Source organism: Sphingomonas sp. DC1600-2, from assembly GCF_049897605.1.
Taxonomy (GTDB): Bacteria; Pseudomonadota; Alphaproteobacteria; order Sphingomonadales; family Sphingomonadaceae; genus Sphingomonas.
In genome coordinates this window covers 392,670-449,398 of the sequence record NZ_JAFCWO010000001.1, presented here as the reverse complement: position 1 = coordinate 449,398, position 56,729 = coordinate 392,670, and the positions used below count along the sequence as shown (strand labels likewise).

General features: G+C 63.4%; 52 protein-coding genes, 2 tRNA genes and 1 pseudogene (2 of these 55 cut by a window edge). 26 read left to right on the top strand and 29 right to left on the bottom strand.

The features are described from left to right. Positions 1-657, bottom strand: the 5' end (the start) of a protein-coding gene (tkt, locus tag ACP7BL_RS02105; RefSeq protein WP_426257495.1) for a transketolase. It extends 1,428 nt beyond the left edge of the window; the window shows 657 of its 2,085 coding nt (coding positions 1-657); the start codon lies at positions 655-657; its stop codon lies off the left edge, out of view. A 69-nt stretch (positions 658-726) separates the two neighbouring features. Further along, positions 727-1,395, bottom strand: a complete 669-nt coding sequence (rpiA, locus tag ACP7BL_RS02100) for a ribose-5-phosphate isomerase RpiA (protein ID WP_426257494.1) — start codon at positions 1,393-1,395, stop codon at positions 727-729. A gap of 621 nt (positions 1,396-2,016) precedes the next feature. Here rpiA and ACP7BL_RS02095 point away from each other — a divergent pair. Together ACP7BL_RS02095 and msrA are read left to right on the top strand one after the other, a co-directional pair. Further along, the gene (locus tag ACP7BL_RS02095) at positions 2,017-2,646 is read left to right on the top strand and encodes a DedA family protein (protein ID WP_426257493.1); all 630 of its coding nucleotides are present in this window, start codon (positions 2,017-2,019) and stop codon (positions 2,644-2,646) included. Between the two features lie 87 nt (positions 2,647-2,733). Further along, the gene (gene msrA / locus ACP7BL_RS02090; protein ID WP_341202776.1) at positions 2,734-3,387 is read left to right on the top strand and encodes a peptide-methionine (S)-S-oxide reductase MsrA; all 654 of its coding nucleotides are present in this window, start codon (positions 2,734-2,736) and stop codon (positions 3,385-3,387) included. Between the two features lie 45 nt (positions 3,388-3,432). Here the strand turns inward: msrA and pdeM are convergent, their stop codons facing one another. After that, complete coding sequence (gene pdeM, locus ACP7BL_RS02085; RefSeq protein ID WP_371423264.1) at positions 3,433-4,095, bottom strand: ligase-associated DNA damage response endonuclease PdeM; 663 nt, start codon at positions 4,093-4,095, stop codon at positions 3,433-3,435. A gap of 137 nt (positions 4,096-4,232) precedes the next feature. Here pdeM and ACP7BL_RS02080 point away from each other — a divergent pair, with 137 nt between their 5' ends. Beyond that, entirely contained in the window at positions 4,233-6,176 is a 1,944-nt protein-coding gene (locus ACP7BL_RS02080; protein ID WP_033966283.1) for a potassium transporter Kup, read from the top strand. A gap of 12 nt (positions 6,177-6,188) precedes the next feature. On the opposite strand, the gene ligD is transcribed toward ACP7BL_RS02080, so the two are convergent. Both ligD and ACP7BL_RS02070 read right to left on the bottom strand, forming a co-directional pair. Beyond that, a complete protein-coding gene (gene ligD / locus ACP7BL_RS02075) occupies positions 6,189-8,666 on the bottom strand; it encodes a DNA ligase D (RefSeq protein ID WP_426257492.1) in 2,478 nt (825 codons plus the stop codon). 123 nt (positions 8,667-8,789) lie between these two features. Next, entirely contained in the window at positions 8,790-9,659 is an 870-nt protein-coding gene (locus ACP7BL_RS02070; RefSeq protein WP_426257491.1) for a Ku protein, read from the bottom strand. A gap of 109 nt (positions 9,660-9,768) precedes the next feature. Here ACP7BL_RS02070 and pdxH point away from each other — a divergent pair, with 109 nt between their 5' ends. From pdxH to ACP7BL_RS02055, 3 genes are read left to right on the top strand one after another with little or no spacing between them, the layout of a single operon-like run. Further along, positions 9,769-10,347 carry a pyridoxamine 5'-phosphate oxidase gene (gene pdxH, locus ACP7BL_RS02065; protein ID WP_033967411.1) on the top strand — a complete coding sequence of 193 codons (579 nt, stop codon included), beginning with the start codon at positions 9,769-9,771 and terminating at the stop codon, positions 10,345-10,347. Beyond that, positions 10,344-11,288 carry a cation diffusion facilitator family transporter gene (locus tag ACP7BL_RS02060; protein ID WP_137902964.1) on the top strand — a complete coding sequence of 315 codons (945 nt, stop codon included), beginning with the start codon at positions 10,344-10,346 and terminating at the stop codon, positions 11,286-11,288. The genes pdxH and ACP7BL_RS02060 overlap by 4 nt, the downstream gene beginning before the upstream one ends. Next, complete coding sequence (locus tag ACP7BL_RS02055) at positions 11,285-12,118, top strand: PhzF family phenazine biosynthesis protein (RefSeq protein WP_033967412.1); 834 nt, start codon at positions 11,285-11,287, stop codon at positions 12,116-12,118. Before ACP7BL_RS02060 ends, ACP7BL_RS02055 begins: the two co-directional genes overlap by 4 nt. Positions 12,119-12,124: 6 nt before the next feature. On the opposite strand, the gene mnmA is transcribed toward ACP7BL_RS02055, so the two are convergent. Further along, on the bottom strand, positions 12,125-13,231 hold the full coding sequence (gene mnmA / locus ACP7BL_RS02050) for a tRNA 2-thiouridine(34) synthase MnmA (protein WP_426257490.1): 1,107 nt from the start codon (positions 13,229-13,231) through the stop codon (positions 12,125-12,127). A gap of 123 nt (positions 13,232-13,354) precedes the next feature. Between mnmA and ACP7BL_RS02045 the strand changes: the two genes are divergently transcribed. The 3 genes from ACP7BL_RS02045 (at position 13,355) to ACP7BL_RS02035 (ending at position 14,349) form a co-directional block, all read left to right on the top strand. Then, positions 13,355-13,594: a hypothetical protein gene (locus tag ACP7BL_RS02045; protein WP_426257489.1), complete on the top strand. Its 240-nt coding sequence runs from the start codon at positions 13,355-13,357 to the stop codon at positions 13,592-13,594. A gap of 101 nt (positions 13,595-13,695) precedes the next feature. After that, entirely contained in the window at positions 13,696-13,995 is a 300-nt protein-coding gene (locus ACP7BL_RS02040) for a DUF1153 domain-containing protein (RefSeq protein ID WP_010404863.1), read from the top strand. Between the two features lie 102 nt (positions 13,996-14,097). Beyond that, positions 14,098-14,349, top strand: a complete 252-nt coding sequence (locus tag ACP7BL_RS02035) for a GlsB/YeaQ/YmgE family stress response membrane protein (protein WP_126845604.1) — start codon at positions 14,098-14,100, stop codon at positions 14,347-14,349. A gap of 83 nt (positions 14,350-14,432) precedes the next feature. Here the strand turns inward: ACP7BL_RS02035 and ACP7BL_RS02030 are convergent, their stop codons facing one another. Next, entirely contained in the window at positions 14,433-15,152 is a 720-nt protein-coding gene (locus ACP7BL_RS02030) for an SIMPL domain-containing protein (protein WP_426257488.1), read from the bottom strand. 87 nt (positions 15,153-15,239) lie between these two features. Further along, positions 15,240-15,500, bottom strand: coding sequence for a GlsB/YeaQ/YmgE family stress response membrane protein (locus tag ACP7BL_RS02025; RefSeq protein WP_010404868.1), 261 nt, complete (start codon positions 15,498-15,500; stop codon positions 15,240-15,242). Between the two features lie 302 nt (positions 15,501-15,802). On the opposite strand from ACP7BL_RS02025, the gene ACP7BL_RS02020 reads away from it, so the two are divergent. From ACP7BL_RS02020 to ACP7BL_RS02010, 3 genes are all read left to right on the top strand, one after another. Next, positions 15,803-16,984 (top strand): efflux RND transporter periplasmic adaptor subunit, encoded by a 1,182-nt coding sequence (locus ACP7BL_RS02020; RefSeq protein WP_426257487.1) that lies wholly within the window; start codon positions 15,803-15,805, stop codon positions 16,982-16,984. A 4-nt stretch (positions 16,985-16,988) separates the two neighbouring features. Further along, complete coding sequence (locus tag ACP7BL_RS02015; protein ID WP_426257486.1) at positions 16,989-20,150, top strand: efflux RND transporter permease subunit; 3,162 nt, start codon at positions 16,989-16,991, stop codon at positions 20,148-20,150. Positions 20,151-20,231: 81 nt separating this feature from the next. Beyond that, on the top strand, positions 20,232-21,494 hold the full coding sequence (locus tag ACP7BL_RS02010) for a DUF445 domain-containing protein (protein ID WP_426257485.1): 1,263 nt from the start codon (positions 20,232-20,234) through the stop codon (positions 21,492-21,494). 26 nt (positions 21,495-21,520) lie between these two features. On the opposite strand, the gene ACP7BL_RS02005 is transcribed toward ACP7BL_RS02010, so the two are convergent. Beyond that, positions 21,521-22,192 carry an HAD family hydrolase gene (locus tag ACP7BL_RS02005; protein ID WP_426257484.1) on the bottom strand — a complete coding sequence of 224 codons (672 nt, stop codon included), beginning with the start codon at positions 22,190-22,192 and terminating at the stop codon, positions 21,521-21,523. Positions 22,193-22,255: 63 nt separating this feature from the next. On the opposite strand from ACP7BL_RS02005, the gene ACP7BL_RS02000 reads away from it, so the two are divergent. Genes ACP7BL_RS02000 through ACP7BL_RS01985 form a run of 4 tightly spaced genes read left to right on the top strand, consistent with a single transcriptional unit; the run spans position 22,256 to position 25,744 of the window. Continuing rightward, positions 22,256-23,353, top strand: coding sequence for an ABC transporter permease (locus ACP7BL_RS02000; protein WP_126845538.1), 1,098 nt, complete (start codon positions 22,256-22,258; stop codon positions 23,351-23,353). Next, positions 23,350-24,174: an ABC transporter ATP-binding protein gene (locus ACP7BL_RS01995; protein WP_126845537.1), complete on the top strand. Its 825-nt coding sequence runs from the start codon at positions 23,350-23,352 to the stop codon at positions 24,172-24,174. The genes ACP7BL_RS02000 and ACP7BL_RS01995 overlap by 4 nt, the downstream gene beginning before the upstream one ends. Beyond that, positions 24,174-25,145 carry an MlaD family protein gene (locus ACP7BL_RS01990; protein WP_033965200.1) on the top strand — a complete coding sequence of 324 codons (972 nt, stop codon included), beginning with the start codon at positions 24,174-24,176 and terminating at the stop codon, positions 25,143-25,145. The genes ACP7BL_RS01995 and ACP7BL_RS01990 overlap by 1 nt, the downstream gene beginning before the upstream one ends. Further along, positions 25,142-25,744, top strand: a complete 603-nt coding sequence (locus ACP7BL_RS01985; protein ID WP_033965201.1) for an ABC-type transport auxiliary lipoprotein family protein — start codon at positions 25,142-25,144, stop codon at positions 25,742-25,744. Before ACP7BL_RS01990 ends, ACP7BL_RS01985 begins: the two co-directional genes overlap by 4 nt. Positions 25,745-25,747: 3 nt before the next feature. Here the strand turns inward: ACP7BL_RS01985 and ACP7BL_RS01980 are convergent, their stop codons facing one another. Continuing rightward, positions 25,748-26,653: a peptidylprolyl isomerase gene (locus ACP7BL_RS01980; protein WP_260591463.1), complete on the bottom strand. Its 906-nt coding sequence runs from the start codon at positions 26,651-26,653 to the stop codon at positions 25,748-25,750. Between the two features lie 114 nt (positions 26,654-26,767). Here ACP7BL_RS01980 and ACP7BL_RS01975 point away from each other — a divergent pair. Both ACP7BL_RS01975 and ACP7BL_RS01970 read left to right on the top strand, forming a co-directional pair. Further along, positions 26,768-26,858 (top strand) — tRNA-Ser (locus ACP7BL_RS01975). A 263-nt stretch (positions 26,859-27,121) separates the two neighbouring features. Next, positions 27,122-27,826, top strand: a complete 705-nt coding sequence (locus tag ACP7BL_RS01970; protein WP_426257483.1) for an integrase arm-type DNA-binding domain-containing protein — start codon at positions 27,122-27,124, stop codon at positions 27,824-27,826. A 29-nt stretch (positions 27,827-27,855) separates the two neighbouring features. Here ACP7BL_RS01970 and ACP7BL_RS01965 read toward each other — a convergent pair whose 3' ends face one another. Continuing rightward, on the bottom strand, positions 27,856-28,314 hold the full coding sequence (locus tag ACP7BL_RS01965) for a MarR family winged helix-turn-helix transcriptional regulator (protein WP_426257482.1): 459 nt from the start codon (positions 28,312-28,314) through the stop codon (positions 27,856-27,858). A 228-nt stretch (positions 28,315-28,542) separates the two neighbouring features. Here ACP7BL_RS01965 and ACP7BL_RS01960 point away from each other — a divergent pair, with 228 nt between their 5' ends. Beyond that, positions 28,543-29,664, top strand: a complete 1,122-nt coding sequence (locus tag ACP7BL_RS01960) for an FUSC family protein (RefSeq protein ID WP_426257481.1) — start codon at positions 28,543-28,545, stop codon at positions 29,662-29,664. Positions 29,665-29,948: 284 nt separating this feature from the next. Here the strand turns inward: ACP7BL_RS01960 and ACP7BL_RS01955 are convergent. Next, positions 29,949-30,110 (bottom strand): annotated as a pseudogene (locus tag ACP7BL_RS01955) (LysR family transcriptional regulator); the annotation flags it as partial. Positions 30,111-30,127: 17 nt separating this feature from the next. Here ACP7BL_RS01955 and ACP7BL_RS01950 point away from each other — a divergent pair. The 3 genes from ACP7BL_RS01950 to ACP7BL_RS01940 all read left to right on the top strand — a co-directional run bounded on the left by ACP7BL_RS01950 (position 30,128) and on the right by ACP7BL_RS01940 (position 32,152). Continuing rightward, positions 30,128-30,445, top strand: coding sequence for a pirin-like C-terminal cupin domain-containing protein (locus ACP7BL_RS01950; RefSeq protein WP_185867500.1), 318 nt, complete (start codon positions 30,128-30,130; stop codon positions 30,443-30,445). A gap of 585 nt (positions 30,446-31,030) precedes the next feature. After that, on the top strand, positions 31,031-31,663 hold the full coding sequence (locus tag ACP7BL_RS01945; RefSeq protein WP_426257480.1) for a hypothetical protein: 633 nt from the start codon (positions 31,031-31,033) through the stop codon (positions 31,661-31,663). 288 nt (positions 31,664-31,951) lie between these two features. Next, positions 31,952-32,152 carry a hypothetical protein gene (locus tag ACP7BL_RS01940; protein WP_426257479.1) on the top strand — a complete coding sequence of 67 codons (201 nt, stop codon included), beginning with the start codon at positions 31,952-31,954 and terminating at the stop codon, positions 32,150-32,152. 15 nt (positions 32,153-32,167) lie between these two features. On the opposite strand, the gene ACP7BL_RS01935 is transcribed toward ACP7BL_RS01940, so the two are convergent. After that, positions 32,168-33,910, bottom strand: a complete 1,743-nt coding sequence (locus ACP7BL_RS01935; protein WP_426257478.1) for a DUF262 domain-containing protein — start codon at positions 33,908-33,910, stop codon at positions 32,168-32,170. Positions 33,911-34,039: 129 nt separating this feature from the next. Beyond that, a complete protein-coding gene (locus ACP7BL_RS01930; protein WP_426257477.1) occupies positions 34,040-34,375 on the bottom strand; it encodes a helix-turn-helix domain-containing protein in 336 nt (111 codons plus the stop codon). Positions 34,376-34,539: 164 nt separating this feature from the next. On the opposite strand from ACP7BL_RS01930, the gene ACP7BL_RS01925 reads away from it, so the two are divergent. Further along, the gene (locus ACP7BL_RS01925; protein ID WP_426257476.1) at positions 34,540-34,953 is read left to right on the top strand and encodes a hypothetical protein; all 414 of its coding nucleotides are present in this window, start codon (positions 34,540-34,542) and stop codon (positions 34,951-34,953) included. Here the strand turns inward: ACP7BL_RS01925 and ACP7BL_RS01920 are convergent. The 6 genes from ACP7BL_RS01920 to ACP7BL_RS01895 form a co-directional block, all read right to left on the bottom strand. Beyond that, a complete protein-coding gene (locus tag ACP7BL_RS01920; protein WP_426257475.1) occupies positions 34,943-35,281 on the bottom strand; it encodes a hypothetical protein in 339 nt (112 codons plus the stop codon). The genes ACP7BL_RS01925 and ACP7BL_RS01920 overlap by 11 nt on opposite strands. A gap of 40 nt (positions 35,282-35,321) precedes the next feature. Then, complete coding sequence (locus tag ACP7BL_RS01915; RefSeq protein WP_426257474.1) at positions 35,322-37,139, bottom strand: bifunctional DNA primase/polymerase; 1,818 nt, start codon at positions 37,137-37,139, stop codon at positions 35,322-35,324. Continuing rightward, a complete protein-coding gene (locus tag ACP7BL_RS01910; protein WP_426257473.1) occupies positions 37,136-37,300 on the bottom strand; it encodes a helix-turn-helix domain-containing protein in 165 nt (54 codons plus the stop codon). The genes ACP7BL_RS01915 and ACP7BL_RS01910 overlap by 4 nt, the downstream gene beginning before the upstream one ends. 87 nt (positions 37,301-37,387) lie before the next feature. Further along, positions 37,388-38,155, bottom strand: a complete 768-nt coding sequence (locus ACP7BL_RS01905; RefSeq protein ID WP_426257472.1) for a hypothetical protein — start codon at positions 38,153-38,155, stop codon at positions 37,388-37,390. Further along, complete coding sequence (locus tag ACP7BL_RS01900) at positions 38,152-39,408, bottom strand: tyrosine-type recombinase/integrase (RefSeq protein ID WP_426257471.1); 1,257 nt, start codon at positions 39,406-39,408, stop codon at positions 38,152-38,154. The genes ACP7BL_RS01905 and ACP7BL_RS01900 overlap by 4 nt, the downstream gene beginning before the upstream one ends. Positions 39,409-39,573: 165 nt before the next feature. Next, positions 39,574-39,649: transfer RNA gene (locus tag ACP7BL_RS01895), tRNA-Thr, on the bottom strand. A gap of 204 nt (positions 39,650-39,853) precedes the next feature. Here ACP7BL_RS01895 and ACP7BL_RS01890 point away from each other — a divergent pair. Further along, positions 39,854-41,137 (top strand): PAS domain-containing protein, encoded by a 1,284-nt coding sequence (locus ACP7BL_RS01890; RefSeq protein ID WP_426257470.1) that lies wholly within the window; start codon positions 39,854-39,856, stop codon positions 41,135-41,137. 83 nt (positions 41,138-41,220) lie between these two features. Beyond that, on the top strand, positions 41,221-45,825 hold the full coding sequence (locus tag ACP7BL_RS01885; RefSeq protein ID WP_426257469.1) for an NAD-glutamate dehydrogenase: 4,605 nt from the start codon (positions 41,221-41,223) through the stop codon (positions 45,823-45,825). A 29-nt stretch (positions 45,826-45,854) separates the two neighbouring features. Here ACP7BL_RS01885 and ACP7BL_RS01880 read toward each other — a convergent pair whose 3' ends face one another. The 9 genes from ACP7BL_RS01880 to ACP7BL_RS01840 all read right to left on the bottom strand — a co-directional run bounded on the left by ACP7BL_RS01880 (position 45,855) and on the right by ACP7BL_RS01840 (position 55,184). Then, positions 45,855-46,943, bottom strand: a complete 1,089-nt coding sequence (locus tag ACP7BL_RS01880) for a PepSY-associated TM helix domain-containing protein (RefSeq protein WP_126845090.1) — start codon at positions 46,941-46,943, stop codon at positions 45,855-45,857. Next, the gene (locus ACP7BL_RS01875; protein ID WP_426257468.1) at positions 46,943-47,626 is read right to left on the bottom strand and encodes a Fe2+-dependent dioxygenase; all 684 of its coding nucleotides are present in this window, start codon (positions 47,624-47,626) and stop codon (positions 46,943-46,945) included. Before ACP7BL_RS01875 ends, ACP7BL_RS01880 begins: the two co-directional genes overlap by 1 nt. After that, positions 47,620-48,363, bottom strand: a complete 744-nt coding sequence (locus ACP7BL_RS01870; RefSeq protein ID WP_426257467.1) for a tetratricopeptide repeat protein — start codon at positions 48,361-48,363, stop codon at positions 47,620-47,622. The genes ACP7BL_RS01875 and ACP7BL_RS01870 overlap by 7 nt, the downstream gene beginning before the upstream one ends. Then, entirely contained in the window at positions 48,363-50,825 is a 2,463-nt protein-coding gene (locus tag ACP7BL_RS01865; protein WP_426257466.1) for a TonB-dependent receptor, read from the bottom strand. The genes ACP7BL_RS01870 and ACP7BL_RS01865 overlap by 1 nt, the downstream gene beginning before the upstream one ends. Before the next feature lie 67 nt (positions 50,826-50,892). Next, the gene (locus ACP7BL_RS01860; protein WP_033964539.1) at positions 50,893-51,141 is read right to left on the bottom strand and encodes a ribbon-helix-helix domain-containing protein; all 249 of its coding nucleotides are present in this window, start codon (positions 51,139-51,141) and stop codon (positions 50,893-50,895) included. After that, a complete protein-coding gene (gene cobT, locus ACP7BL_RS01855; RefSeq protein WP_033964541.1) occupies positions 51,134-52,981 on the bottom strand; it encodes a cobaltochelatase subunit CobT in 1,848 nt (615 codons plus the stop codon). Before cobT ends, ACP7BL_RS01860 begins: the two co-directional genes overlap by 8 nt. Before the next feature lie 110 nt (positions 52,982-53,091). Continuing rightward, positions 53,092-53,313 (bottom strand): hypothetical protein, encoded by a 222-nt coding sequence (locus ACP7BL_RS01850; RefSeq protein WP_126845096.1) that lies wholly within the window; start codon positions 53,311-53,313, stop codon positions 53,092-53,094. Beyond that, positions 53,310-53,600: a hypothetical protein gene (locus ACP7BL_RS01845; RefSeq protein WP_033964542.1), complete on the bottom strand. Its 291-nt coding sequence runs from the start codon at positions 53,598-53,600 to the stop codon at positions 53,310-53,312. Before ACP7BL_RS01845 ends, ACP7BL_RS01850 begins: the two co-directional genes overlap by 4 nt. 57 nt (positions 53,601-53,657) lie before the next feature. Further along, entirely contained in the window at positions 53,658-55,184 is a 1,527-nt protein-coding gene (locus ACP7BL_RS01840; protein ID WP_426257465.1) for an acyl-CoA carboxylase subunit beta, read from the bottom strand. A gap of 117 nt (positions 55,185-55,301) precedes the next feature. On the opposite strand from ACP7BL_RS01840, the gene acs reads away from it, so the two are divergent. Beyond that, positions 55,302-56,729, top strand: the 5' portion of a protein-coding gene (acs, locus tag ACP7BL_RS01835) for an acetate--CoA ligase (RefSeq protein ID WP_426257464.1). The gene runs 513 nt beyond the window's last position; 1,428 of the gene's 1,941 nt are visible here — the first part of the coding sequence; it begins with the start codon at positions 55,302-55,304; the stop codon falls past the right edge of the window.

Genomic DNA, 56,729 nt, shown 5'->3' with positions numbered 1-56,729 from the left:
CTCGATCGAGATGTGATTGCTATCGTACAGCCAGCACAAATTGGACAGTTTGAGGTGCCCGGCGAGCGAGGCAGCTTCGGCCGAGACGCCCTCCATCATGTCGCCATCGCCGCACAGCGCATAGACATCATGGTCGAACAGGTCGAAACCGGGCTTGTTGTAGCGCGCCGCGAACCAGCGCTCCGCGATCGCCATGCCGACCGAATTGCCGCAGCCTGCACCGAGGGGACCGGTGGTGGTCTCTACACCGGTGGTGTGGCGATATTCAGGATGGCCCGGCGTCTTGGACGAGAGCTGGCGGAACTGCTTTAGGTCTTCGAGGCTGAGCGCGGGGTGCCCGGTCTTGTTGCCTTCGGCATCGATCTCTTCGATCCCGGCCAGATGGATCAGCGCGTAGAGCAGCATCGACGCATGGCCGACCGACAGCACGAAGCGGTCGCGATTGGGCCAATCCGGGGTGGCCGGATCGTAGCGCAGGAACTTGCTCCACAGCGTATAACCGACCGGAGCCAGCGCCATTGGCGTGCCCGGGTGCCCGGAATTTGCGGCCTGCACCGCGTCCATCGAGAGGGTGCGGATCGTGTCGATGGCGAGGCGCTCGGGCGAGCCATCCTCATGAACGCTCGTTGCAGTCGCAGTCGTCGGGGTGTCGGCCATGAACGGTATCGCCTCGCTAATGTGGGTCTGAACGCACGTGCGCCCGCCCGGTTGCGGTGTGCGAGGGCCTTATCGCGTCCTTTCGTCGCGTTCCAGCCGCGTAACGACGCCATTGGCCGCGATATAGGCCGCCGAGACCTCGGTCAGGAACAGGCCGTGGCCCAAAGCGCCCGGAATTGCGGCGATTTCAGCGGCGAGGCGCGCGTGATCGATATCAGGCGCAAAGCTGCAATCGAGGATGGAATTTCCCTGATCGGTAAGGAAATTTTCCCGCAGGGCGACCTCGGCACCAAGGTTTTCGAGTCGCGCCGCCACGAAATTCCGGGCGAAGGGCAAGGTCTCGACCGGGATCTTCGCCGCCCCGATCGCGGCGACGCGCTTGGAGCCATCGGCGATCACCAGCATCCGCGCGCTGGCGGCGGCAACCACCTTCTCGCGGAGCATCGCGCCGCCCGCCCCTTTTATCGCGCGCAAAGCGCCATCGATTTCATCGGCCCCATCGATGGTAAGGTCGATCCGCGCGGGCAGGTCGATCAGCGCAATGCCGACCGCGCGCGCATGCGCCTCGGTGGCAAGCGAGGTCGCAACGGCCTGCACCGCAAGGCCCCCACGCACCCGCTCGCCCAGCGCCTCGATCGCAAACGCTGCGGTGGACCCGGTGCCAAGGCCGACACTCATGCCAGCGCGAACCTCTTCCACCGCAGCCAGCGCGGCGAGGCGTTTGTCGGACTCGTTCATGGGCGCGCTCTACCATCGTTTGCTGGCGGGGCACATCTTGCGCTTTTGGAATTGGTGGCTAGCTATCGTCCGGGTCGCTCATAGCCACGCGTTTTTGCCGGAACATATCCACAATTGTAATGCAGCCGTGCAGGACCAAGCCAAGTGATCCCGGCAAAATTACCCAGATGCGACTGTCCGGCTCGGGCGGGTGCATTAGGGCAAAGGTGACCAATATACCGCCTGCTAAAGCCGCGATACCGACCCACCGAAGATTAGAGGGCGGCCAATATTGATAATCGAAGCTGGAAAACTTCGCAGCGGATCCTGTTACCGAGATATAATCGTATATCGGAACGCCTATCGCTACGGCGAGCGCAGTTTCTAAGAGGCCCATCGGACGACCTTAGCAGGAGCAAGAATGACCGCAAATGGGAGGGAGGTGACTATCCGCCCGCTAAGGCACTAGCCAATGGCCAGCACTCACGAATAGCCGCCAAGGAACGCGGCCCCGTCCTTCGCCCGGGAGACGCAGGAGGCGAGGGGCAGCGAAGCAAAGCAGCCTAAAACGCAAAGCCCCTCCCAACCGCCCCGCACATTTCCGCTGGCCCCGCGCCGCATCCCACGGCAAAGCCCTGCCCCATGATCGAAAAAATCCTCGGCATCCTCGCGACCTTCACCATCGGCGTCATTTCCAGCGGCGGCTATCTCGGCATTGCGTTGCTGATGGCGATCGAATCGGCCTGCATCCCGCTGCCGTCCGAGATCATCATGCCCTTTGCCGGCTATCTGGTCTCGACCGGGCATTTCAACCTGTACCTCGCCGCGACCGCGGGCGCGATCGGGTGCAATCTCGGTTCGATCGTCGGCTATGAGATCGGCAAGCGCGGCGGGCGACCAGTGGCCGAGCGCTGGGGCCGCTATGTGCTGGTCGGCCCGGGCGAGCTCGACGCCGCCGACCGCTTCTTCGCGCGCTTCGGCAATATCGCGGTGCTGATCGGGCGTCTGCTGCCGGTGATCCGCTCGTTCATCGCGTTTCCGGCGGGCGTGGCGCGGATGCCGCTGATCCCATTCCACATCTACACCTTTATCGGATCGTGGCCGTGGTGCTTTGGCCTCGCCTATCTCGGCATGGTGCTGGGCGACAAATGGAACAGCGACCCGCGCGTCAAGGCGGCCTTCCACAGCGCCGATGCGGTGATCGCAGTCGTGCTGGTAGCGGCGGTCGCCTTCTACATCTGGCACCGCGTGCGCGGCTTGAAGCGGCACTGATCCGACACGACATCTCTTTGGCTGCCCGGCCGTAACTAAGTGCGGCCAAGACACGAACTACGTCGTGTCCCATCAAGAGGTGTCCCGATGTTAAAGCCCCTTCTCTTCGCCACAGGTCTTGCCGGTGTCGCGCTGTTCGCGCTCGGCGGTGCCGCGCAGGCCGAGCGCGCCGTGCCGCTGCCCGTCGCCAAGACCGATGTCACCGCCACCGGTCGGCAAACCGCCGTGTTCGCGGGCGGCTGTTTCTGGGGCATGGAAGCGGTGTTCGAGCATGTGAAGGGCGTGACCAACGTCACTGCCGGCTATGCCGGGGGCACGCGCGACACCGCGACCTATGATCAGGTTTCAAGCGAAACGACCAAACATGCCGAGGCGGTGCGCATCGTCTATGATCCGGCCAAGGTCAGCTATGCGACGCTGCTGCGCGTCTATTTCTCGATCGCGCACGATCCGACCCAGCTCAATCGGCAAGGCCCCGACAGCGGCTACAGCTATCGCTCGGCAATCTTCCCGCAAAGCGCGGCGCAGCGTGGCGTCGCCGCCGCCTATATCGCGCAATTGGGCCAAGCGCATGTCTTCGCCAAACCGATCGTGACCAAGATCGAGTCGGGCGCGTTCTTTCCGGCGGAGGACTATCATCAGAATTTTTACGACCGGAACCCCAACCACCCCTATATCGTGACCTTCGACAAACCAAAGGTTGCGGCGTTCCGCGCAGGCTTTCCGCAATTGGCGAGCTGAGATGTGAAATCCCTCCCGTTCACGGGAGGGATTTTTGGCAGCGGCTTACGCCGCCAGCGGAAAGCGCAGCAAGCGATCCTCGACCGGGATCAGCGCTTCCGCCCCTCGCCCGACTGCGCGGACAATCTCCGGGTGTGCTGCATCCAGCCCCCCCGTCAAAGCGCCGAACGCGGGCAGGATCAGCTTGCACGCACTGGCGACGAAGCAGCGGCGGGAGACCGAACGACCGCGCACCCGCAACCGCAATTTGGGATGGAAATGGCCCGAAAGCTCGGGACGGACTTCGTCGGGCACAGCTTCGTGCCGCAGGATCAACCCGTCGACCTCGGCCTCGTCAACAACGACCCCGCCGCAACGATCGACCATTCCCGCATCATGGTTGCCGGTGATCCACGTCCACGCGATCGCACCGGTCAGCGCGCGCAGCCGCGCCTGCGCCGCATCGGGCAAGCGATCGCATCCCTCATCGTCGTGGAAACTGTCGCCCAGGCACCAGATTTCGCGCGGGCGCAGCGTCTCCGCCAGCGCGGTCAGATCGGCAAGCGTCGCCAGCGAATCATAAGGCGGCAACATTTGACCACCGCGCGCGTACCAGCTTGCTTTCTCGAAATGCAGGTCGGCCACCAGCAACGCCCCGCGCGCGGGCCAGAACAGGGCACCGCTCCCCAAAGCAAGGAAATCACGACCTGCGAACGAAAAGGGAACCATGCCCTTGGCTATGTCGCAATGGTGGCCTCGGTGCAACGCCCGTGACACCGCCTGGCCAGCGCGAGTATCAAAGGCCTTGCGCAAAGCCCCCACGAGCGTAAAGCGCGCCGTCCTTCCTGACGAGCCATTCACCGCTTATGACCGCAGCGACCGCGACCAAGCCTGACAGTCCTGCCCCGCATGCGCCGCATCCGGCGTTGCTGGCCTTGACGATCGGCGCGATCGGCGTGGTGTTCGGCGATATCGGCACCAGCCCGCTTTACGCCTTCCGCGAAGCGTTGAGCCAGACCGCGGGCGACGGCATCGACGCCAGCGAGATTCTGGGCGTGCTGAGCCTCGCAATCTGGTCGCTGATCCTGGTCGTCACCGTCAAATACGTCATCTTTCTGATGCGCGCGGACAATCAGGGCGAAGGCGGCGTGCTGGCGCTCACCGCACTCGCCCGGCGCGCGCTGGGGCGGCGCTCGCTCATCGCGCTGGTGCTGGGGGCGGCGGGGGCCTCGCTCTTCTACGGCGATGCGATCATCACGCCGGCCTTGTCGGTGCTGTCGGCGGTGGAGGGGCTGAAGACCATTCCCGCACTGGCCAATATCTTCGACGATTCGGCGATCCTCGGCGTCACGATCGTGATCCTCGTCGCGCTGTTTTTCATCCAGAGCCGCGGCACGGCGAGCGTTTCGACGCTGTTCGGGCCGGTCTGTATCGTGTGGTTCCTGGCGATTGGCGGGCTCGGCCTGTGGCACATCGCCGACGAACCTTCGATCCTGCGCGTCATTTCCCCGCATTATGGCGCGATCCTGCTCGCCACACACGGCGTCACGGGCCTGTTCGTGCTGGGGGCTGTGTTCCTGACGGTAACGGGCGCCGAGGCCTTGACCGCCGATATGGGCCATTTCGGTATCAAGCCGATCCGTATCGGCTGGTTCTTCCTCGTTTTCCCCTGCCTGGTGCTCAATTATCTCGGCCAGGGTGCCTTTGCGCTCAATGCGCTTGAGGCGGCGGCGGCGGCGGGAACGCCCTTCGTCAACCAGGACTGGTTCTTCGTGATGGCGCCGGAAAGCGTGCGGCCGTGGCTGATCGTGCTCGCGATGATGGCAACCGTCATCGCCAGTCAAGCGGTGATCACCGGTGCCTATTCGCTGACGCAGCAGGCGATCCAGCTCGGCCTGTTGCCGCGCCTGCGCATCCGCCAGACCTCGGCCGCACAGGCCGGACAAATCTATCTGCCGTCGATCAACTGGCTGCTGCTGACGGGCGTGCTGGTGCTGGTAATCCAGTTCCGCACCTCCTCGGCAATGGCTGCCGCTTATGGCATTGCGGTTACGGGCACGATGGTGGTGACGACGTTGCTCGCCTATATCGTGGTGCGCCATCGCTGGAACTGGGGGCGTCCGCTGGCACTCGCGGTGATCCTGCCGTTCCTCACGCTCGACCTGATCTTCTTCGGCGCGAACATCCTGCGCGTGGTCGAGGGCGGCTGGGTGCCGCTGGTCGTGGCAGGGGTGATCGGCCTGATCATCTACACCTGGAATCGTGGTCGCGGCATCGTCCGCGCGTTCGAGGCGCGGCAGAGCGTGCCGCTTGCCGATCTCGCCGCCGCGCTCGCCAAGCGTCCGCCCGAGCGCGTGGAGGGGACCGCCGTGTTCCTCACCGCCAATCCCGACAGTGCCCCCGGCGCGCTGCTGCACAATCTCAAACACAACAAGGTGCTGCACGAGAAGAACCTGATCGTCAGCGTGCGCACCGCCGACCGTCCCTATGTCGAGCCGCACGAACGCTCCGAAATCCGCCGAGTCGACGACAATTTCACCATCATCGTGCTGACCTATGGCTTCATGGAATCGCCCGACGTGCCGCGCGACCTTGGGCTGGAGGCGGTCAGCCACAAGAAGGTGCTCAACCCCGCCAAGACCAGCTATTTCATCGGTCGCAACACGATCAAGCCCGCCGCCAATCAGGGTATGCCGCTGTGGCAGGACCGCATCTTCATGTTCCTGCAACGCAATGCCAGCGACCCGACCGACTTCCTCAAGATCCCGCCGGGCAAGGTGCTGGAATTGGGCGAGCAGGTCACCGTCTAGGCGACGCGGCCGTCACAGATCGGGCAGCACCTGATCGGCAATGCCCCACCCCGCCAATTCTCGGGACGCGGCGCGCGCGATCAGCTCATCGGCATCGCGAATGCTCCACTGCGCGGCGGTATCGATGCCGCCGAGTTCGCTCCACGACACCGGTGCCGCCACCGGTGCCCCGGCGCGCGCGCGCGCAACATAGGGCAGCACCGCAGTCGCGCCGCGCTGGTTACGCAGCCAGTCGATGAAGATCCGCCCTTTGCGCTTGGCCTTGGACATGGTCGCGACGAAGCGGTCGGGCGCAGCCTCCCCCAGCGCGCGGGCGAAGCGATCGGCAAAATCCTTGACCGCAGGCCATTCGGCCTGTGGGGTCAGCGGCACGACGACATGCACCCCCTTGCCGCCCGACAGCATCGCGAAGCTGACCAGCCCCAGTTCGGCAAGATGCTCCTTCAACTCGACCGCGGCCTTCTTGACCAGATCGAAGCCCAGCCCCTCATCGGGGTCGAGATCGAACACCATGCGATCGGGCTGTTCCAGCGTGGCGACCGAGGATCCCCAGCCGTGGAATTCGATCGTGCCCATCTGCACGCACGCGACCAGCCCGTCGGCATCGTCGATGTACAGATACTCTTCGGATGACCCGTCCTTCTCGGTGATCGGCACCGTGTGGACATGCTCGCCCTTGAAGCTGCCCGCGTCATGCTTCTGGAAGAAACATTGCTTGGCGCGCCCCTGCGGACAGCGCACCAGGCTGATCGGCCGGTTGGCGGCCCAGGGCAGCATGATGCCCGCGACCTTGGCGTAATAATCGGCGAGGTCGCCCTTGGTGATGTTCGATTCGGGGAAGATCACCCGGTCGCGGCTGCTGACCTTGATGTGGATTTCGGGCGTTTCCGCCGCTTCCGGCTGCACCGGCGTTTCCGCCACCACCTCGCGCGCTGGCTTGTCCTCGCGCAGGCCGATGAAGCTCGAATGCCGCAATACGCCATCAGGCGTGGTCTCGGCAAAGGCCACCTCGGCGACCAGCTTTGGCGACACCCAATGCGCACCCCGCACCGCCGCGCGCGGCGCGTCCACGGTCGGCGTCTTGCGCTCGATCTTTTCCAGCCGCGCGCGCAGATCGAGCATTGTCGCGGTGTCGAAGCCGGTGCCGACCTTGCCGGCATAGACCAGCCCATCCGGCCCGTTCAGCCCGAGCAACAACGACGCGAACCCGCGCGACTTGGCGCTCGGCGTCCAGCCGACAATGACGAACTCCTGCCGCCGCGTGCATTTGGTCTTGAGCCACGCCTGCGTGCGCTTGCCGCGATAGGGTGCGTCGGCGCGTTTGGAGACGACGCCCTCATAGCCTTCCTTGCACATCGTTTCGAACAATGGCTCGCCCTGCCCGACGATATGGTCGGAATATTGGACGCGTGGGTCCTTGCCGTCGATCAACGGCTGCAGGCGCTGCTTGCGCGCGAGATTGGAAAGGCCGGTCAAATCCTCGCCGTTTAGGTTCAGCAGATCGAAAGCGAAAAAGGTCATGTCGCCGCCGGACGCGATCGCGTCCTTCAGCGTCGAGAAATCGGGGCGGCCATCCTTGAACGCGACGATCTCGCCATCGAACAGTGCGGTCTCGACCGGGAGCCTGGCGACGGCATCGGCAATCGCCTGGAACTTGTCGGTCCAGTCGAGCCCGCTACGCGTGAACACCGTGGCCTTGCCCTTGGCGACCGCGATCAGCGCGCGATAGCCGTCATATTTCACCTCATGCAGCCATTGGCTACCGGTGGGGATGGAATCGACGAGCGTGCACAGCTGCGGCTCCTGAAAATTGGGTGCGTCACCCCGGCGCAGGCCGGGGTCGTCCGGCTTTTTGGCGGCTCCCGGGTGAGCGGGCTTGCCGAGCGGCCCCGGCTTTCGCCGGGGAGCCGTCGGCTTCTTCCCTTCCGCAATCTCCGCCATCGTGCGCCCGGTCGCCACGCTGGTCAGCGCGGTTTCGACCAGCGTATCCGCCCCGCCCGCCTCGGCATCGTCGATCTTGCGCAGCAGCCAGTTCTCCGCCTTCTCCTTGCCGCGCGGTTTCAGCCGGATCAGCAGCCACTCGCCCTTCATGCGCTGGCCGTCGAGCACGAAGTGGAGGTGCCCCTTTTCAAGATCCTTGGCGCTCTTGCCCTTGATCGGGGACCAGGTGCCGCTGTCCCACAGCATCACTGTGCCGCCGCCATATTCGCCCGCCGGGATCGTCCCCTCGAAATCGGCATAGGATAAGGGATGGTCCTCGGTCCGCACTGCCAGCCGCTTCTGCGCGGGGTCGAGGCTCGGCCCGCGCGTCACCGCCCAGCTTTTCAGCACGCCATCGACTTCCAGCCGAAAATCCCAGTGCAGCCGCGACGCGTCATGCTTCTGCACGATGAAACGATTGCCATGCCCGGGTTCGAGCGTGCCCGCAGGCTCCGCTGTCTTCGCGAAGTCGCGCTTGGCGTTGTATTTTTCGAGCGGGTCGAGCGTCATATGGCCTCCCCTCCCTGAAAGGGAGGGGTTGGGGGTGGGTTGCTCTGAAACGGGCAATCGGCTCCGCCATAGGCCGACTCACCCCCTACCCCCTCCCTTCCAGGGAGGGGAGAAGAAGCGGCCCTATGCACGTTTCTTCGCCGGCGCACGCTTGATAGGAGCCTTCTTGGCGGCGGGTTTCGCCTCTGCCTTGGCCGGAGCCGCGCCACCCATCGACTTCTTCAGCGCCGCCATCAAATCGACCACGTTCGATCCGCCCTTTTTGGGCGCGTCATCGCCCGCATCTTCGATGATCTTGCCGCCCTTCGCCTTGCGCTTGCGCTCGACCAGGTCGCGCAGCGCATCGACATAGCGATCGTGGAAATCCTGCGGGTGGAACGCCCCGCTCTTCTTCTCGATCAGCGCCTCGGCCAGTTCCATCAGATCGGCATCGGGCGTGTCGTCGGGAATGTCGCGGAAATAGCCCTGCGCCTTGTTCACTTCATCGGCATAGCGCAGCGTTTCCAGCACCATGCCGCGCCCGCACGGTTTCAGGCTGACGACATATTCGCGCCCGCGCATCGCCAATTGCCCGAGCCCGACCTTCTTGGTCCGTCGCAGCGCCTCGCGCAGCACGATGAACGCCTCCTCGGCCAGATCATCGGCCGGCACCACGAAATAAGGCTTTTCATAATAGAGCACGTCGATCTCGCTCGCATCGACGAACTGCGTCAGCTCCAGCGTCTTCTTCGACTCGAGCTTCACCGCATCGATCTCGTCCTGCCCGAGCAGCACGTAAGAGCCCTTTTCATATTCGAAGCCCTTCATGATCTCATCGGTGTCGACGGGACCAACGCCGGTGACCACCTTGTCGTAATGGATCGGCTTGCCGCTCGGCTCATGGATTTGTTTGAAGCTGATCTGCGCGCCCGATTTGGTCGCGCTGTAGATTTCGACAGGGATAGAGACGAGCGCGAGCCGGATCTGTCCTTGCCAATAGGCCCGTGCCGCCATCGTCCTGCCCCTCATCGTTGCGAAGACGATTCAATCCCTGGCGCGCAGAGTCGTTCCGTCGGTGCCGGATCGGGGTGACGCAACCGGACGGGCGCGCTAAAGCGACCGCATGACCGACGATCCCTTTGCCCTGTTCGAACTCTGGTATGCCGCCGCGCGCGCCAGCGAACCCAATGACACCAACGCCATGGCGCTGGCGACCGCCGACGCCAGCGGGCGTCCGTCGGTGCGAATGGTGCTGCTGAAGGGGCGCGGCCCCGATGGCTTCGTGTTCTACACCAATCGCGAGAGCCGCAAGGCGGGTGAGCTCGACGCCAATCCGCACGCCGCCTTGCTGTTCCACTGGAAGTCGCAGCGCCAGCAGATCCGCATCGAAGGCGCGATCAGCCGCGTTACCGATGCCGAATCCGATGCCTATTTCGCCTCCCGCGGGCGCGACTCGCAGCTTGGTGCCTGGGCCTCGGACCAGTCGCGCCCGCTGGCCGACCGCGCCATCTTCGAGGCGCGTTTCGCCGAGTTCCAGGCCAAGTTTGAAGGGCAGGACGTGCCGCGCCCGCCGCATTGGGGCGGCTATCGCGTAACCCCGGATACGATCGAATTCTGGCAGGACCGCGCGCATCGGCTGCACGAACGCCGCGTCTTCACCCGCACCGCCGAGGGCTGGACCGAGGGGCTGCTTTACCCATGACCGAAGACCAACGCCGCGCCATTCCGTTCGCTGTTCGCGCTGCGATCGCCAGCGTGGCGATGGCGATCTTCCTGATCGTGTTGAAATCCTACGCCGCCTGGTCGACCGGATCGATCGCGATGCTCGGCAGCCTGGCGGATTCCGGCCTCGATTTGCTGGCCAGCGCCGTAACGCTGTACGGCGTGCGCCTGGCCGCCCAACCCGCCGATCACGACCACCGCTTCGGTCACGGCAAGGCAGAAGCGCTGGCCGCCTTGTTCCAGGTGATGCTGATCACCGCCTCGGCGGCCGGGATCGCGTGGCGCGCGATCGTCGCGCTCGGCAGCAGCGAACCGACCCAGGGCGCGGAATTCGGCATCGGCGTGTCGCTGATCGCGATTTTCGCGACCATGGTGCTGCTCGCCTATCAGCGCGCCGTCATCCGCCGCACCGGATCGGTCGCGATCGTCGCCGACAACGTCCATTACCAGTCCGACGTGCTGCTCAACGGCTCGGTGATCGTGGCCTTGGTGCTCGATCAATATCTTGGCTGGCGCAGCGCCGATCCGATCTTCGGCATCGTGATCGCGCTGTGGCTCGCTTATGGCGCGTTTCGCGCCTCGTCCAACGCGATCGACCATTTGATGGACAAGGAATGGCCCGAGGCGATGCGCGCCGATTTCATCGAGGTCGCCGCACGCCAGCCGGGCATCAAGGGCATTCACGATTTCCGCACGCGCCACGCCGGCACGCACGATTTCGCGCAATTCCATATGGAGGTGCCCGGCGACATCACCGTCGCGCAGGCGCATAAAGTGGTGGAGGGCGTCGAACGCGCGCTGCATAAGGCCTTCCCCAAGGTCGAAGTGTTGATCCATCTCGATCCCGAAGGGCATGTCGATACCGACAATCCGCTGGTCGAGGCCGACGTCACCCCCCATTGGTTTGGAAAACGCGCATGAGACTGCCCATCGCCCAGATCGACGCCTTCGCTAACGCGCCCTTCACGGGCAATCCGGCGGCGGTGATGCCGCTTGCGGCATGGCTCGACGACGATGTGCTGCAAGCGATTGCCGCCGAGAACAATCTCAGCGAAACCGCGTTCATCCTGCCCGATGAAAGCGATGACAGCGATTTCGAATTGCGCTGGTTCACTCCCACTAACGAGGTGGTGTTGTGCGGCCACGCCACGCTGGCCAGCGGGCATTTCGTGCTGGCGAGCGATCCTGAGCGCGACCGCGTCACCTTCCGCACGCGCAAGGCGGGGGTCCTGTCGGTGGCGCGCGCGGGAAGCGGGTATGAGCTGGCTTTGCCCGCCTGGGGCCCATCACCCAGGCCGCTGCCGCATATCGTCGCGGCGCTCGGAGTCGAGGCGGCGGTTGAAACGCTGTGGCACCCGCATCGTTATGCGCTGATCGTGCTCGAAAATGCCGCGCAGATTCGCGCACTCGACCCCGATTTCCGCGCGCTCGGGCGGCCCTCGCCCGCCGACCCGGCGGCGGGGGGCGGTGCCGAGGTCGATGTCCTCACCATCGTCACCGCGCCTGGCGACGAGACCGACGTGATCAGCCGGGTGTTCGCGCCCGGTGCCGGGATCGACGAGGACCCCGTCACGGGCTCGGCGCACGCGGTGATGACGCCCTATTGGGCCGCGCGCCTCGGCCGCGATCGCTTCACAGCGTATCAGGCAAGCGCCCGCGGCGGGCATTTGACGTGCCAGCTCGCTGGCGACCGCGTCGTGCTCGGCGGGCAGTGCGTGACGGTGATGGAAGGGACGTTCTTCCTACCCTGACCCGCGTCAGGCCGCGACGAGCGCGCCTTCGGTTTCCTCGATCCAGCCGCCGCCCAGCACGCGGTCGCCGGCATAGAGCACCGTCGCTTGCCCCGGTGCCACGCCATATTCGGGCGCATCGAAGCTCACGCGCGCGCCATCGAAGCGTGCCGCAACCGGCTTGGCGAGCGAGCGGACCTTGGCCGTCATCGGCCCGGTATAATCCCCGCCCAGCCAATTGACCCCGCTCAGCCGCGCCGCGCCGACCGCAAGCGCCGCCCTGGGGCCGACGATCACGCGCTTGGTCGCCGCCTCCAGTCGGATGACATACAGCGGCTCCGGCGTGCCGCCGATTTCCAGGCCACGCCGCTGCCCCACGGTGAAGTGGATCAGGCCACGGTGCCGCCCGAGCACGCGGCCCGCCTCGTCGACAATTTCGCCGCTGGTGTCGGCCTCGGGCCGCAACTTCTTGACCAGCGACGCATAATCGCCGTCGGGCACGAAGCAGATATCCTGACTGTCCGGCTTGCCCGCCACCCCCAGCCCCAATTCGGCTGCGATTTCGCGCACGCGCGGCTTGGGCAAGCCGCCCAGCGGAAACCGCAGATAATCGAGTTGCTCCTGCGTGGTTGCGAACAGGAAATAGCTTTGGTCGCGCGCGGGGTCAAAGGCACGGTGCAGTTCAGCACCCCCCGGCCCTTCCACGCGCCGCACATAATGGCCGGTCGCCAGGCAATCCGCCCCCAGATCGCGCGCGGCGGCGAGCAGATCGGTGAATTTCGGCCCCATATTGCACTGAATGCACGGAATCGGCGTCCGCCCCGCGAGATAATCGTCGGCGAAGCGATCGATCACCTGGTCGCGAAAGCGCGATTCATGGTCGAACACATAATGCGCGATGCCGAGCCGGTCGCACACGCTGCGCGCATCGCGAATGTCGCGCCCGGCGCAGCACGACCCCGCACGCCCGACCGCCTCGCCATGATCGTAGAGTTGCAGCGTGATCCCGATCGTCTCCGCCCCCGTCCGCGCGGCGAGCGCCGCCACGACCGAGCTATCGACGCCGCCCGACATCGCGACGACGATACGCTTGCCTGCAAGATCGGCACCCAGTTGAAAATCGGCTTCGTTCATGGCGGCGGAGATAGGCGCTCCTACGCGCACATGCAAAAAACCCAAAAAAAGATCGGCGGCTTTACCCGCCCGAAAGAACCTCGCCGCTACAGATAGAGTTCGATCCTTAGCGGAAGTGCATGCGTGGACCTGAGTTTTTCCAGATTCGAAGCCGATGCGACGGTGGTGGCGCTGCCGCCCGACCTCGCCGTGCTGATGGTCGGTATCGCCGCGCGGCAGGCCGCTAGTCCGACTGCGCTGGTGCAGGGACGCCTGCCCACCGTCACCGTGCAGCGCGCATGGTTCGCGCCCGCCCATGGCGCGTTCAACCTCGCCGTCGCAGAAATGCTCGCCGCCCCGCCGACGCGGGAGCCCGAAAAATGAAGGCGCTGTTTACCGAGCCGCTTTAGCCGACGTTCAAGTCCTTAGAGTAATGACCGTTATTAAGATGCAGGGGTCCCCCCGCCCCGCCACGAGGTTACAGAATGATCGAAAACCAGAAGATTCGCCCAGCCAAGGTGATCGGCCCCCTCGGAGAGCCACTGACGCTCGAATCGCTTCCGCCGCCGGAGACGACCCGCTGGGTCGTTCGCCGCAAGGCCGAGGTGGTCGCCGCGGTCAATGGCGGACTGCTGTCGGTGGACGAGGTGTGCGATCGCTACGGCCTGACGGTCGAGGAATTTGCGGGCTGGCAGCGGGCGATTGACCGCTCGGGGATGCCGGGCCTGCGCGTCACGCGGATCCAGCATTACAAATCGCTCTACGAGCGTCAGCAGAAATACTGACCGTCGCACGCCACTCTTCAAACCGTAGCCGGAACAAAAATCGCAATTCGTGAGTCTTGTCCCCGTATCCCGGATGCAGCCGGGAAAATGGAGGGTAAGATGATCGGTCTCATTGTTTGGCTCGTGGTCGGTGGTGTTTGCGGCTGGCTCGCCAGCATGGTGATGCGCACCGATGGACAGCAGGGCATTGTTCTCAACGTCGTCGTCGGCATTATCGGATCGGTGATTGCATCGTTCCTGTTCGGAGCGGGCATCAACCAGGTCATTACTGTCATGACCTTCGTATATTCTTTGATTGGCGCGATCATTCTACTGGCGATCGTCAATCTCATCCGCCGCGGCTCGGTCCGCTAAGCGCAACCAAGCTACAAAAAAGGCCGCCGGGAGCGATCCCGGCGGCCTTTTTTTCGTTCACGGCATTGCGAAGGTGCCGCAGGTCATTTCAGCAGGAAGCGTACCGACAGCGTGATCGACACCTCGGTTTCGCCCGCCGCAACCGGGGTTGCGTCGCTCACCTTCATCTGGCGGGCGAAAACCATCGGCGGCTGCGGCGTCGCGCCGTCATTGGTTCCGCTTTCCGCGATCGACACGATCCGCGCCACTGACAGGCCGGAGGCCTTGGCGTAAAGCTCGGCCCGCGCCTGCGCGATCTTCACCGCCGAAATGCGGGCTTCATCAAGCGCCGCTTCGGGCTGGTCGATGGTGAGGCTTGGCCCATCGATCTGGTTTGCGCCCTCAGCGACCAGCGCATCCAGAATCGCCCCCGATTTGGCGACATCGCGGAAGCGCACGGCGACGCTGTTGCTCGCTTGATAGCCCGTTACCACCGGAGCCTGGCCGTCTGCATAGCGATATTGCGGGCTGAGCGAGACATTCGCCGTGCGCACGTCGCGCGCCGCCACGCCCGCCTTTTTCAGCGCAGCGAGAACCCGCGTCATGCGCGCGCCATTTTCAGAAAGCGCGGCGGCCGCAGTCTGGCCTTGCGTCACCACTCCGGCCCGGATCGTCGCAACATCGGGTGCTCGCGCGACATGCCCTTCCGCCGTTATGTCGAGCAATGTCCCGTCCGGCAGCAATTGCGGCGCAGTCTGCGCGACGGCGGGGCTGGCGGCGGCCAGTATCAAGACGGGGGCAAGCAGAAAAAAAGTCGAACGCATAAAACACTCCCGGTAGAATGAACCGCTGTTCGGTTCATATCCTGCCTGCGATGATGGCAGTCTGCTCACCAACCGGAGATGAACAGCTTATCGATTCCGGCGCGTGACAATGAGGCGGTACAAGGCCAACACGATGACCGCGCCGCCCGTTGCTGCCGCATAATTTTCCCAACCGCCCACCAAAGCGACGTGCATCGATTTGGCGATAAAGCCCGCAAGAAACGCGCCCGCGACGCCGATCAAAATGGTGACGACAAAGCCGCCCGGATCCTTGCCCGGCATGATCAGCTTTCCAAGCACGCCCGCAACCAGCCCGATCAACAGCCAACCGAGAATAGAACGGTCCATCGCCTTTCTCCCATCGCCTTTGCGTTCCGGATCCGCTCGACCCTCGCGCCCGCCGACCCCAGATGCAACGAGATTATTTCGACACCGTGACGAAATCTGTCGACATGGGGTGGCGAGGCCGCGCAATTGCCACCGAACCGCGCCGATCGACTTGCGAGCGAACCGGAAACACGCCATGCCATATTCTGTAGGATCAGCCTCTTGAGGTTGGTGATCTATTTCTATAACACAGCAAGAATGAACGTCGGCAGCCGCACACTGTCGCGATAGGATGAGAGCCCAGGGGGCGGGGATTGACGCACATGAACTATGAGACGCGGGCGATCGGCAATGAGGAGGTGCTCAGCCTACCGGGCGGCCCCGGGCGGCCGCGCTGGCGGCTGTTTGCCATTGTCGGCGCGGTGATTGTGCTGCTTTTGGTGGGCGGTTATCTGATCTTCGGTCGGAGCAGCCCACCCGCGGCCAAGCCGACAGAACAATTGCCGCTGGTATCGGTGGTGATCCCCGGCCGCTCCAGCGTCGCGCGCACGATTTCGGCAACGGGGTCGCTTGCCGCGCGGCGTGATATGCCCGTCGGCGTCTCCGGCGAAGGCGGCATCGTGACCCGCGTGCTGGTCGAACCCGGCCAATGGGTCGAGAAGGGCCAAGTGCTGGCGCGAGTCGACCGCTCGGTGCAGACGCAGACGGCGGCCTCGCTGGCCGCGCAGATCAAGGTCGCGCAGGCCGACGCGACGCTCGCCCAGTCCCAACTCGACCGCGCCAAGCAGCTGGTGTCGCGGGGCTTTATCTCCCGCTCCGACATCGACACCAAGACCGCGACTCGCGACGCCGCCGCCGCGCGCGTGAAAGTGGCCGAAGCGCAGCTGTCGCAGCAACAGGCGAGCAATGGTCGCCTGGACATTCGCGCACCCGCCGCCGGGCTGGTGCTGACGCGCAACGTCGAGGCCGGTCAGGTCGTCTCGGCGGGCTCGGGCGTGCTGTTCCGCATGGCGGAAAACGGCCAGTTGGAGCTGCGCGCGCAAGTCAGCGAGGCCGACCTGCGCGGTCTGCACGTCGGATCGCAGGCGAAGGTGACGCCGGTCGGCGGCAGTGACGTGTTTACCGGCGAGGTGTGGCAGGTGTCGCCCGTGATCGATCCGCAGTCGCGCCAGGGTATTGCGCGCATCGCGCTGCCCTACAGCCCCCTGCTGCGTCCCGGTGGCTTTGCAGCGGCAACGATCGTGGCTGGCACGACCGACGTCCCGCAATTGCCCAACGCTTCGATCCAGAGCGATGAAAAGGGCAATTACGTCTATGTCGTCGGGCCTGACGACAAGGCAACGCGCCGCGCGATCACGGTTGGCGAAGTGTCCGACAAGGGCGTGGCGATCGCCTCCGGACTTAACGGCACCGAGCGGGTCGTGCTGACGGCGGGGGCGTTCCTTACGCCGGGCCAAAAGGTCAATCCGGCGCTGGTGACGGCCGACGCGGCAAATAAGAGGTAGGTCGATGAACTTCCGGAACATCTCGGCTTGGTCGATCCGCAACCCGGTCCCGTCGATCGTGCTGTTCGTCATGCTGACGATCGCTGGCATTGTCAGCTTTCGCAGCCTGGACGTGAACAACCAGCCGGACATCGATTTTCCGGTCGTCATCATCGATATCTCGCAACCCGGTGCCGCGCCAAGCGAGCTGGAAACGCAGGTTACCCAGCGCGTCGAAGCCGCTGTGCGATCGCTGCAGGGCATCGACGAGATCAATTCGACCGTGACCGAGGGCGATTCGCAAACGATCGTCCAGCTCGCGATCGGCACGCCGATCGACCGCGCGGTCGAGGACGTGCGCTCGTCGATCGCGCAGATCCGCAGCAATCTGCCCGAGGGCATTCTCGAACCGCAGATCATGCGCGCCGACACCACCGGTAACGATCTCGCCAGCTATGCCGCGATCAGCACCGATCTCACCGTCGAGCAATTGAGCTGGTACATCGACAATACCGTGTCGAAGGAATTGCTGTCGGTCTCGGGGCTCGCCGGGGTGCAGCGCAATGGCGGCGTCAACCGCGAAATCCGCGTCATCCTCGATCCGGTGAAGCTGTCGGCGCAGGGGCTGACGGCGGCGCAGGTCAATCAGGAGCTGCGCCAGGTCAACCTCAACGCGGCGGGCGGGCGCGCGCAGATTGCCGGCTCGGAGCAGTCGGTCCGGGTGCTCGGAAACGCCCAGACCGCCTATGAGCTCGGACAGGTGCAGATCGCCACGGGTAATGGCCGCACGATCAAGGTCACCGATCTCGGTCGCGTCGAAGATCTGTACGCCGAACAGCGTTCAGCCTCGCAGCTCGACGGCAAACAGGTGCTGAGCTTCGATTTCCAGCGCGCCAAGAACGCGTCGGACGTCGCCGTTTTCGCCGAAGCCGAAAAGAAACTGGCCGCGCTCGAGAAGCGTTACCCCAAGGTCCATTTCAAGCGCATCGCCGACAGCGTGAAATACACCAAGGCGCAATATGACGCCGCGATGGAAGCGATGGTCGAGGGTGCCGCGCTGGCGGTGGTGATCGTGCTGATCTTCCTGCGCGATTGGCGCTCGACCGTCATCTCCGCGCTCGCCATCCCCTTGTCCGCGATCCCGACCTTCTGGGTCATGAAGCTGATGGGCTTCACGCTCAACAACATGACGCTGATGGCGCTGAGCCTGGTCGCGGGCGTGCTGGTGGACGATGCGATCGTGGAGATCGAAAACATCGTGCGCCACATGCGCATGGGCAAATCCGCCTATCAGGCCGCGATCGACGCCGCCGACGAAATCGGCCTGGCAGTGCTCGCCACGACGATGGCGATCGTCGCAGTGTTCCTGCCGGTCGGCCTGATGCCGGGCATTTCCGGGCAGTTCTTCAAGAATTTCGGCCTGACGGTGGTCGCCTCGGTGCTGATGAGCCTTGCCGTCGCGCGCCTCATCACGCCGATGCTCGCCGCTTATTTCCTGAAGTCGCATGGCGAAGCCTCGCACGGTGAAGGCTTCATCATGGATGCGTATATCCGCATTCTGAAATGGACCTTGCTCCACCGCTGGTCTGCGGTTGTCGCCGGTGCGGCCGCGTTCGGCGCAACCATCTTCCTGTTCTCGGTGCTCCCGTCGACCTTCCAGCCGCTGCGCGACAGCGACAGCAGCACCGCGCTGATCGAGATGGTGCCCGGCACCACCCTCGCCGAAACGCAGGCGGTGGTGACTCGCGTCGCGACCTTCCTTCAGAAACAACCGGGGGTCGATTCGGTCTATGCTCGTGCGTTTGTCGGCAACGGTCGCGTCCGCGCGATCTTCAAGCCGAAAAAAGAACGCACGATGAAGAGCTATGAGTTTGAACGCTCGCTCGCGCCCGAACTGCAGAAAATTCCCGATGCGCGCGTTTCCTTCCGCTCGGACAGCGGCTGGGGCGGCAGCGGGCGCGCGCTCACCATCACGCTGGGTGGTGACGATCCCAAATTGCTGGCGGAAACCGGGGCCAAATTGGTCGAGCAGATGTCGCGCTTGCCGGGTCTGGTCGCGCCGCGCATCGGCGGCGATTTGAAACGCCCTGAGATCGTCATCACCCCGCATATGGACTTGGCGGCGAGCCTGGGCGTGACCACGGCGGCCATGTCCAACGCGATCCGGCTGGCGACGCTGGGCGATATCGATCAGAACAGCGCCAAATTCTCTCTGTCCGATCGCCAGATCCCGATCCGCGTTGCGCTCGACCAGGATTCGCGGCAGCGCCTGTCGACGATCCAGAACATCCCGGTGCAAACCGCCACCGGCGGCTCGGTCCCGCTCAACGTCGTCGCCGACATCGGCTTCGGCGCGGGACCGACCAAGATCGAACGCGTCGCGCAGCAACGCCAATTGACCGTCGGTGCCGATCTTTCGCCCGGTGTCGTCAGCGGAACAGCGCAGAAGGAGATTCACGCGCTTCCGATCATGAAGGCCCTGCCAATGGGCGTGCGCGAGTTGGTGCTGGGCGAATCGAAGTGGCAGAACGAACTAATCAACAATTTCATCGTCGCGCTGTTTGCAGGCGTGGTGTTGCTGTTTGCGGTGCTGGTGCTGCTCTACCGGCGCTTGCTGCCGCCGTTCATCAACGTGATGTCGCTGGCGGTGGCACCGCTGGGCGGGCTGATCGGCCTGTGGCTGACCAACACGCCGATCTCGATGCCGGTCTATATCGGCTTGATCATGCTGCTCGGCATCGTCGCCAAGAACTCGATCCTGCTGATCGATTTCGCGCTGGAGGAGATGAACAAGGGCATCGACAAAGTCACCGCGATCATCGACGCCGGGCACAAGCGCGCCCAGCCAATCGTGATGACCACGGTCGCGATGGTCGCGGGCATGGTGCCGACCGCGCTGGCGCTCAACGGCGACGGATCGTTCCGCGTGCCGATGGGCATCACCGTGATCGGCGGCCTGTTGATGTCGACGGTGCTGACCTTGCTGATCGTGCCGGCCAGCTTCAGCCTGGCGGTCGGGCTGGAAGGGCGAATCGGGCCGTTCCTGCGCCGTAACCTGCTGACGTATCGCGCAGGCGACGACCATGGTCCGCTGATCGAGAACCGCCCGCCGCGTCGGCCCGAGCTTGGCGCTGCCGCAGCGCGGCTTGGCCATGGCCCGGACGATCTGGCACAACCGGCGGAGTAACACCGCACGCGACACGACGCGCAATTGTACAAACGCCGCTTTGCACTTGAACTATCGCGGCGTTCGGGGATTGGTCGGGGCATGAGCCGCACCCGACCACCCCGCACCTTCGAGGCCCCGCCCGCTGGCCTGGTGCGGATGCGCTGGATCGCGGGCGGGCTGCTCGTGCTCATGGCGGCGACCTTCCTGATCGCGCGCGCCTTCGATGATCGCTATCCCGCACTCGGCTTCGTACGGGCCTTTGCCGAGGCGGCGATGGTCGGCGGGCTGGCCGACTGGTTCGCGGTGACGGCCTTGTTCCGCCATCCGCTCGGCTTGCCCATCCCGCACACCGCGATCATCCCGCGCAACAAGGATCGCATCGGCACCACGCTCGCCGCTTTCCTGCGCGACAATTTCCTGATTCCGGGCGTCGTCGCGCGGCGCATGCGCGGGGTCGACATAGCCGGAGCGGCGGGCCGCTGGCTCGCCAATCCGCCCGGCGGCGATGGCCGGTTGCGACGCGGTGCCGCCGCCCTGGCCGCGCATATATTGGAAGCGTTCGACCAGCAGCGGCTCGGCGGAATGGTCAAGGCCGGGATCGGGCAACGGCTGCGCGCGCTCGACGTATCGCCTTTGCTCGGGCAGGCGTTGAGCGCGGCGATCGCCGAAGACAGGCATTTGCCGCTGCTCGATGGTATTGTTCGCTGGGGCGCACGGTTGCTGGCCTCCAACGAACAGCTTATCCGCCAGATGGTGCATGACCGGGCAGGCAGCGTGATGCGCTGGACCGGGCTGGACGAGACGCTGGCGACCAAGATCATCGATGGCCTCAATGGCTTGCTGACCGGCATCGCCGAGGATCCCGACCACCCGTTGCGCGAAAAGGCCGAGGCGGGGCTCGCCGCGCTTGCCCGTGATCTGATCAACGATCCCCGCATGCGCGAGCGCGTGGCGGCGGTGAAAAGCGAGATCATCGACAATCCCGCGATGCAGCGCTGGCTCGACGGGCTGTGGGAGCAGGCGCGCGGCGGTATGCTGCGGATCGCGCGCAACCCTGATGCGATGCTGGCAGGCCCGGTCGGCGATGCGCTACGCCAGCTCGGCGAAACACTGCAGACCGATGCGAAGCTCCGCGCGACGATCAACCGGTTCGTGCGCCGCGCCGTGGTCGGCATGGCGGCGGATTATGGCGACGGCATCGTGCGGCTGGTGTCGGAAACGATCCAGGGCTGGGACGCGGGCACGATCACGCGCCGCCTGGAAAACGCGGTCGGCCGCGATCTGCAATATATCCGCGTCAACGGAACGTTGGTCGGCGGCCTGGTCGGGCTGGCAATTCATGCAGTGGATGTCGCGTTGTAACGGTCGCCGAATACCCGGCCCACGCCCTAACGCTCCCAATCCTCCACCGCCCAGCCGCGCGCGTGCGCCAGCGTGCGCAGCCGCCGGTGCGGGTTTGTGGCGATGCCGACGTCGGCCCATTGCAGCGACGGCGCGTCCGACACATGATCCGAATAGAAGCGCACCACGGCGTCGGCGCGCGCGATCCCCTGCGCTGCCAGCCACGCCTCGATCATCCGAAGCTTGGCCGCGCCATAGCAATTCTCCCCCGCGATGCGCGCGCGCAGGACGCCACCTTCCTGCACCACCCCGGTCGCGATCACGGCGTCGAAGCCGAGCCGTTCGGCGATCGCGCGCGCATAAAAGCCGTAGGACGCAGTCGCCAGGACCAGCCGATAGCCCGCGGCACGGTCCGCCGCGATCTGCGCGAGCGCACCAGCATAGACGCCCGTGCCCACGATCCGATCCGCGAATCGTGCCGCAGCGCGCGCTGCCACCGCCTCGGGCAAGGCGTTACCGAGCAGGAGCGCGTGCGTCCTTTCCTTCAACCCGGCCCGCCCGATCGCTCCGACAGCATAGCCCAACGTCGCCAGACCGGCGAGCGGGAGCAAGGCCAGCCGCCAGGGAGCCTCCGCCCATGCCGTGCGGACAAGGAACGAAGTCCAAGTCGGCGCGTATGTAATAGTCTTGTCCATATCGTAGACGCTAAGATGGTGCATTGCAGCGCCATAGGATGTTCGAGCCTTGCCGATCTACCCCGATTGCAGCACAGAAGGCAGCAGATGACCGATATGGCCGCCTTCTCGTTCGACCGCGACACCGTGCGCTTCACGGGAAGCCTTTCGTTGGCGGCGATCGGGACGTTGCCCGAGCAATTGCGCGCTTTTCAGGGCGAGGTCGCGCATGTCGACCTGAGCGCGATCACGCGAATCGATACGGTGGGGGCATGGCTGATCCACCGCTTCGCCGCCGAGCATGATGCAGATGTGATCGGGCTCGATGCCGATGGCGAACATCTGCTGTCGCAAGTCGCCCATGCAGACCAGCCGGTGGCGATGCGCCCCGCCCCCGTTGGGAGCTTAACCCGCGTCGTCGGCGAAATCGGCGATGCGGTCGTCCAGACTGGACGCACGCTCTACGGCCTGCTCGGCTTTCTTGGCGCGACGCTGATCGCCTTCTGGCATGTGACGACCCACCCCAAGCGCTTTCGCTTCAATGCGGTGATCCAGCGTTTCGAAGTGGTGGGGGTGAGCGCGCTTGGCATCATCGGCCTGATGAGCTTTCTGATCGGCATCGTTATTGCACAGCAGGGAGCTGTGCAGTTGCAGCAATTCGGGGCGGAGTTCCTCACCATCAATCTGGTCGGGCGAATCACACTGCGCGAACTTGGCGTCTTGATGACCGCAATCATGGTCGCCGGGCGATCGGGCTCGGCCTTTGCCGCACAGATCGGCACGATGAAGCTGACCGAAGAAGTCGACGCGATGCGCACGATCGGCGTGTCGCCAATGGAGGCGCTGGTGCTGCCGCGCGTGCTGGCGACGGTGATCATGATGCCGCTGCTCGGCATGTACGCGTCGATCGTCGCGATCATCGGCGGTCTGCTGCTATGCTGGGTCTCGCTCGGAATTCCGCCGGTGACCTTCGTCCAGCGGCTGCGCGAAGTCGTGCCGATCACCGATCTTTATGTCGGGTTGGTGAAGGCACCGGTGTTCGGCCTCATCATTGCCGTGGCCGGCTGCTTCCAGGGCATGCTGGTGGAGGGCGACGCCGAACAGGTCGGCACCCGCACCACATCGGCGGTGGTGCAGGCGATCTTTCTGGTGATCGTGCTGGATGCCTTCTTCGCGGTCTTCTTCACCTCGATCGGCTGGATATGACGCGCGATAGCAAGGCAGACGATCCCGTCATCGTCGTGCGCGGTTTGCGCAGCGCGTTTGGCGACCAAGTGGTGCATGACGGCATCGACCTGACGGTGCGTCGTGGCGAAATTCTGGGTGTGGTGGGCGGCTCCGGCACCGGCAAATCGGTGCTGATGCGCTCGATCATCGGCTTACAGGTGCCGGTCGCGGGCGACGTCGAGGTGTTTGGCGAATCGACCGTCAATCGCGAGGAAATCGACCTCACCGGGCTGACCAAGCGCTGGGGCGTGCTGTTCCAGGGGGGGGCGCTGTTTTCGACGCTGACCGTGGCCGAGAATGTGCAAGTGCCGCTGCGCGAATTCTATCCCGATCTGGAAGGCGCGCTGCTCGACGAAATCGCGGCGTACAAGGTGGTGATGACCGGTCTGCCAGCCGACGCAGGCCCGAAATTCCCCGCCGAACTGTCGGGCGGCATGAAGAAGCGTGCCGGGCTGGCGCGGGCGCTGGCGCTGGATCCGGAACTGCTGTTCCTGGACGAGCCGACCGCAGGGCTCGATCCGATCGGTGCGGCTGCGTTCGACGAACTCACCGCCTCGCTGCAAAAGACGCTGGGGCTGACGGTGTTCCTCATCACGCACGATCTCGATACGCTCTACGCGATTTGCGACCGCGTCGCCGTGCTGGCCGACAAGAAGGTGATTGCGGTGGGCACGATCGACGAACTGCTGGCGCTCGACCACCCTTGGATCCAGGAATATTTCAAGGGGCCGCGCGGGCGCGCCGCGATCGCCACAGTCCACAACAATGAAGAACGCGCGCAAGCGAAAGGCAGTAGCTGATGGAAACCCGCTCGAACCATGTTCTGGTCGGCACCGTCGTGCTGATCCTGATCGCGGTGATGTTGTTGTTCCTGGTGTGGATCGCACGCTGGGGCACCGCCACCGACAAGGAATATGATATCTTCTTCAAGCAATCGGTCGATGGCCTGGCCGTGGGGTCGGCGGTCGCCTTTTCGGGCGTGCCGTCGGGCCAGGTCAAGGAAATCAAGCTGTGGAAGCCCGATCCGCAGTTGGTGCGCGTGCGGATCAGCGTGAATGCCGACACGCCAATCCTGGTCGGCACCACCGCCACGCTGCAGGGCAGCTTTACCGGCACCAGCACCGTGCAGCTCGATGGCGCGATCAAGGGCGCACCGCCGATCACATGTCCGGCGGTCAACCCGCTCAACGATTGCCCCAATGGCGTGCCGACGATCCCGACCAAGGCGGGAGGCCTCGGTGCATTGCTGAGTTCGGCTCCGCAATTGCTCGAACGTATTTCGACGCTGACCGAGAAACTGTCCGACGTGCTGTCGGAGAAGAACCAGCAGTCGATCACCGGCATCCTCGCCAATACCAATCGCCTGACCAAGGCATTGGCCGATCGCGGTCCCGACATCGCCGCCACGCTCGCCGAAACCAAAACGACCTTGCAAAAGGCGGGAATTGCCGCCGAACAGATCGGCAATCTCGCCGACACCACCAATGGCATGTTGAAGGATGATATCCATCCGGTGATGGGCAACCTCAACAAGGCGATCGCCAGCGCGCAGCACAGCATGGAAACGCTCGACGCCGCCGTCAGCGATGCGCGGCCCGGCTTGCAGGCGTTCTCCAAGCAGACCATCCCCGAGGTCGGCCAACTCGTCCACGATCTGCGCCAGATGTCGCAGGCGCTCACCTCGGTCGCCGAAAAGCTCGATCGCGGCGGCGCAAGCTCGTTGATCGGCCAGTCGAAATTGCCCGATTACAAGCCCGGAAAGGGACAGTGACTATGGTTCGTTCGTCCACCAAAGTGCTGCTCGCACTGGCTGCGATGGTGCCACTGGCGGGTTGCATCAGCTTTGCGCCGAAGCCGCCCCCTTCGCTGCTGACGCTGACCTCGACCACCACCTTGCCCGTCGGGAACACGCAGAATTCGGGGACCGCGCCCACCATCACCATCCAGGTGCCGGTGGTCGGCCAGTCGCTCGCCGGGACACGCATTCCGGTGCAAGCGAGCGAGACCTCGATCGCCTATGTCGCCAAGGCGCAATGGGTTGAGCCGCCCAACCGCATGTTCGCGCGGCTTTTATCGGACACGATCCCCGCAAAGACCGGTCGTATCGTGCTGAGCAGCTCGCAGGCGTTTTCCGATCCCGGCGCGGTGCTGTCGGGTGAATTGCGGGCGTTTGGCATCGATGCGGCCACGCAGGACGCGGTGGTCATCTTCGACGGATCGCTGATCCGCACCACCGGCAAGATCGTCGAGAAGCGCCGCTTCGAGGCGCGCGTTCACGCCAGCGCGATTGCAGCAGGACCCGTCAGCGTCGCCCTCAATCAGGCCGCCAACACCGTTGCGGGCGAAGTGGCCGATTGGGTCGGCAAATAAGCCTCAGCGCGGTGCCGGGGCCGCGCGCACCGGCACCGGCAGGTTGCAGAGGTCTGCGGCACCCGCAGGCACGGTAAAGAACGGCCCGCCGCGATTGGCGCGCGCCGCCAACGTTGCGGCAAATACTGGCGCGTCGGGCCGTAGGTACTGAAATGCGGGCCGCTCGCCCGGCGGCAAATCGGCGGCAAGAACGATGCGCTTGATCGGCACGCGCATTTTCACATCTTCATACAGGCCAAGTCCCCCGCCGGTGCCGCGCGGCAGGGCCGACAGCGCCGCCATTCCGTCAATCACCCGCCCGACCACTGCGATGTTGCGATCGAGATGCCGCGGCGCGTGGCCGATCACGGTATAAAGATCACCTCCGGTGCCGGTATCGGGTGCGAGATCGCGCGCTACGCCGACCATGCCGTAGCAATGCGGCAGCCATTGCGCCTTGCCGTCGCCCGCCACGGCCCAGCCGCTCGGGGTGAAGCCGGTGTGCGTCGCATAGGCATCGCGATACGGATTGGCGACGGCACGGCCATGCGCGCCCCAGGCCCATTCATATTCGGCCGGCGGATGACGATCGATGCCGACGGCGGGCGGCTTCTTCTCGCTCGCATCGCCCCATTGGGTGACGTAATTGTCCTGCACGCGGTACACCGTCGCGTCGCTCCACCACCCGCTGCGCGCAATCGTTCGGATATTGGCGATATGCACGGGCGCGAACTCGGCGGCGAGCCAGATGACGGAGCGTTGGCCATCGGCAAAGTCGAGCAGAAGCAGATCATTTGGGTCGATCCCTGCCCACGCCTCCGCCGGGGCGGCGGCGGCGAGTTGTGCAGCGGTCGGCTTGGGCGTCGGCGCGGGCGGTGCGCTCGCGGCGATCTGGGCGGCGGCTAGCAGGGCGAAGATTGGCGGGACCATCGGCATTGTGCCATCGTGCCACGCTCATATGCACGGGCGCAATCCCCGCCCGCAGCAGATCGCTTGCACAGTCGCCACGGACGCTCTAGGGCGACCGTTCTGTCCAGGACATGCGGAGCGGTGGCCGAGTGGTCGAAGGCGCTCGCCTGGAAAGTGAGTATACGTCAAAAGCGTATCGAGGGTTCGAATCCCTCCCGCTCCGCCACCTGCCTGTTCCCAGCGGTCCGCATCGGACCACCGAAATCGACTTTTCTCTCCTGAAATCCAATACTGAGCAGACCGGTCCGACCTCGACCGTTCGTAGCCGTTCGCGCCCATCCGGCGAATCGGAGGGGCAAAAACGAGGTACGCGCGGTCGAAAAACGAGGTATTTTTTGGAGACCGAACCATGCTTACCGATGCGAAGGTGCGCAACGCCAAGCCACGCCCCAAAACTATAAACTCGCAGACACCAATCGCCTCTGCCTGATGGTCACCCCCAGCGGCGGAAAGCTGTGGCGCTGGAACTACGAATATGATGGCAAGAACAAGACGATGGCCTTTGGTGCCTATCCCCGCGTCTCGCTGGCGGATGCTCGCGAAAAGCGCGATGAAGCCTGGTCCATGCTGTGCGAAGGACAGGATCCCAATGTCGCGAAGCGCCTGAAGATCGAGGCGAACCTCGAAGCCGGGCGACAGACGTTCGAGCGTGTGGCTCGCGAATGGCACGAGAACGCCAAGGCCCAGTGGGCCACCGTACGCGCCACGATGGCGGGACGGCAGCAATGGCTCGTCGAGCAGCAATTGGCGGACGTCGATGGCGATCGCGTGCGCCTGCGTGCCAACGCGATCATGATGCTTCAACGACGGGAGCTCCTGCGCACCGGCCGCGCGCCGGCGACATCATCGAAGGGCGATTGGCGCGCTAGGTGGATCTCGCCAGCGGACGGTTCGCTCTCCTTGAGAAAGATCGGGAATTCACGCTCTTTCGGTGGCGACCAGTACTCGAGAACCAGCTTGGCAAGACCGTGCACGGGATTGCGCGCGGCGACGGTGTCACCTGGCAATTCGGGTGCAGCCGTGGGCCGGAAATTTCATGAGCCTTGCTACCTCAGCACGACGTCGCGCGCTCGGGAGCGGGCCCCATCCTTGCGGTCGCGCAAGGCCCGTTACATCGTGCTCACGGTCGAGTAATGTCCGCAGCAGCAGGCAGCGTCGGCTCATCAATCGGCGGCCTGGTCCTCCTCCAGGGGATCGGCAATCCTGAGCATGATCTCGGCGGCAGCGCGCAGGCTTGCGCGCTCCGTCTCGTTTAGCCGCTCGGCCATCACGCTACCCAGCCATTCGCGGCGCTGGGTCATCGCCGAACGCAGCGCGTTGCGTCCCCGGGAGGTCAGCGTGATGACATGGCGTCTCCGGTCCTCGGGATCGATCCCCCGCTCGATCAGCATCCCGGCCTCCATTCGCACAAGCAGGCGACTGAGCGATTGCGGTTGCAGCCCCTCGGCTCGGGCGAGCGCCACCGCACTCAGCGGGCCCTTGCGATAAAGCGTCGCAATCAGCGCGAGCGCGCCGCCCGTCAGTTCGGCGGCCCGCGCTGACCGGCGCATGGCCCTCGCAAGGCGCAGCACCGCCCGCACGATCTGCGCCTCGTCACTTTCCCGATCGTTCGCGCTCGACATAATAATACGCATAGCGTATCAATGGTTGGTCCACAACAAGGAGCGTGTGCGTGCCGGTTGCTCGTCCGCATCGGCTGGCCAGGCGGCGTGGTCACCGCCGCGACGATGGAAGCCGATCGATTACGGACGCACCGGAAATCGACTGACGGGTTGGGACGCTCGCGTGCTGGGCAGCGCCGCCCGCACTCTTCCGGGCATGGGCATGGACGGTGCAGCAGGAACCAGATCGTGAAATCCCTTCACCTCCCCTCCCGGCTTTGGCGCGATGTCGTGGCGATCGATCCGGGGGAACCCGTGAGCCTACGCATGCTCGCGATCGCGGCGCTCGGCATGGGCGTCCCCGTCGTTGCCGGCCTTATGCTTGGACAGGCGGAGGCAGGCTTCACGATCGGTCTCGGTGCCATCCTGCTTGCTGGCGCGCCGACGGGGGGCAGCGGCAGTGCGGCAACGCCGCCCCCTCCCCTCAGCCAGTCAGTTGCCCCTGCACTGATCGCCGTTGCTGTGGCGACCGTGGTCTCCGCACTGCCGCAACCCGACCTGGCGTTGATCTCGCTCGCCGCGGTGGCGGCCCTTCTGTCGGGCTACAGTCGACCAATCGCAGGGGGTGCCATCCGTTTCATCATCTATTTCGTGCTGAGCGTCGGCTTTCTCGACGGTGCCCCAGCGCATCGTGGCGCTGCAGCGCTGATATTTGGATTGGGTGCGTTGTGGAACATCGCCCTGCGCGGCATCTTGGCCGGCGGCCGCAGGAGCCAAAAAGGCCTTGCACACAAGACGCGGCAAACGCCCACCCACGCGCAACGTCGCGCCTATTTTCGCCGCACGCTATACAGGCTCGAGGGATGGCAATTCCCGCTTCGGCTTGCCCTCGGTCTCGGCATCGCCAGCGTTCTGCGCCATCTCTGGCCGACGCATCATTTCTACTGGATCCTGCTCACGGTCGCGCTGCTGACGCAGCGCCCTATCGAACATGTACCGGTGAAGACCGTGCAGCGATTGGCGGGCACCCTCGGCGGCGTTGCCCTGACGGGTGCGATCCTGTGCTACGTGTCGTCGCCAGTGGCCCTCGGCATCGTCGCGTGCCTGCTTGCCACGGTCGTGCCCTTGGCACGCGCGCGAAATTATCTGCTCTACGCAGTCGTCAGCACCCCGCTGATCCTGCTGGTGCTCGACATCGGCAAGCCGATCGCGTCTGCACTGCTAACCGACCGACTGATCGCAACCCTGGCAGGAGGTCTAACGGTGATGACACTCAACGTGCTCTTCGATCGTTTGCTTGCCGCCAGCGCCGGGGACGTGTCAGACCGCCAGCTTGGCCATCAAGTTACGGTGCAATCCAAAGATCGATAGGAATTTGTTTCACTGAATCCTCTATTCGTCTCAAGGACTTCTGGGCAATGCTTTGAGACCCATCCCCGGTCACTCGCGACCCGTTTTCGGCTCCTCAACATCGGACGTGGGTTCGTGTTCAGATGACGCGTCGGATTGGCCGAAGTAAGCCCCGCTGCGCCGAAAGCGGACTCCGGCGCGACCGAGCGGAGATCATGTAGTGAGTTCATAATCCCGCCGACGGGCCTGATCACAGATTCGGGCTGCCAGCTACGGTGCGTCCGGTGCCCCGCCGACTACCGCAGCTAAGATTGCTGCTGACTATACTCACCGTAATGGTTCGCCAGATAGCCGACGAACAGCCGCGTGCGCGCAGGCATATTCGCACCGCCCACGAAAACCGCGTGAAGGACCTCCCGATCGCCGGGATTGAACGGTTCAAGCAACGGCATCGGTCGCCGTTCCGCCCTGTACGATGCTCGAGGTGCGGGTCGAAAGCGATGGTGCATTTCGGCACGGGTTTGCGGCGACCGACAACACCTTTGTCTACGTCATCGAAGGCGCGGTCGAGATCGGGCCCGCCGGTAATCTTTTGAGCGCTGGCCCGCTTGGCTGGTTAACGCGATCGGAGGAGCCCGGAACGTCAGACCTTACCATAAGGGCGCGGGGCACTCCCGGCCGATTTCTGCTTTTCGCCGGCCAGCCTTTGCGTGAGCCGATCGCCTTTGGCGGCCTTTTCGTCATGAACACGCAGACGGAAATCCAGCAAGCCCTCGCCGATTACCGGGCCGGCCGCTTCTAAACGTTCAAATCGATTTGGCGGATGCGTGGCGGCTGTGGTGACCGCCTTTTGAACGCGCTCGGCGGCAAGGTGGTCCTGGGCCTCGCCGACCCCGCCGCCCCCAAAGGAGTGCCGGCGCTCCCGGGCTGTCCTATGTCGCGGTATATGGCGCTTTTCAGCGGCCTATGGACGCCGGAACTGTTGGGTTGTTCCGGAGCCGGTTCGTGATGGCCTCTGCCCTCGATCCTTTTGAGTGTCGAAAGCAGGTCGTGGGTCGACTGTCAGCGCCCTCTGGGGCCTCCAATCCTTCCAAAATCACGAGGCCCTCACATCGGCCCCCGAATCGGTCGGATTAGGGCGAACGGATACGGAACGCCGCAAACCGACTCTGATTGATTTACCAGGATTTTCAGGATTTTGCGAGGGTTTAGAGCCGTCTCGGGCCTATAATGGTGCGCTTACAGGACTCGAATATAAGCCTTATAATGTTGTAATTAAATGTGATTATTTAAGGCTATTTCGCTATGGCCCCCAATGTGGCCCCCTGCTATTCGAGAGCGGCAAAAGTTTCCAGATGATTTGGGCGAATCAGGCGAGATATCGGTTATGGGCGACAATCATTCCGGGCGGCACGTTAGCAAGGCGCTGGTCGAAGATTCTCTCATGCTAGACCTTGCTTGGATAATGCGGCTCGGGCCGATCGGCGACGGTCAGGCAGTCAGCGGCGAAATCAAATGGCGGGTTGATGGCACGGCCTTACACTCCGCCCGCTTTCGGTTGGATTTACGAAAATTGGAAAGCGCGAGGCTGACGATCTGGACCGAGACAATTAGCCAGGCGGTAATGCTCACTGCGGTGCCGCAAAATTTCGGAGGGCGACGCTGGTGGATGCGTTGCCCCGTGACGGGCGAGCGCGTCAGGTGCCTATATCTAGCGCCCGGCGGCACTCGCTTTGCCAGCCGGAAGGCATTGGGACTGTCCTACCGCGTGGAGCGACTGACGCGCTTCGACCGACCCTTTGAAAAGCTATTTCGTGCGCAGCGGCGGCTTGGCGACGTGCAAGGACTCGGTGTGGGACTGAAGCGGCCCAAGGGCATGTGGAATCGGACTTATGCTCGTCACGCGTCTCGTTTCGATGCGTTGGACGTTGCGTGTGCAGAGAAGATCGTCGCGTTGATCCAGAGCGGCCAAGGGGACCCGGCGGCATTTTTCCCGACTACCGGGGGGCGACCTTCTTAGCTGCAACGCAAAGCCGGGCCGATTGCACGCGCGGGATAGACCCAATTTTTCGCGGTCGCGGGCCAAGGAGCGGCCCGAAAAGCTGTAAGTTAGAGACACCCGGCTACCGTCATTCGCAGACCGACGTTATGATGGCGAGGTCAGAGCCTTGAGCGGACCGGCGGATTAGACCGCGCTAAATTAAGAAAATCTGCCGTTGGAATGTGATAAAGGCGAATTCACCTGGTGTCTCAGTTTGAGTTTGACGTTTACCTAGCGCGGGCGGCTGAGGTGAGATAGCATTTGCCGATGAGCAAGCCACCAACACAGCGCGAAGTGATGCAGGGACTTCGCGACCATCTCGGGCCGAATAAGGAAGCCGTCTGTCGCGCCTATGTTGCGGCGGAAGCTCGGGGCCTCATCGTGCGCAAGAGCATAACCAAAACGGCGGAGCAATATGCGGATGACCTGTGGAGAGACGGTATTCATAAGGGATGGCTTAAGCCCTGATTTGTATCCGTCCCGTCAGTTCAGTAATTCTTTAAACGCCTTCACCAACATATTTTCCCGCTTCCCAATAAATTCCCGGAAATGGGCAAAGGAAAGGTCGACGTCGGGAATATAGTGCTTTGCCATGTAGTCCTTGCGCTCAGCGGCTGAGGGATATTTTTCAGTCAGCCAAGCGTCAAAATCCTTGCCCGACTTTTCCTGATTTGGAACCCCCTCAAGCAACTGCAAATTTGCTAAACTGTTAAAATTGTCCATGAAAAACTCAGCGTCCTCCTCGCTGATTCCCGCCTTCGAGAGCCGCTTCTTTGTGAACATTTTTTTCGGGAAAATGTGATCTTGATGGAATTTGTTTCGAAAATCGAGCGTCGGGTAAAGGAATGCCAAGACCGAGTAAGTATATGCCTCTCCATAGCTATAATGGAGCAGACTTACGATTTCGTCTTCGTCGAATGACAGGGATTTTGTGCCACCCTTTAGTTTGTTCGAAATCTCCTCGAATGGAAAGCCCTGTTCTGCGCCATTGATGACCTCCCGGATAGGGCGGAGCACGTTGTCGGGTTGCCCACTGAATGTACGCTTGAGGAGAACGATAACCAGCCATTTAAAGATAGCCTTGCGGTCAGCCTCGTATTTCGACGCAATCGCGAAATTGTTGGGGACGCCAATTTTTTTCAAATAATGGGCGATCGGAATCAAGGCATTGTTCGATGTCAGCGTATCCCGGTGATATCCGAGATTCTCCAGCAGAATTACCGCCCCGCGGATCGCTTTGGTGATGTCTTCCCACTGCCGCTCGATATTGAGCATGTTCGCCTTGTTGAAATTGTCTACCTTGAAGGCGATTTCCCGGAAGCCGCCAAGGACGAGGCAGCATTTAAGAACGAAATCCTTGTTTATATTGAATCCGTCGCCAATCCCATTCACTTCGTCCACGAATTGGGTGATTTCCTCGCGTGCGTCCTTGTCCTTCCACTGAGCCGTGGCGAAGGAAAGCAGTAGGTCGGAATAATTGAGTTGCGTACCACCGCTGTTGACGCGGATAAAGATATTGAGAACCTTGTCGAGGTCCTCGCCGCGCTCCAGAAAAAAGTTGATTGATCTGCTTTTGTGAATGACGTCATGCAGTTTGAAGAGAGCCTTGTTGGCTAGCCGAAATCTGTCGTTTCCGAACTGCGCGACATCATTGTTTAGCAAGTAATCGTTGACGTCGACCGGCTCAATAATGCTGAGAATGTCGCCAACCTTGAACCAAAAGTTTTCGCCATTGCGAACCTCCGCCTCGGCTTTTGTTAGGAAGCTGAACTGATACTCAATATCACTCTCATCGGCGGGAGAATGAAATAGGTTCAAATAGAGGTGCCGCTTGGGGAAAGCGGAATCATTGTCCCAGCGCTTGCGCGGCATCTTGTAGGCATATGCCCCCCTGAGCCCGATATAAAGGGAGGTCAGGCGCTGTTGGCCGTCGAGAATAGCGATAATGCCAGACTCGCCGCTCAGATTTGCCTTGGGGTTATGGTAACTGTCGCGCTCGTGGTATTCGCGGACGAATTCGTAAAACTGGTACTTGTCGACGTTATTGCGGTCGACTTCCCAAAATAGAAATGAGCTAATTGGATAATCCCGCATGAGGGAATCAAAAAGCTTTTCAATCTGGTCGACGTCCCAGACGAATTCGCGTTGGATCGCGGGAAGCAGGTAATTCTTGCGGTGAATATTGTCGATGGCATCCTTTATCGTGATCGGTTCGACAAACGCCATCTTTCCCTCCAGCCCTGAACCCAAAGGTCATGCCCCGCTGGATATCAACTCGTTCGGCGGGAAAGGCAATATCGGGCGGGATTGCCGCCCCCGTGAAGGTTGACGCTTCGCTCCACCGTCCCCGTCACCCTATCGTTTGGATCGCAGCGCAGCGTCCAAAATCCCCTTCAGCCACCGCAATTCGCCATCGCCAAGGCTTGCTAAGCGACTGGTGATTTCCGTAAGCGTCGACCGCTGCAATTGCCCCCTCGGCAGATCAGGCGTGAACAATTCCGCAGGATCGACGCCGAGCGCCGCCGAGAGTTGCGTGATGACACCGAAACGCGCGCCCGAGTTGCCGCCCTCGATCTTCGACACCATGTCCGTGCTGATATTTGCGCGTTCTGCCAAGGCTTCCTGCGTCAGTCCTAACCGCACGCGATGCGCCTTTACCAGACCACCAAATCTCGCGCGCAAATCGACCATGACGCCTCCCTATCGACGGGTAGCCGGAGGGGGCGGGCTGCATGAGTGACGCAGATTCGATATGTCGGCATATTGGTAATTAACAGGCAACCTTTTCGAATTAGCTTACGAGTTGGGGGGTGCCAGCGGACCGCACGGCGTTCGCGTTTTCGAGAAAGGCTCAAATGTCGACCTGGCTTTGGATTATAGGCGTAATAGCCGTGACGTGGCCCGTCGCGGTTAATATCTATTTCGAAAGGAGCATCTCGCATAATATCGAGATCGATTTTCGAAATCACAATCAAAGCCACGTCTTACTGGACATGGGTGCGGATGATGTTCGAGCCAAAATGACCCGCCTCCAAACCACTATCGAGCAGCAGGACGAGTTAATCGCTTTGCTATGGTACAAGGTATGCGGCCTTGGCAACGCAGAGCGCTACGGCAAAGCCGAATTAGCCGAATTTTTCCACCGCCGCCCAGACTGGTATGTGGACGCGATGGAGCTTCCGGGAGCTTATGACACTCTCTGCCGCTACGAAAATTACCCTTGGGGTAAGCACGCCGAATGGCTGCGGCAGGAAAAATTCAAGGATTAAACTCGTCTCCGTTCAGTAGCATGTCAAAGCCGCCAGCGCGTCGATAGCCGTCGATCACGAAGAACGCGCGGTGAATTTCCAGCGGCGGGATACCCTGAAGCGTGAGACGACGGTATAACCGCAAGATATTCGAGGTCGCCTCGGCATCATCCGCGACGCACCAGTCAGCACAGCAAGCGCCATATGTGCTCTTGTAGCCGAATGCCCATCCTGTCGGGAATGGTTTGATTTTGCGAACTACTAGGACTCGGTCTAAAAACTTCAGGTTGTCGTCGTCGCGATTATCGCATGGCTCATTCCACGCGATTAAGGCGTCCTGTATTTTCATTTCTCTTTCTCCAAATAACCCTTCAATTCACTCAACTCGCTCAAAATGGATGTTCATCCTCATTAAATTGAGCACCTTGAGGGAATTGAGACGGGGCAAGAGCGTATTGCCCGTGGCCCGGCTGGTAGATCGCACCGTCCGCGATTAAAAATTTGAGCAAATGGCGCGTCGTACCCGTTTGCTTGCTTACCGACCCGGCGATTTCGGCGAGAGATAGGGGGCCATCCGCCGCAGCGAGCAAATCGAGGAGCTCCTGACGCTCGCCAGTTTTTGCTAGCGGGACGGTATCGCCTTTCACAATCCATCCGCCAGTGCGCTGATCGCGCTCAAGCGCCTTTTCATAGCCGTCCAAGTCGCGGCCTTGGGCTGCTAACTTAGCCCCGTCTCCATGACGGCCAAGCACCATCAACGTGTCGAAAATGCCGGTGAGTCCGTGCGTGCCGCTAATCGTATCGAACACGTCGTCTGCTTCTGTCTTGCGAACGTGGTGAACGACGAGAACCGCGAGGCCGGGGTGCCGTTTGGCGAATTCTAAGAGCGGCGCGGCGGCGTTCGCATCTTCGTCATAAGCGGAGGCCCGCCCGTTCGACAGAGGCTTAATCGCCCGCCATGTGTCGAGAATAATGAGCCGTGCCGAGTTATGCTCATCGCACCATTTTTCTAGCTCTTCGATTCCGGCTTGATCTGTCCGTGGCCACGCCGTCGCGAATTGAAGGCGCTCGGGTGCGTGTCCAAACGGGTACAGGCGGCGCAGCCGGTCCCTCAGCCGACGCTCGCTGTCCTCCAGCGCGCATACAAGCACGTCACCTGCCTGTAGTTCGGCAACGCCAAAGTTTTTGCCTTCGCCCGTCGCGATCGCAATTGCCATTTGGAGGCCCAAAAATGACTTTCCAAATTTCGGCCTGCCCGCGAGGATTGCCAATCCTTCCGGTAGGATACCCGGAAGCGCCCATTGCAGTTCCGCAAAAGCCATTTGTGAAAGCGCGCGAGCGCTAATTATCGTAGGGCGTCCCGTGGCTTCGATCTTCCTCGGGCCGCGCGGCTCCCGTAAACCTGCCTGCCATCCGCTCTCAATCGTTCGCTCGATTTCGTGGGGTTCAAGTCCGATGATGATCGCCGCATCGGCCAACGTGCTCTGTGCTACAGCGGCGTCTAGATGCCCTCCAGCGGCAAGTTGAGCGAGCGCATAGGCCGAGCGATTCAATTGGTGGTTCCGGCCGCCCGCACTGGCGTTGCGAAGGATCGTTAATTCTTGATCCAACGCGCGCTGACCATAGGCGCTATTCGCGGCTGCGATAGGCAGGCGCTGCGCTGCCTCTGCGTCATCCTGACCACGTAACAGAATCAACAGCCATTCTGGGGCGTCGGCAATTTCATTCCACGCCGGGTAGGTTTCCCATCTGTATTCAGCGCCGGTTTCGTGCCTGGACCCGGCGGCAACGACATATCCGCCGTCCGCGCGCACGTCCGCGCCGTCAAAGATTTTGACCTTGTTGCGAACCTTGAAACCCGGCCATCGGAAATAGACGTGGCGACCGCGTGCCGTTTTTACCGATAGCGTCGCTGGAAGCCCGCGACGTTCCGCCTCTTCAATCGCATCGCCGCTATCCAGATCGAGCACTATGACGCCAGAAAGCTGACCCGTCACAATACCCGCATTGTGGCCCGCGCGCGCCCACACTGAAATCTCATCCCATGAGGCACGAAGCGTCTGAAAACCCGCCCACTGTATCGCAGGCATTTTGCTGCCGAAGCGAATCGGAATGAGACTAAACCCAAGGTCATACAACTCTCGCCAATCCACCGCCGGATTGCGCAAAGCGTAAGTCGCTTCGGGAGCCACCAAAGGAGCCATCATTCCGCATCCACCAATCGGCGTAGCGAATCCGCTTTCACAAGTGTGCGCCGCCCGAGCTTGATGACCTCCAAGCGCCCATCGCGGATAAGCTGGTATGCGGTGGTCCGCCCGATCCCGAGCGCCTCGGTCGTTTCCTTGATCGATATTGTGACCGGTTTCATTCGTGCCTCCATTTGCAGCCAGCAGGATGCCAGCGGATGCACGCATGGTTGTGAGCAGTCAGAATTCGGCGGCAAGTTCGGCGAAAATTACGCGGTCGCTTTTCCGCTGAATTTGGGTTTGGGGCCTCGTTTTCTGCCGTTTGTCAGGGCACGAATGCGCTCCCGAGCGATAAAGCTGTCTGGGAAACGCTCCCGAACATCGCGCAAAAGTTTAGGCTCACTCATGGCATCCCGGACGGTGGCAAGGCCTTCCCACCATCGCGCAAGTTGCGCGTCTGACAAAGGAGGCGCTCGCTTGTTATCGACCTTCACAATTTCGGATTCGACCAGATCAACGGGTATCGCCAGATCGCGAGGAAATTCCCGCAATAGGTCGTCACGATTGACCGTGACGAAGCGAAAATGCCGTTGGTCGAGTGGATATAGCGGTTGCCGCCTGTTGTGGTCCCACGCAAGCCCTGAGCCGCGATGCAGGGAGTCGTCAAGGGTGTCAAACCACCGATAATCCGCAAGCCGGAAAGGGCGTATTGGCTCAGTGAGAATCTCGTTTCCATCGTCCAGAACGTCACGAAACTGTCGCGCCCAGAACTCAATCGCGCCCGCCGACCCCAAGTCAGTCAATCGTTCAACCGCGTGCGCGATTGCATCATCTTTTTCGGCGTCGGTGATTGCCTGTGAAGCGTCGCGTACCTTGCCTATGCCTAACGCCATAGCCAACTGCGGCCCGCTAATTGAATGCCTAAAAGCAATCCACGAAATAGCGTGCGACAGCGTAATGAACGATTTTTCCGGCGGTGGGTTAAGCGGCCCAAGCCAGATAGCTGGTGGGGAATTATCTACCTCGGTCGACGTCACTTGCTACTCCGTATCGACCGCCCGATCGGCACGATATCCGCGCCGTTGCGCAAGGTGTCGAGATGGTTGCTCCACCACTGCGCCATTTCGACGCGCTCCGCCCAATGAGCGCCGCGATGATAGGCGGCGCGGATCGTATCCCGGTCCTTGTGCGCCAACGCACGCTCGATCGCGTCTGACGACCATTTGCCCGACTCGTTTAGCAGCGTGCTCGCCATTGCTCGAAAGCCGTGCGCGGTCATTTCGTCGCCGGTAAAACCTAATCGCCGCAGCCCGCCGTTGACGGTGTTTTCCGACATGGGTTGCAGGCCAGATCGAAGCGAAGGAAAGACGTAGCGCCCGTGCCCGCTAAGGTCCCTCAAGGCCTCAAAAAGGGAGATGGCTTGGCGGGACAAGGGCACGACATGCTCCATACGCCCCTTCATCTTTGCTGCTGGAATTCGCCACACAGCAGCGTCTAGGTCGATTTCCGACCATTCGGCTCTTCGCAACTCACCGGGTCGAACGAACAGCAATGCTGAAAGCTGTAACGCGGCGCGTGTGAGTGGGTGGCCCTCATAGCCATCAATAGCGCGGAGCAACTCGCCAGCCGCTTTCGGATCGAGGATGGCGGCATGGTGCTTGGGCTTCCGGCTGGCCAGCGCACCGCGCAGATCGCGAGTAGGGTCCGAAGGGGCAAGCTGGTTGGCAACGGCATAGCGAAACACCTGTCCGATGAACTGCAACGTCCGATGTGCCTTTTCATCGTTCTTTGCGGCCTCGAACGGGCGAACCGCGTCCAATATCTCGAACGGCGCGATTTCCGCGATTGGGCGCGAACCAAGCGACTTATCCACCAAACTGACAAACCATTCGCGTTTTCTGATCGTGGCATCGGCAAGCCCATCGCGCCGGTTCTTTGCGATACAGGCTTTGGCAACAGCGCCAAAGGTGTTCACCGCCCCGACCTTTGCAGCGTGCTTCTCGCGACGCTTTTCGTCCGCCGGGTCTTTGCCCTGAGCGAGCAAGCGTCGCGCAGCGTCCCGTGCATCCCGGGCCTCTTTCAGGCTGATTTCCGGGTAGGTGCCAATCCCCAGCTTCTTCTCAACTCGCTTGGCATTGCCCGCCTCGTCGCGCCCATCGACTCGATATTTCAAACGCCAGAGCTTGCCGCCGGAGGGCTGGACCAACAGAAACAAACCTTTGTCGTCGGCAAGTTTGTAGGGTGCCGCCCTCGGCTCCGCCCTGCGAATATCCTTGTCCATAAGAGCCATTTGGGGGCCACGCCTTTCTGACATTTTGGGTTGGCCCCCAGCGTGGCCCCCAAAATCGTCCGATTGTGGACGATCAACGGCGAACACTAGCGATCAAACTAGCGTCGTTTATAGCAGATTCCCGTGGTTTTCTCAACCGTTGGCGAACGTCGGCGAATGGAGAATTGGTGCCGCTTACAGGACTCGAACCTGTGACCCCCGCATTACGAATGCGATGCTCTACCAACTGAGCTAAAGCGGCGTGGCGCTGATCCGTACGAACCAACGCGAGGGCGGGCGCTTATCAGGTCGTTTGCGGGCTGACAAGCGTTGCGATGCGAGGTGCATCGCGCGCTCTCCGAAAACGGATGCCCTTTACCCCACGTTTACCACGCACGGCGCACAAGGTGTGCCGGTGACGCTCGCCCATGTCGGGTCGGGTCGCGCCAGGTGAGGCGTTTGCGCAATGGATAGTGTTCGCGGTTTCGAGGAAGATCGGCTCGGCACGGATGAGATCGACAGCGGTCGCGCCGACCAAGACGCCGATACCGGCGGCGTCGATACGCAGATAGACGTCGGCACCGACGAACGGCGGATGCACGTTCGCGCTTATAATTATTGGGTGTCGCTGCTTGGCGGGCGCGCTTATCCGTCGATCGAGGATCTCGATCCGGCCAACATCACCGATTTCGGCCCGCATAGCGTGCTGCTCGATTTCTCCGCCGGGATCGAAAATCCTGCCATCGCCTTTCTCGGCAAGGCGCTGCGCGAGGAATGCGCGCTCGACTCCTCCATCACCCACATCGCGCAAGTGCCGAGTCGCTCGCTCTTGTCGCGGCTGACCGACCATTATCTGCAAATCATCGCGAATCGCGCGCCGATCGGATTCGAGGCGGAGTTTGTCAGTACCCGCGGATTCAACACGATGTATCGCGGCATCCTGATGCCCTTTTCCTCCGACGAGGATTCAATCGATTTCATCTACGGCGTCATCAATTGGAAGGAGCTGGTCGACGCGGAGACGCAAGCCAGGCTCCAGGCGGAAATCACGGCGGCGGTCGCGACCGCACCCAAATCTGCCGTGACCGCACCGGTGTGGGCCGATGGTCCCAGTGCCGGTTTCGACGACGATGCGCCAATGGACCGCGAAAGCCCGACGATCGCCGGAGCCACGCTGATCGACCAATTGATGCTCGCACAGCAGACCGCCGCTGCGCTCCGCGCCGCCGACACCCGCCACCGCGCCACACTGTACCGCGTGCTCGGACGCGCCCACGAATTTGCCGCAGCGGCGGACGCCGATCCGGTCGGATATGACGCGCTGCTGGCATCGGCAGGAATCGCCGTACAATTGCGCGCGCCGATGACACCGATCGTGAAACTGATCTTCGGGGCCGATTACGACAAAACCCGTCTGACCGAATATGCGGCTGTCCTTGCCCACGCCCGCCGCATGGGCGTCGCAATAGGGGCCTTGGGTCACTTCCTCGACTCGTTCGAGGGAGGCATCAAGGGCGTGGTCAAGGCCGAGCGCGCCGCCCGAACCCCAAATCCGAAGGCGCGGGTCGATCGCGCGTCGGCGCTGGCCAATCGTCCGACCCTCGCCAGCGTCGCGATCGAAAGCAACGTGGCGCCGGGGGACTATGTCCTGCTGCTCGCGCGCGCCAGCGACGGGGGCATGCTCGATATCGTCGCTGAAATTGGCGACGACGCTACGCTGACCGAGCGGGCGATGCGCCGGATGGTGTAAGCCGCCCCCTCCGCCCCGGCCGGGCAAATTTGTGCGCTGCCACAAGTCTTGAGGTCGTCACGCGACCGGCGCATAGGGCGGCTATGGCAAAAACCACGCTGAAATCGCTGTCGGATGCATTGGCCGTCCGGTTGACCAAAGGTGCGCTTCCGGGCGAATTGCAGGGGTTCGGCAAGACCGAGCGCGCGGATGCTGCGGCGTTTGTCGCCGCCACGGCCGAACGGCGCACGACCGGCGTTCCGAATATCGCGCTGGAGCCGCTGCCCGGCACCGACCCGCGCCGACGGATGCGGCTGGCCATCGTCAATGACGACATGCCCTTCCTGGTCGATTCGATCGCCGCGACGATCGGCAGCCACGACATTGCAATCGACCGCATCATCCACCCCGTCGTGTGCGTAAGCCGCGATTCGGACGGGGCGCTGGTCAGCGTCGACGACAAGGGTTCGCCCGAATCGATGATCTATATCGAGCTGGAGCGTGCCGATGCGCGCGAACGGCGCGATCTGATCGCCGCACTGGAACGCAATCTGGCCGATGTGCGCGCAGCGGTGGGAGACTGGCAGGCGCTGCAGGACGCGATGGCGGCGGACATCGCCACGCTGCCCGCCGGGGAAGGTGCCGCCTTGCTGTTCTGGCTGCTCGACCAGAAGTTCACGCTGCTGGGCCATGAATTGTGGATCGGCCGGAACGAGACCGCGCTTGGCATTGCCCGCAACCCGCGCGCGGTGCCGATCCTGGCCGAAGCCTCGCGCACGCTCGCGATGGAATGGTTCGCCAAGGGCGGGCAAGCGCCCTTGCTGCTCAAATCCAACCTGATTTCGGGCGTGCATCGCCACGTCCCGCTCGATCTGGCGGTCGTGCCGGTTCGCGACAAGGACCAGATCGTCGGCCTGTCGATCCACGCCGGTCTGTGGACCAGCAGCGCGCTGAATGCGGCCCCGCAGGATGTGCCGGTATTGCGCGAACGGCTCGCGGCGCTCGAGGCGAAGTTCGGTTTCGATCCCAAGGGCCATACCGGCAAGGCGCTCACCCACGCGCTGGCCGGTTTGCCGCATGACCTGGTCATCGCCTTTACGCCCGATGCGCTCGAGGATGTCGCGCTGACCGCGATGTCGCTCGCGGACCGCCCGCGCCCGAAGCTGCGGCTGGTGCGCAGCGTGCTCGGTCGGCACCTGTTCGCGTTCGTGTGGCTGCCCCGCGACGACCTGACCACCGCGCGCCGCACTGCGATCGGCGACATGCTGGCGGAGGCGGCCAAGGCGAGCGTGCTCAACTGGTCGATCGAAGTCGACGACACGATTGCGCTGATTCGCTTCACGCTCGATCTGCGCGAGGGCGGCGTGCTGCCCGATACCGACGCTCTCGACACGCGGATCGCGCGGATGGTGCGCGGCTGGGTGCCGGCGGTCGAGGCGGCGCTGGTCGAACAGACCGATGCGGCGCGCGCCGCACGGCTTGCCCTGAAACATGCCGCCAATTTCCCGGCGGGCTATCGCAATGCCAACACTGCCGAGGAGGCCGCGCGCGACATCGTGCGGCTGGCGCGGCTGGAAACCGCAGCCGATCGCTCGGTGCGGATGTATCGCGACGAACGCGGGGCGGCGCGGCTGAAAATCTATCGTCTGGGCGGGGCGCTGGCACTGTCGGATGCGGTGCCGGTGCTGGAGAATTTCGGCTTCCGCGTGATCGAGGAATTGCCGACCGCGCTGATCGGCGACGAACAGGGTTTTGTGCATGAATTTCTGGTCGAGGCGGCGGGCGTGCGCTTGTCAGCCGACACCAGCGTGCTGGAAAATGCGATCCAGGCTGTGCTGGAGGGCAAGGCCGAAAACGATGCGTTCAATCGCCTGATCGTCGATGCCGACATGGCACCGGCATCGGTCGTGCTGTTCCGCGCATGGTTCCGCTATCTGCGCCAGGCGGGACTGACCTATGGTCTGGTTACGGTGGTCGACGCGCTGCGGCGCGCGCCGAAGGTGGCCGCCGCGCTGATCGAGCGCTTCGCTGTTGCGCATGATCCGGCACGCAAGCGCCGTGACATCGCCGCCGCCGACGCCGCGATCGATACCGGGCTCGACGCGGTTTCCGCGATCGACGACGACCGCATCCTGCGCTCGCTGCGCAGCGTCATCGCCGCAACGCTGCGCACCAACGCCTTTGCCCCCGCTGGCCGGGCTGCGCTGGCGTTCAAGCTCGACAGTCACCTCGTTCCCGGCCTGCCCGCGCCCGTGCCATGGCGCGAAATCTGGGTCTATTCGCCGCGGATCGAAGGCATCCACTTGCGCGCCGGGCCAGTGGCACGTGGCGGCTTGCGCTGGTCTGACCGGCGCGACGACTTCCGCACCGAAATCCTGGGCCTGATGAAGGCGCAGCGCGTCAAGAATGCCGTGATCGTACCGACCGGTGCCAAGGGTGGCTTCTACCCCAAGCAATTGCCGCCTGCGTCCAATCGCGATGCCTGGCTGGCCGAGGGCACCGAAAGCTACCGTGTGTTCATCCGGGCGCTGCTGTCGATCACCGACAATATCGTCGAGGGCGCGGTGGTGCATCCGACCGACGTCGTCATCCATGATGGCGACGACCCCTATTTCGTCGTCGCCGCCGACAAGGGCACTGCGACCTTTTCCGACGTCGCCAATGCGATTGCGCTCGAACACCATTTCTGGCTGGGCGACGCCTTCGCCAGCGGCGGCTCGGTCGGCTATGACCACAAGGCGATGGGCATCACCGCCAAGGGCGCGTGGGTCAGCGTCCAGCGCCACTTCGCCGAGCGCGGGGTGGACGTGCAGACGCAACCGATCCGCGTCGTCGGCTGCGGCGACATGTCGGGCGACGTGTTCGGCAACGGCATGTTGCTGAGCCAGACGCTCAAGATCGTCGCGGCGTTCGACCATCGCCATATCTTCCTCGATCCCGATCCCGACCCCGCCGCAAGCTGGGCCGAGCGGGCGCGCATGTTCGCCCTGCCCCGTTCGAGCTGGGCGGATTACGACGCCTCGCTCATCTCCAAGGGCGGCGGCGTGTTCCCGCGCACCGACAAGATCATCAAGCTGTCCAAACAAGTGCGCGCGGCGCTTGGCATCGAGGCAAGCGAAATGGAACCGGGCGCGCTGATCTCGGCGATCCTGAAGGCCCCAGTCGACCTGATCTGGTTCGGCGGCATCGGCACCTATGTGAAGGCGCGCGCCGAGAACAATATCGCGGTCGGCGATCCCGCCAATGATCGGCTGCGCGTCGACGCCGAGGATCTGCGCGCCACCGCGATCGGCGAAGGCGCGAACCTGGGTGTCACCCAGGCCGCGCGCATCGCCTTTTCGGCACGCGGCGGGCGCATCAACACCGACTTCATCGACAATTCGGCCGGCGTCGATTGTTCGGACAATGAGGTCAACATCAAGATCGCGCTTAACCGCGAGATGATCGAAGGCCGCCTCGGCTATGACAAGCGCAACACCTTCCTCGCCGGGATGACCGACGATGTCGCGCATCTCGTGCTGGAAGATAACCGCCTGCAAACGCTCGCGCTGTCGATCGCCGAGAGCGATGGCGCGCGCGACGTGCCGAGCTATGTCCGCTTGATCGAGATTTTCGAGGCAGGCGGTTCGCTCGATCGCGCGGTCGAGGGGCTGGCCGGCAATGACGACCTGTTGCGGCGCGCCGCCGAAGGGCGCGGGCTCACCCGGCCTGAACTCGCCGTACTGCTGGCGACCGCCAAGCTCGCCCTGCAGGCATCGATCGAGAAAGCGGGCCTCGGTCTCGATCCCGAGTTACTGCCCGATCTCCACGCCGCCTTCCCGCCTGCAATGCGCAAGAAGTTCGGTGCGGCGATCGACCAGCACCGGCTGCGCGGCGAAATCGTCGCCACCAAGCTCGCCAACCGCATCGTCAACCGCATGGGCGTGCTCTACCCGTTCGAACTCGCCGAGGAAGAAGGCGCGGCGATGAGCGACATCGCGGCGATGTTCGTCGTCGCCGAACGCCTGTTCGACTTACCGACCTTGTGGCGCGAGATCGAAACGGCGGCGATGCCCGAAAATGCGCGCATTGCCTTGTTCGACGAAGTTGCGGTCGCAACGCGCTCGCAAATTGCCGATCTGCTGCGTGTCACGCGCAGTGGCACAGGGCCGGGCGCGGCGCTCGCGCGGCTCAGCAAGGGCATTGCCCAGCTCGACAAGCAGACCAAGGCATTGCTGCTCGAAGAAGCCAGCGCGCAGAGCGCCCGCATCGCCGTCACGCTGGAAACGGCGGGGGCACCCAAGAAGCTGGTGCAGAAGGTCGTGCGCCTGTTCGAACTCGACGGCGCGGTCGGCCTGGCCGATCTCGGCGAGCGGCTGGGCCTGAACGAGACCGTGCTGACGCGCGCCTTCACCCGGCTCGGCCAGGCGCTGGGGCTGGATTGGGCGCAGGCCCATGCCGCGCGCATTTCGTCGAGCGATCCGTGGGAACGCTTGCTGATCGCAGGCCTCGCCCGCGACTTCCAGCAGTTGCGGCTGGAATTTCTCGGGCGCGGCGCGAGCGGCAGCGACGCGGATCCGCAGGCGCTGGTCGAGACGTGGCTGGCCGACAATGCCGGGCGCGTCGGCCAGTTCAAGGCGGTGGTCGACCGCGCCCGCATGGCCCCTGCACCCAATGCGGCGATGCTGGCGCAGATTGCGGGTCAGGCGCGGGTACTGCTGGGACGGTAAACCGGTGATCCTCCCCGTGCCGGGGAGGATCAGGCCCGCGCCCGCTGCCGCGCCTTCAGTTGCGCCCGCCAGCCCCGCGCGCGCCACCACATGATGATTCCGGTCACCGCCAGGATCGCGGGCAACAGCCCGCCCAGGAAGATCACGATCTGCCACACCAGCCCCATCCGGGTGCCGTCGTGGATTCGCCGCATCGTGCGCGCGAGCGGTTCGGGCGCGGCGCGGGTCGCCTCGGTCGCGCCATTTCGATCATCGATCGCAACGCCGCGTGCTTCATGCGCAAAGCCGACCTTCCACATCGGTTTCTGATCGGTCGGCCATTCCACTTTGGACACCTCGCCCGGTACCGCCGCCCGCGCGCTGGCGATCACGGTAGCAAGCGCGAGGCCCGGCTGCGCCAGCGGCACCGGGCGCGGTGCATTCGGCCGCATTCCCGCCGCCGGGCCGCCACCGCCAAAGACTTGCGGGAAGGAAATCCACGCCCCCGTCAGTGACAGCACGAACAGCGGCAACGCGATCCAGAAGCCGAGCAAATGATGCAGATTGGTGTCGGTGTTGCGGTGCCGCCGCCAGCGCAAGCCGCGTACCCAGCGCCCCACCGTCGGCCACCACAGCCATAGCCCCGATACGCACGACAGCAGCATCGCGACGCCGATCCAGCCAACCACCTGCCGCCCAACGCCCGGAATGAGCATCGACCCGTGGATCATGTGCAGCGTGCGGATCAGACCGCTCCCGCTATTGGCAAAATCCAGCACGCGCGCGCTCGGCGGATCGAGCCAGACCGTCTTGCGCGGCGGCGGACCTTGGACCCGCATGCCCTTGCCCGCGAGGCTCGCCGAAACGACGACCGGTTCGCCCGGCGCATCCGGCAGCGTCAGTGCCGCAATGCGGTCCCCCGGCTCGAGTACCCCGCGCGCGGCCGCAACGTAACGCTGCGGGTCCAGCGTGTTGCTGCCGCTGGTCGCATAGCGTTGCGGGTTGAGCGCATGGTCGAGCGCTTCGTCCCACACCAGCGCAGCCCCAGTCAGCGAGAGTGGGATGATGAGGATCGCGAGGGTCAGGCCGATCCATTTATGCACCTGAAACCAGGCGTTGCGCAGACCAATCTTGCTCATCACACCTCCGCCCACTGGCGCAACAAATTGTGGTAGACGCCGGTCAGCCGGACGACCTCGCTGTCCCCCTGCCCCAGCCGCGCGGCGACCGACTGGATCGCGGTATCGAGATCGAGCAGCGTGGCGCGCGCTTCGTTGTTGCGGATCATCGACTGGATCCAGAAGAAGCTCGCGACGCGCACCCCTCGCGTTACCGGCGCGACATGGTGCAGGCTGGAGGCGGGATAGAGCACCATCTGCCCGGCCGGCAGCTTCACCCGCTGTTCGCCAAACTGCATCTGGATAACGAGTTCGCCACCGTCATAACTGTCGGGATCGGCCAGGAAGAGCGTCGCCGACAAATCGCTGCGAATCCGAAAATCGCTGCCGCGCCGGATGCGGATCGCGGTGTCGACATGCGCGCCGAAGCCGTCGCCTTGCGCATAGCGGTTGAACAGCGGCGGAAACACCTTGAGCGGCAACGCGGCGGCAACGAACAAGGGCGAGGCGGCGAGCGCATCGAGCACCATCGCCCCGCCCCGCCGCGCCGCATCCGAATCCTCGGGCAGTTGCGCGTTATGCTTGGCCAGTGCCGATTGGTTGCCAGACGTATCGTTGCCGTCGATCCACGGCGCGGCGTCGATCAAGCCGCACAATTCCGTAACTTGGGCAGCGGTTAACAGATCGGGAATGACGGTCAGCATGATGTAGCGGTCCTGAGAGCCTGAACGCCACGCTTGCGCAGCGCGGGGATATCGGAGGTCGCCAACCACGCCGCCGCCTTCTCGACAAAGGCCGGGGTCGCGGTCGCGCCCGCGCGGCGGAGCCAGTTCAGCGCCTCCTCGATCGCGCCCTTGGTCGCCAGCATCCGGGCGTGGTTGAACGCGCCGCGGAAATCACCGCCCTGGGCCGCGCGGGCATAGCAGGTTGCCGCCTTGGCGAGATCGCGCGGGACAACCCAGCCATCTTCATGAAAGCTGCCGACGAAATTGATCGCCTTGGCATTGCCGAGCGCCGCCGCCCTGCAGAACCACTCCAGCGCCAGCGGCTTGTCCTCGGCCACGCCCTGCCCGAGCGCCAGCAAGGTCGCGTAATTGTACATGCCCCAATCGAACCCGCGTTCGGCGGCGATGCGATAACAGGCGGCGGCCCGTTCCTTGTCCGGGGCGGTGCCCCAGCCAAGGTCGTAGCACCGCCCGACCATGTTGATCGCCATCAAGTGATGCTGCGCCGCCGCCTTGATGAACCAGCCGAGCGCGGCGGGCGCATCCTGCGCGACGCCAGCGCCATCGAGCAAAAGCTGCCCATACAGCGCCTGCGCATCCGCCACTCCGGCTTCGGCCAAGCTGTGCAGGAAGGCCGCGCGCACTTCGGGCGGCCCAGATAACTGCGAGGCGATCTCCTCGGCGCTCAGCGCCGCAAACCGGTCGGGCAAGGCCATCAGAACTTGGCCGTCACCGTGCCGAACACGGTCCGCCCCGGCGCGATCGAAGCGTAATGGCTGGTATAGGTCTGGGTGTAATAGACCTTGTCGGTCAAATTTTGCGCATTGACCGACAGGTCGAGATGGTCGTTCAGCTTGAAGCGCGCCTGCGCGTCGAAGCGCCAATAGCTTGGGATGCCGCGCGTAAGGATCTTGGTCGCGGGGTTGACCGTCACCACGCCAGCACTGGTCTGCGTCGCGCTGCGGTTGTCGGCATACCCGCCATTCTGCTTGTCCATATAATAGGCTCCGCCGCCGAGCGAGAAGCGCTTGGTCAGCTCGACATTGGTCGACAGAGTGAAACTATTGCGCGCGGTCTGCGGCACATCCTTGCCGGTGTTGACCGAGGGTACCAGCACCGTCGTTGCCTTCGCCGCGCCGTTTGCCGCCACCGTCAGTGCGGTGAAACCGCCATCGACGATCTTGGCATCGAGGAAAGTATAACCGCCGAACACCGTCCAGCCCGGCAGCACGGTGCCGCTGGCGGTGAGTTCAACGCCGCGAATGCGTGTCGAACCGAGATAAGCGATGTTGTTATTGGCATCGGTCACGCGGGCATTGGCGATGTCGGTCTGGAACACCGCCAGGCCCAGCGCCAGCTTCTCGCCGAACAGGCTCGCCTTCGCGCCGACCTCATACGACTTGGTCTTTTGCACCTTCAACGAATCGAGCACGTTCGCCGTGGCCGAGGTGGTTGGTAGCGCATTGTCCTCACGGCCCTCGCCCAGCAGGCTGTTGGGCGGCGTCGCTGCGGTGGCATAGCTGGCGTAGAGGCTGGTTTCCTTGGTCGGCTTGAACACCAAACCCGCCTGCCAGTTGAACAGCTCGTCGGTGCGCGAGAAGCGGAACGACGTGGTCGCATTGGCCGCCTGCCCGGGCGTAATCCGCGAGGTGAAGCGGTCGTAGCGCGCGCCGACGTTCAGGATCAGCGACGGCAGCAGCGTGATCGAATCGAACCCGTAAAGCGCCTGGGTTTCGGCGTCGTTCTGCGTCTCTTCCAGCGGCAGCGAGCGCACGATCGGGGACGCGGTGGTCGAAGTGTCGCTGGCGTAATTGACCCAGGGATCGTTCGGATTGGCCGAGAAGATGCTCGCGCAATAATAACGCGCGACGGTGGCGGTGTTGCAGCGGGGGGAGATGGTCGAGCCGTTGGACAAGATCTCGACCCCGCTGGAATTGAGATAGCCGCGCGTGACATAGGTGCCGCGCCGCGCCTTTTCCCACGACACTTCGGCACCAACCGCAAAATCGTGTTTGATCGTGCCGGTGTTGAAGCTGCCCGACAGATCGAGCTGGTCGATGATGCTTTCAGCATAGCTGTAGCGCGTGTTCGAGCGCCGCCACACTTGTCCGCTGCCATAGACATTGCCGGTCGAATCGTCGGGCAAGGTGTAGATGTACGCTTGGCTGTCATGGCTGAAACGCGCGGTGTTGCGCAGCGTTACCCCGCCAAAATCATGCTCGACCCGCACCGTCGCCTGATCGGTGGTGCTATCGCGGAAATCGCGGCTGGCGAGGCCGTAAAAGGTCGAGCGCGCGACATAGCCGGTCTGACCGGTGGCAGTGGTAATCTGCCCCAGCGCCGGTTCGGTGCGGATCGCGCCGGTGCCGGGCGCATTGGCGATCGTGTAGAGATAGGGAATACCGCTGTCGGGCAGCTCATGGCTTTCAAGGCGGTAATAGCCGACGGTCAACCGCGTGGGCGTGCCGAGCCCGATCGTGAAGCTCGGTGCCACGCCCCAGCGCCGTTGATAGATGGCATCGCGTCCCGCGACATCCTGGTCGTGCCACATGCCTTCGATGCGGAAGGCCGCCGTATCGCTGAGCTTGAGGTTGAGATCCCCGACGATGCGCTTGTAATCGGCATTGCCATAGCTGCCCGCGATCGAGCCAAAGGTACGCGCTTGCGGCAATTTGGTCAGGATGTTGATCGTCCCACCTGCGCTGCCGCGCCCGCCGAGCGTGGAATCCGATCCGCGCACGATTTGCACCGAATCGATCGCGAACACTTCGCGCGTCTGTGAGGCCAGGTCGCGCACCCCGTCGACATAAATCGAGCCCTGGCTGTCAAAGCCGCGGATGAACGGCCGGTCCCCGATCGGGTTGCCGCCCTCAGCCGCACCGAAGGTGATGCCGGGCACGGTGCGCAGCGCATCCTGCAACGTCGTCGAACCGGTTTGTTCGATCACCGACTTGTCGAGCACCACGATCGACTTGGGCGTGTCGACGATCGGCGCGACCAATTTGGGGTCAGCGGGGCGACGCTCGTGGATGCCGTTGACGATGATATCGGCCTTGCGCTCCGGATCCTCATCATTGGCGGGGGGCGGCGCGACATCGTTGGCGAAGGCCGGAAAACTGGCAAACGCCCCGACACAGGACAGAGCGAGATAAGCGGGCTTGCGAACGGCGTGTGACAAAGTGTGATCCCCTTGAAGATGGAGACCGGCTATTGCGAGTCACTCGCATTGTCAACGCTATTGCGATTTATTCGCATTTTTGCGCCGCCAACACCCAGCTTCGCAAAGCGCTGGCAAGGTTGGGGGGATCGTCCGCAAGGATCCGCACCGAATCGATTTGCGCGATCAACGCGTTAAGCGGCAGCAGGCGCATTTCCGCCTGCTCCTCCAGCGCACGCCAGAAGATCGGCTCCAGACTGATCGACGTTGGGTGTCCGGCAATGGTGACCGAGCGCTTGACCGGGCCGATAAACCCGCCCGGGGGCGCTTCAACCACGCCCTCGCCCCATCGGGGCGTCGAAAAGGGCGGCGATCTGCTCTATGATCGTACCCCCTAGCTGTTCCGCATCCATGATCGTCACCGCGCGCGCATAATAGCGCGTCACGTCATGGCCGATGCCGATCGCCGCCAGTTCGACCGGCGACTTGGCTTCGATCCAGCCGATCACCTGCCGCAAATGGCGTTCGAGATACGACCCGGAATTGACGCTCAGCGTCGAATCGTCGACCGGCGCGCCGTCCGAGATCACCATCAGGATCTTGCGTTCCTCGGGCCGCGCGATGATCCGCGAATGCGCCCAGAGCAGCGCCTCGCCATCGATATTTTCCTTTAGCAGCCCCTCGCGCATCATCAGCCCAAGCGAGGTGCGTGCGCGCCGCCACGGCTCGTCGGCCTTCTTATAGACGATGTGGCGCACGTCGTTCAGCCGCCCCGGCTGCGGTGGCCGCCCGGCGGCGAGCCAGGTCTCGCGCGATTGTCCGCCCTTCCACGCGCGCGTGGTGAAGCCGAGGATCTCGGTCTTGACCCCGCACCGCTCCAGCGTGCGCGCCAGAATGTCCGCGCTGATCGCCGCGATCGAAATCGGGCGTCCGCGCATCGACCCCGAATTGTCGATCAGCAGCGTCACCACCGTGTCGCGGAAATCGGTTTCGCGCTCGACCTTGTAGCTCAGCGACAAGGTCGGGTTGACCACGATCCGCGCCAGCCGCGCCGCATCGAGAATGCCCTCTTCCTGGTCGAAATCCCAGCTGCGGTTCTGCTGCGCCATCAACCGGCGTTGCAGGCGGTTGGCGAGCTTGGTCACTGCCCCCTGCAAATGCACCAATTGCTGGTCGAGATAGGAACGCAGCCGCGTCAGTTCATCCGCATCGCACAGATCGGTCGCGGCGATGACTTCGTCATAGGCGGTGGTCCATGCTTTATATTCGAATTGCGGCGCGAAATCCGCGAACGGTCGGTTGGGGCGCACCGGGAGCATCCCCTCCTCGCCTTCGTCGCCGGGCTCGCCGTCCATATCGTCGAACGAATCGTCGCTTTGCTCGGTGCCTTCGCCCTCTTCGCTGTCGGAATCCTGCTCGGACCCGCGCGCCTCGATTTCGCCTTGGCCCTGTTCGCCTTCGTCCTCGCCTTCGTCGCCCTGATCGTCCTGCTGCTCTTCCGAGCCTTCATCCTCGGAACCGCCTTCCTCGGATTCGTCGGGGATCATGTCCCCTTCGATCAATTCCAGATCTTCGAGCAGCTTGGTGGTCAGGCTGGCAAAGGCGCGCTGATCGTCGATCGCGAGCCCCAGCGCATCGAGGTCGCGCCCCGCTTTCTGTTCGATCCAGTCGCGGACGAGCTCGAGCCCCGGCACGGTGGCGTCGGGCGGCGGGGCACCGGTCAAGCGTTCGCGCACGATCAGCCCGAGCGCGGTCGACAGCGGCACCTCGTCGCGCGTCCGTGCGCGCGTGATCGGGTCGGCGCGCAACCGCGTCTCCAGCGCAACGTCGAGATTGGCCGCGATCCCGGCATAACCGCGCGCGCCGAGTGCCTCTACGCGTGCGCCCTCGACCGCATCGAACACCGCACGCGCCACCGCCTCGTGCGGGGCGATCCGGCCGTGCAGCGCGGTGTCGTGATAACGCAGCCGCAGCGCGAAGCCGTCGGCGAAACCACGCGCCTCGGCCACTTGCTCGGGCGGCAGCGTGCGCGCGGGCATCGGCACCTTGATGTGCTTGCCTGACTGGCTCGGCGAATCGGCGGTGAAGGCCAGCTCGATCTCGGGCTCATGCGCAACCGCGCGCGCCGCGCCGCCCAGCACGGCCTTGAAACGATCGAGAGGGGTCTCAGTAGGCACGGCTCAGCTCCGGCGACACGCTATGCCTGCGGACAAAAAGGGCAAGACGATGGATCATGGCGTCCCTGCTACCAGATTGCGGCGCGTCGGAAAGCGGGGATGTTCCGATACTATCCTTCGATCCTCGGCAGGTCAGATGCAGCGGCGGCATCCCTGCGACCGCGTAGGTAGCCCTCAATCGTGCTGACCCGGTCGCGCAGCGCGACATGGCTATCCGCCAGCCGCGTCAGGCCGTCGCTGAGCGCGGCCAGTTTTTTCTCCAGCCCATTCATACGCTCTTGATAGGTCAAAACGGCCTTGACGAGCCCGAACGCCTTTTCGCTCGTGCTCACGCCGGGTCGCCTGCCAAGGCGCGATCGATCGCCGCGCAGGCGCGGTCGATCGATTCATTCATCGCGTCCAACTGGCGGTTCCACTTCGCAAGGCTGATTTCAAGCTCCGGCAGCACCAGGGCGAGCGCCTCATCATAACTGTCCGCTTCGCTTTGCCCCCCAGCAAGGTATCGGGTCGAAGCCTCACGCAGGACATGCCCAACGGATTTTCCCGCGCCGGACGCATAAGAGTCTAGCGCGGCCTTGTTCTCGGGCGTGGTCAGAAAGGTGACACGTTCGGTCTGCATCGCGGCACTCCTTATCATATGATTATAAGGTTTTCGCGCCCTTGCGACAAGATCCCCTCACAGCGGGATGTTGTCGTGCTTCTTCCACGGGTTCTCCAACTGCTTGCCACGCAGCTTGCGTAAGCCCAGCGCGATGCGGCGGCGGGTCGAGTGCGGCTGGATCACCTCGTCGATGAACCCCTTGCTCGCCGCCACAAACGGGTTCGCGAAGCGCGCCTCATACTGTGCGGTCTGCTCGGCAATTTCCTCGGGCGTGCGGCCGCGAAAGATGATTTCGACCGCACCCTTCGCGCCCATCACCGCAATCTCGGCGGTCGGCCAGGCGTAATTGAGGTCGCCGCGCAAATGCTTGGACGCCATCACGTCATACGCCCCGCCATAAGCCTTGCGCGTGATGACGGTGATCTTGGGCACGGTCGCTTCGGCATAAGCGAACAGCAGCTTGGCACCGTGCTTGATGATGCCGTTCAGCTCCTGCGCGGTGCCCGGCAGGAAGCCCGGCACATCGACAAAGGTGACGATCGGGATTTCGAAGGCATCGCAGAAGCGCACGAACCGCGCCGCCTTCTTGGACGAATTGATGTCGAGGCACCCAGCCAGCACCATCGGCTGGTTGGCGACGAAGCCGACCGTGCGCCCCTCGATCCGCCCGAAGCCGATAATGATGTTCGCGGCATGGGTCGGCTGCACCTCGAAGAAATCGCCCTCATCGACGGTCTTTCGGATCAGCTCGTGCATGTCATAGGGCTGGTTGGCCGACGCTGGCACCAGCGTGTCGAGCGACTCCTCGACCCGGTCCCATGGGTCCGACGAGGGACGTTCGGGTGCGCCTTCGCGGTTGGAGGCGGGCAGGAAATCGATGAAATCGCGCGCCGCCAGCAGCGCCTCGATATCGTTTTCGAACGCGACATCGGCCACGCCGGATTTGGTGGTGTGCGTCACCGCGCCGCCCAATTCCTCCTGCGTGACGATTTCGTTGGTCACCGTCTTCACCACATCGGGCCCGGTGACGAACATGTAGGACGAATCCTTCACCATGAAGATGAAGTCGGTCATCGCCGGGGAATAGACCGCGCCGCCCGCGCACGGCCCCATAATCAGGCTGATCTGCGGCACCACGCCGCTCGCCAAAACATTCCGCTGGAACACCTCGGCATAGCCGCCAAGCGAAGCGACGCCTTCCTGGATGCGCGCGCCGCCGCTGTCGTTGAGGCCGATCACGGGTGCCCCGACCTTCAGCGCCATGTCCATGATCTTGCAAATCTTCTGCGCATGGCGTTCCGACAGCGAACCGCCGAACACCGTGAAATCCTGGCTGAACACGAACACCAGCCGACCGTTGATCGTGCCCGATCCGGTGACGACGCCATCGCCCGGAATCTTCTGCTCGGCCATGCCGAAATCGACGCAATTATGTTCGACATACATATCAAGCTCTTCGAACGAGCCTTCGTCGAGAAGCACATCGAGCCGCTCGCGCGCGGTCAGTTTGCCCTTGGCATGTTGCGCAGCGATGCGTTTCTCGCCCCCGCCCATGCGCGCGGCTTCACGTTTACGTTCCAGTTCGGCGATGGTCGAGGACATGGTCACTCCCTAAAACCCGTTGTGCGCTCTTTTCGCGGTTTGGCGACGGAACGCAACCCATGCACCCTTGCCAAGCACCAGCAGGGAACGGCAAATGCGCGCCCATAGGAGACCAAGATGTCCGAGCAGGAGCTTTATCCCGTCCCGCCCGAATGGGCCGCCCACGCCCGCATCGATGCGGACGGCTATGACCTGCTTTATGGCCGTAGCCTGGCCGATCCCGGCAGCTTCTGGCTCGACCAGGCCAAGCGGCTCGACTGGATCAAGCGCCCGGAGATCGCTGGCGACTGGTCGTTCGACAAGGCCGATTTCCACATCCGCTGGTTCGCCGACGGCAAATTGAACGTCGCCGCCAATTGCCTCGACCGGCATCTGGCAAAGCGCGGCGGCGACACGGCGTTGATCTGGGAGCCGGACGAACCGAGCGAGCAGCCCCGCCGCTTCACCTATGCCGAGCTCCACCAGGAAGTGAGCGTCTTCGCCAATGTGCTGAAGGCGCAAGGCGTCGCCAAGGGCGACCGCGTCACCATCTATTTGCCGATGATCCCCGAGGCCGCGTTCGCGGTGCTCGCGTGCGCGCGGATCGGCGCGATCCATTCGGTGGTGTTCGCCGGCTTCTCACCCGAAGCGCTCGCCGGGCGGATTGAGGATTGCGGATCGACCATCGTCATCACGGCGGACGAAGGGCGGCGCGGCGGCAAGCGTGTGCCGCTAAAGTCCAATGTCGACGCCGCCGCCGCCCACGCACCTGGCCTCAAGACCGTCCTCGTGGTGGCCGCCACGGGTGCAGAAGTGCCGTTCGATGCGAGGCGCGACCGCTGGTATCATGAAGCGCGCGAGGGCGTTCCCGCCACCTGCCCGCCCGAGCCAATGGGCGCCGAAGACCCGCTGTTCATCCTCTATACCTCGGGCAGCACCGGCCAGCCCAAGGGTGTAATGCACACCAGCGGCGGCTATCTGCTGTGGGCCAGCCTGACCCACGAACTGTGCTTCGATTATCGCCCTGGCGATGTGTGGTGGTGCGCGGCGGATATCGGCTGGGTGACCGGCCACAGCTACATTCTGTACGGCCCACTCGCCAATGGCGCGACGACGCTGATGTTCGAAGGCGTGCCCAATTGGCCCGATGCCAGCCGCATCTGGCAAGTGGTCGATCGCCACAAGGTCCACACGATCTTCACCGCCCCGACCGCGCTCCGCGCGCTGATGAAGGATGGCGATGATTTTGTGGCCCGGACCGATCGCAGCTCGCTCAAGCTGCTTGGCACCGTCGGCGAACCGATCAACCCCGAAGCATGGCGCTGGTATCACGAAGTCGTCGGCGGCGGACGCTGCCCGATCATCGACACCTGGTGGCAGACCGAGACCGGCGGCGCGATGATTGCCCCCATGCCCGGTGCGACCGCGCTGAAACCCGGTTCGGCGACCAAGCCGATGCCCGGCGTTGACCCGCAACTCGTCAACCCGGAAGGCGAGGTGCTGAGCGGCGCGACCGAGGGCAATCTCGTCATCGCGCGGAGCTGGCCGGGGCAGATGCGCGGTGTG

Bases quoted from the DNA above. Each gene is read 5' to 3' on its own strand.
- rpiA (WP_426257494.1), bottom strand. From the start codon at position 1,395: ATGAACGAGTCCGACAAACGCCTCGCCGCGCTGGCTGCGGTGGAAGAG.
- ACP7BL_RS02095 (WP_426257493.1), top strand. From the start codon at position 2,017: ATGATCGAAAAAATCCTCGGCATCCTCGCGACCTTCACCATCGGCGTC.
- msrA (WP_341202776.1), top strand. From the start codon at position 2,734: ATGTTAAAGCCCCTTCTCTTCGCCACAGGTCTTGCCGGTGTCGCGCTG.
- pdeM (WP_371423264.1), bottom strand. From the start codon at position 4,095: ATGGTTCCCTTTTCGTTCGCAGGTCGTGATTTCCTTGCTTTGGGGAGC.
- ACP7BL_RS02080 (WP_033966283.1), top strand. From the start codon at position 4,233: ATGACCGCAGCGACCGCGACCAAGCCTGACAGTCCTGCCCCGCATGCG.
- ligD (WP_426257492.1), bottom strand. From the start codon at position 8,666: ATGACGCTCGACCCGCTCGAAAAATACAACGCCAAGCGCGACTTCGCG.
- ACP7BL_RS02070 (WP_426257491.1), bottom strand. From the start codon at position 9,659: ATGGCGGCACGGGCCTATTGGCAAGGACAGATCCGGCTCGCGCTCGTC.
- pdxH (WP_033967411.1), top strand. From the start codon at position 9,769: ATGACCGACGATCCCTTTGCCCTGTTCGAACTCTGGTATGCCGCCGCG.
- ACP7BL_RS02060 (WP_137902964.1), top strand. From the start codon at position 10,344: ATGACCGAAGACCAACGCCGCGCCATTCCGTTCGCTGTTCGCGCTGCG.
- ACP7BL_RS02055 (WP_033967412.1), top strand. From the start codon at position 11,285: ATGAGACTGCCCATCGCCCAGATCGACGCCTTCGCTAACGCGCCCTTC.
- mnmA (WP_426257490.1), bottom strand. From the start codon at position 13,231: ATGAACGAAGCCGATTTTCAACTGGGTGCCGATCTTGCAGGCAAGCGT.
- ACP7BL_RS02040 (WP_010404863.1), top strand. From the start codon at position 13,696: ATGATCGAAAACCAGAAGATTCGCCCAGCCAAGGTGATCGGCCCCCTC.
- ACP7BL_RS02030 (WP_426257488.1), bottom strand. From the start codon at position 15,152: ATGCGTTCGACTTTTTTTCTGCTTGCCCCCGTCTTGATACTGGCCGCC.
- ACP7BL_RS02025 (WP_010404868.1), bottom strand. From the start codon at position 15,500: ATGGACCGTTCTATTCTCGGTTGGCTGTTGATCGGGCTGGTTGCGGGC.
- ACP7BL_RS02020 (WP_426257487.1), top strand. From the start codon at position 15,803: ATGAACTATGAGACGCGGGCGATCGGCAATGAGGAGGTGCTCAGCCTA.
- ACP7BL_RS02015 (WP_426257486.1), top strand. From the start codon at position 16,989: ATGAACTTCCGGAACATCTCGGCTTGGTCGATCCGCAACCCGGTCCCG.
- ACP7BL_RS02010 (WP_426257485.1), top strand. From the start codon at position 20,232: ATGAGCCGCACCCGACCACCCCGCACCTTCGAGGCCCCGCCCGCTGGC.
- ACP7BL_RS02005 (WP_426257484.1), bottom strand. From the start codon at position 22,192: ATGCACCATCTTAGCGTCTACGATATGGACAAGACTATTACATACGCG.
- ACP7BL_RS02000 (WP_126845538.1), top strand. From the start codon at position 22,256: ATGACCGATATGGCCGCCTTCTCGTTCGACCGCGACACCGTGCGCTTC.
- ACP7BL_RS01995 (WP_126845537.1), top strand. From the start codon at position 23,350: ATGACGCGCGATAGCAAGGCAGACGATCCCGTCATCGTCGTGCGCGGT.
- ACP7BL_RS01990 (WP_033965200.1), top strand. From the start codon at position 24,174: ATGGAAACCCGCTCGAACCATGTTCTGGTCGGCACCGTCGTGCTGATC.
- ACP7BL_RS01980 (WP_260591463.1), bottom strand. From the start codon at position 26,653: ATGGTCCCGCCAATCTTCGCCCTGCTAGCCGCCGCCCAGATCGCCGCG.
- ACP7BL_RS01970 (WP_426257483.1), top strand. From the start codon at position 27,122: ATGGTCACCCCCAGCGGCGGAAAGCTGTGGCGCTGGAACTACGAATAT.
- ACP7BL_RS01965 (WP_426257482.1), bottom strand. From the start codon at position 28,314: ATGTCGAGCGCGAACGATCGGGAAAGTGACGAGGCGCAGATCGTGCGG.
- ACP7BL_RS01945 (WP_426257480.1), top strand. From the start codon at position 31,031: ATGGGCGACAATCATTCCGGGCGGCACGTTAGCAAGGCGCTGGTCGAA.
- ACP7BL_RS01940 (WP_426257479.1), top strand. From the start codon at position 31,952: ATGAGCAAGCCACCAACACAGCGCGAAGTGATGCAGGGACTTCGCGAC.
- ACP7BL_RS01935 (WP_426257478.1), bottom strand. From the start codon at position 33,910: ATGGCGTTTGTCGAACCGATCACGATAAAGGATGCCATCGACAATATT.
- ACP7BL_RS01930 (WP_426257477.1), bottom strand. From the start codon at position 34,375: ATGGTCGATTTGCGCGCGAGATTTGGTGGTCTGGTAAAGGCGCATCGC.
- ACP7BL_RS01925 (WP_426257476.1), top strand. From the start codon at position 34,540: ATGTCGACCTGGCTTTGGATTATAGGCGTAATAGCCGTGACGTGGCCC.
- ACP7BL_RS01920 (WP_426257475.1), bottom strand. From the start codon at position 35,281: ATGAAAATACAGGACGCCTTAATCGCGTGGAATGAGCCATGCGATAAT.
- ACP7BL_RS01915 (WP_426257474.1), bottom strand. From the start codon at position 37,139: ATGATGGCTCCTTTGGTGGCTCCCGAAGCGACTTACGCTTTGCGCAAT.
- ACP7BL_RS01910 (WP_426257473.1), bottom strand. From the start codon at position 37,300: ATGAAACCGGTCACAATATCGATCAAGGAAACGACCGAGGCGCTCGGG.
- ACP7BL_RS01900 (WP_426257471.1), bottom strand. From the start codon at position 39,408: ATGGCTCTTATGGACAAGGATATTCGCAGGGCGGAGCCGAGGGCGGCA.
- ACP7BL_RS01890 (WP_426257470.1), top strand. From the start codon at position 39,854: ATGGATAGTGTTCGCGGTTTCGAGGAAGATCGGCTCGGCACGGATGAG.
- ACP7BL_RS01885 (WP_426257469.1), top strand. From the start codon at position 41,221: ATGGCAAAAACCACGCTGAAATCGCTGTCGGATGCATTGGCCGTCCGG.
- ACP7BL_RS01880 (WP_126845090.1), bottom strand. From the start codon at position 46,943: ATGAGCAAGATTGGTCTGCGCAACGCCTGGTTTCAGGTGCATAAATGG.
- ACP7BL_RS01875 (WP_426257468.1), bottom strand. From the start codon at position 47,626: ATGCTGACCGTCATTCCCGATCTGTTAACCGCTGCCCAAGTTACGGAA.
- ACP7BL_RS01870 (WP_426257467.1), bottom strand. From the start codon at position 48,363: ATGGCCTTGCCCGACCGGTTTGCGGCGCTGAGCGCCGAGGAGATCGCC.
- ACP7BL_RS01845 (WP_033964542.1), bottom strand. From the start codon at position 53,600: ATGCAGACCGAACGTGTCACCTTTCTGACCACGCCCGAGAACAAGGCC.
- ACP7BL_RS01840 (WP_426257465.1), bottom strand. From the start codon at position 55,184: ATGTCCTCGACCATCGCCGAACTGGAACGTAAACGTGAAGCCGCGCGC.